The 57,671-nt window shown below is 52.3% G+C and carries 53 protein-coding genes and 5 pseudogenes (1 of these 58 running past the window's edge); 27 read left to right on the top strand and 31 right to left on the bottom strand.

The window, feature by feature from the left end:
• The 4 genes and pseudogenes from HV127_RS30775 to HV127_RS30760 all read left to right on the top strand — a co-directional run.
• Positions 1-425 carry the 3' portion of a hypothetical protein gene (locus tag HV127_RS30775; RefSeq protein WP_048293717.1) on the top strand. 70 nt of this gene lie to the left of the window's left edge, so 425 of the gene's 495 nt are visible here — the last part of the coding sequence; the start codon falls outside the window, past its left edge; the stop codon is at positions 423-425.
• 43 nt (positions 426-468) lie between these two features.
• A complete protein-coding gene (locus HV127_RS30770) occupies positions 469-837 on the top strand; it encodes a hypothetical protein (protein ID WP_048293716.1) in 369 nt (122 codons plus the stop codon).
• Positions 838-870: 33 nt separating this feature from the next.
• Positions 871-1,074, top strand: coding sequence for an HHA domain-containing protein (locus HV127_RS30765; protein WP_049077905.1), 204 nt, complete (start codon positions 871-873; stop codon positions 1,072-1,074).
• Between the two features lie 151 nt (positions 1,075-1,225).
• A pseudogene (locus HV127_RS30760) lies at positions 1,226-1,675 on the top strand (MFS transporter); the annotation flags it as partial.
• Positions 1,676-1,758: 83 nt separating this feature from the next.
• Here the strand turns inward: HV127_RS30760 and HV127_RS30755 are convergent.
• The 8 genes and pseudogenes from HV127_RS30755 to HV127_RS30720 form a co-directional block, all read right to left on the bottom strand.
• The gene (locus tag HV127_RS30755) at positions 1,759-2,328 is read right to left on the bottom strand and encodes a helix-turn-helix transcriptional regulator (protein WP_032743937.1); all 570 of its coding nucleotides are present in this window, start codon (positions 2,326-2,328) and stop codon (positions 1,759-1,761) included.
• A gap of 146 nt (positions 2,329-2,474) precedes the next feature.
• On the bottom strand, positions 2,475-4,118 hold the full coding sequence (pgm, locus tag HV127_RS30750) for a phosphoglucomutase (alpha-D-glucose-1,6-bisphosphate-dependent) (protein WP_032743938.1): 1,644 nt from the start codon (positions 4,116-4,118) through the stop codon (positions 2,475-2,477).
• A gap of 104 nt (positions 4,119-4,222) precedes the next feature.
• Positions 4,223-6,670 carry a glycogen phosphorylase gene (glgP, locus tag HV127_RS30745; RefSeq protein WP_182240952.1) on the bottom strand — a complete coding sequence of 816 codons (2,448 nt, stop codon included), beginning with the start codon at positions 6,668-6,670 and terminating at the stop codon, positions 4,223-4,225.
• 18 nt (positions 6,671-6,688) lie between these two features.
• Positions 6,689-8,122: a glycogen synthase GlgA gene (gene glgA, locus HV127_RS30740; RefSeq protein ID WP_004197677.1), complete on the bottom strand. Its 1,434-nt coding sequence runs from the start codon at positions 8,120-8,122 to the stop codon at positions 6,689-6,691.
• A gap of 89 nt (positions 8,123-8,211) precedes the next feature.
• On the bottom strand, positions 8,212-9,495 hold the full coding sequence (gene glgC, locus HV127_RS30735) for a glucose-1-phosphate adenylyltransferase (protein ID WP_050074631.1): 1,284 nt from the start codon (positions 9,493-9,495) through the stop codon (positions 8,212-8,214).
• Between the two features lie 129 nt (positions 9,496-9,624).
• Complete coding sequence (gene glgB / locus HV127_RS30730; protein WP_032743941.1) at positions 9,625-11,817, bottom strand: 1,4-alpha-glucan branching enzyme; 2,193 nt, start codon at positions 11,815-11,817, stop codon at positions 9,625-9,627.
• 751 nt (positions 11,818-12,568) lie between these two features.
• Positions 12,569-12,712 (bottom strand): annotated as a pseudogene (locus HV127_RS30725) (transposase); the annotation flags it as partial.
• A gap of 235 nt (positions 12,713-12,947) precedes the next feature.
• Positions 12,948-13,082, bottom strand: a pseudogene (locus HV127_RS30720) (4-oxalocrotonate tautomerase); the annotation flags it as partial.
• A gap of 68 nt (positions 13,083-13,150) precedes the next feature.
• Between HV127_RS30720 and HV127_RS30715 the strand changes: the two are divergent.
• The 5 genes from HV127_RS30715 to HV127_RS30700 all read left to right on the top strand — a co-directional run bounded on the left by HV127_RS30715 (position 13,151) and on the right by HV127_RS30700 (position 17,512).
• Complete coding sequence (locus HV127_RS30715; protein WP_016156491.1) at positions 13,151-14,131, top strand: IS5-like element ISKpn26 family transposase; 981 nt, start codon at positions 13,151-13,153, stop codon at positions 14,129-14,131.
• Positions 14,113-14,301, top strand: a complete 189-nt coding sequence (locus HV127_RS32130; RefSeq protein WP_345944689.1) for a hypothetical protein — start codon at positions 14,113-14,115, stop codon at positions 14,299-14,301. Before HV127_RS30715 ends, HV127_RS32130 begins: the two co-directional genes overlap by 19 nt.
• Positions 14,255-15,220 carry an ATP-binding protein gene (locus HV127_RS30710; RefSeq protein ID WP_345944688.1) on the top strand — a complete coding sequence of 322 codons (966 nt, stop codon included), beginning with the start codon at positions 14,255-14,257 and terminating at the stop codon, positions 15,218-15,220. The genes HV127_RS32130 and HV127_RS30710 overlap by 47 nt, the downstream gene beginning before the upstream one ends.
• 214 nt (positions 15,221-15,434) lie before the next feature.
• Entirely contained in the window at positions 15,435-16,139 is a 705-nt protein-coding gene (locus HV127_RS30705) for an IS6-like element IS26 family transposase (protein WP_032023936.1), read from the top strand.
• Positions 16,140-16,951: 812 nt separating this feature from the next.
• Positions 16,952-17,512, top strand: a complete 561-nt coding sequence (locus tag HV127_RS30700; protein ID WP_003245852.1) for a hypothetical protein — start codon at positions 16,952-16,954, stop codon at positions 17,510-17,512.
• Positions 17,513-17,632: 120 nt separating this feature from the next.
• Here the strand turns inward: HV127_RS30700 and ltrA are convergent, their stop codons facing one another.
• Both ltrA and HV127_RS30690 read right to left on the bottom strand, forming a co-directional pair.
• Entirely contained in the window at positions 17,633-18,982 is a 1,350-nt protein-coding gene (ltrA, locus tag HV127_RS30695; RefSeq protein WP_181250926.1) for a group II intron reverse transcriptase/maturase, read from the bottom strand.
• Positions 18,983-19,735: 753 nt separating this feature from the next.
• Positions 19,736-20,218, bottom strand: a complete 483-nt coding sequence (locus HV127_RS30690; protein WP_063942099.1) for an MgtC/SapB family protein — start codon at positions 20,216-20,218, stop codon at positions 19,736-19,738.
• Between the two features lie 1,014 nt (positions 20,219-21,232).
• Between HV127_RS30690 and HV127_RS30685 the strand changes: the two genes are divergently transcribed.
• On the top strand, positions 21,233-21,430 hold the full coding sequence (locus HV127_RS30685; protein ID WP_228727547.1) for a hypothetical protein: 198 nt from the start codon (positions 21,233-21,235) through the stop codon (positions 21,428-21,430).
• 10 nt (positions 21,431-21,440) lie between these two features.
• Here the strand turns inward: HV127_RS30685 and HV127_RS30680 are convergent.
• The 7 genes from HV127_RS30680 to HV127_RS30650 form a co-directional block, all read right to left on the bottom strand.
• A protein-coding gene (locus tag HV127_RS30680) for an IS1 family transposase (protein WP_223335778.1) occupies positions 21,441-22,138 on the bottom strand; the annotation gives its coding sequence in 2 pieces (ribosomal slippage) (positions 21,441-21,889 and positions 21,889-22,138; 699 coding nt in all).
• A 28-nt stretch (positions 22,139-22,166) separates the two neighbouring features.
• Entirely contained in the window at positions 22,167-23,198 is a 1,032-nt protein-coding gene (locus HV127_RS30675; RefSeq protein ID WP_228727546.1) for an L-serine ammonia-lyase, iron-sulfur-dependent, subunit alpha, read from the bottom strand.
• A 347-nt stretch (positions 23,199-23,545) separates the two neighbouring features.
• A complete protein-coding gene (locus HV127_RS30670; RefSeq protein ID WP_000948259.1) occupies positions 23,546-24,187 on the bottom strand; it encodes an ABC-type transport auxiliary lipoprotein family protein in 642 nt (213 codons plus the stop codon).
• Positions 24,187-25,125, bottom strand: coding sequence for an MlaD family protein (locus HV127_RS30665; RefSeq protein WP_000449980.1), 939 nt, complete (start codon positions 25,123-25,125; stop codon positions 24,187-24,189). Before HV127_RS30665 ends, HV127_RS30670 begins: the two co-directional genes overlap by 1 nt.
• Position 25,126: 1 nt before the next feature.
• The gene (locus HV127_RS30660) at positions 25,127-25,918 is read right to left on the bottom strand and encodes an ABC transporter ATP-binding protein (protein ID WP_001325019.1); all 792 of its coding nucleotides are present in this window, start codon (positions 25,916-25,918) and stop codon (positions 25,127-25,129) included.
• Positions 25,919-25,923: 5 nt separating this feature from the next.
• Positions 25,924-27,069, bottom strand: coding sequence for an ABC transporter permease (locus HV127_RS30655; RefSeq protein ID WP_001325018.1), 1,146 nt, complete (start codon positions 27,067-27,069; stop codon positions 25,924-25,926).
• Positions 27,070-27,194: 125 nt separating this feature from the next.
• Positions 27,195-27,899, bottom strand: coding sequence for an IS6-like element IS26 family transposase (locus tag HV127_RS30650; RefSeq protein WP_001067848.1), 705 nt, complete (start codon positions 27,897-27,899; stop codon positions 27,195-27,197).
• 63 nt (positions 27,900-27,962) lie between these two features.
• Between HV127_RS30650 and HV127_RS30645 the strand changes: the two are divergent.
• The 10 genes and pseudogenes from HV127_RS30645 to HV127_RS30600 all read left to right on the top strand — a co-directional run.
• Positions 27,963-28,196: pseudogene (locus HV127_RS30645) on the top strand (HepT-like ribonuclease domain-containing protein); the annotation flags it as partial.
• Positions 28,186-28,542 carry a cupin domain-containing protein gene (locus HV127_RS30640; protein WP_000215515.1) on the top strand — a complete coding sequence of 119 codons (357 nt, stop codon included), beginning with the start codon at positions 28,186-28,188 and terminating at the stop codon, positions 28,540-28,542. The pseudogene HV127_RS30645 and the gene HV127_RS30640, both read left to right, overlap by 11 nt.
• A 254-nt stretch (positions 28,543-28,796) precedes the next feature.
• Complete coding sequence (locus HV127_RS30635) at positions 28,797-29,123, top strand: hypothetical protein (RefSeq protein ID WP_003100858.1); 327 nt, start codon at positions 28,797-28,799, stop codon at positions 29,121-29,123.
• A complete protein-coding gene (locus tag HV127_RS30630) occupies positions 29,120-29,620 on the top strand; it encodes a hypothetical protein (RefSeq protein ID WP_003100856.1) in 501 nt (166 codons plus the stop codon). Before HV127_RS30635 ends, HV127_RS30630 begins: the two co-directional genes overlap by 4 nt.
• On the top strand, positions 29,617-29,988 hold the full coding sequence (locus HV127_RS30625; protein WP_003100853.1) for a hypothetical protein: 372 nt from the start codon (positions 29,617-29,619) through the stop codon (positions 29,986-29,988). Before HV127_RS30630 ends, HV127_RS30625 begins: the two co-directional genes overlap by 4 nt.
• On the top strand, positions 29,982-30,539 hold the full coding sequence (locus tag HV127_RS30620) for a recombinase family protein (protein WP_003100847.1): 558 nt from the start codon (positions 29,982-29,984) through the stop codon (positions 30,537-30,539). The genes HV127_RS30625 and HV127_RS30620 overlap by 7 nt, the downstream gene beginning before the upstream one ends.
• A 36-nt stretch (positions 30,540-30,575) precedes the next feature.
• A complete protein-coding gene (locus tag HV127_RS30615) occupies positions 30,576-31,544 on the top strand; it encodes a magnesium and cobalt transport protein CorA (RefSeq protein WP_032640602.1) in 969 nt (322 codons plus the stop codon).
• 91 nt (positions 31,545-31,635) lie between these two features.
• Positions 31,636-32,208 carry a hypothetical protein gene (locus HV127_RS30610; RefSeq protein ID WP_004099040.1) on the top strand — a complete coding sequence of 191 codons (573 nt, stop codon included), beginning with the start codon at positions 31,636-31,638 and terminating at the stop codon, positions 32,206-32,208.
• A gap of 87 nt (positions 32,209-32,295) precedes the next feature.
• Entirely contained in the window at positions 32,296-32,745 is a 450-nt protein-coding gene (locus HV127_RS30605; protein ID WP_004099042.1) for a hypothetical protein, read from the top strand.
• Between the two features lie 106 nt (positions 32,746-32,851).
• Positions 32,852-33,253, top strand: a complete 402-nt coding sequence (locus HV127_RS30600; RefSeq protein WP_004099044.1) for a RidA family protein — start codon at positions 32,852-32,854, stop codon at positions 33,251-33,253.
• Between the two features lie 30 nt (positions 33,254-33,283).
• Here HV127_RS30600 and HV127_RS30595 read toward each other — a convergent pair whose 3' ends face one another.
• From HV127_RS30595 to HV127_RS30570, 6 genes are all read right to left on the bottom strand, one after another.
• Positions 33,284-34,555, bottom strand: a complete 1,272-nt coding sequence (locus tag HV127_RS30595) for an MFS transporter (protein ID WP_004357638.1) — start codon at positions 34,553-34,555, stop codon at positions 33,284-33,286.
• Positions 34,543-35,055: a DM13 domain-containing protein gene (locus HV127_RS30590; protein WP_004357637.1), complete on the bottom strand. Its 513-nt coding sequence runs from the start codon at positions 35,053-35,055 to the stop codon at positions 34,543-34,545. Before HV127_RS30590 ends, HV127_RS30595 begins: the two co-directional genes overlap by 13 nt.
• 3 nt (positions 35,056-35,058) lie before the next feature.
• On the bottom strand, positions 35,059-35,529 hold the full coding sequence (locus HV127_RS30585; protein ID WP_011191345.1) for a hypothetical protein: 471 nt from the start codon (positions 35,527-35,529) through the stop codon (positions 35,059-35,061).
• 151 nt (positions 35,530-35,680) lie between these two features.
• Positions 35,681-35,971 (bottom strand): DUF1330 domain-containing protein, encoded by a 291-nt coding sequence (locus HV127_RS30580; RefSeq protein ID WP_011191344.1) that lies wholly within the window; start codon positions 35,969-35,971, stop codon positions 35,681-35,683.
• Positions 35,972-36,033: 62 nt separating this feature from the next.
• Positions 36,034-36,465 (bottom strand): heme-binding protein, encoded by a 432-nt coding sequence (locus HV127_RS30575; protein ID WP_004357630.1) that lies wholly within the window; start codon positions 36,463-36,465, stop codon positions 36,034-36,036.
• 73 nt (positions 36,466-36,538) lie between these two features.
• Positions 36,539-39,436, bottom strand: a complete 2,898-nt coding sequence (locus HV127_RS30570; RefSeq protein WP_001553819.1) for a Tn3-like element Tn5403 family transposase — start codon at positions 39,434-39,436, stop codon at positions 36,539-36,541.
• 94 nt (positions 39,437-39,530) lie between these two features.
• On the opposite strand from HV127_RS30570, the gene HV127_RS30565 reads away from it, so the two are divergent.
• Positions 39,531-40,136, top strand: a complete 606-nt coding sequence (locus tag HV127_RS30565) for a recombinase family protein (protein WP_000509966.1) — start codon at positions 39,531-39,533, stop codon at positions 40,134-40,136.
• A 55-nt stretch (positions 40,137-40,191) separates the two neighbouring features.
• Here the strand turns inward: HV127_RS30565 and HV127_RS30560 are convergent, their stop codons facing one another.
• Positions 40,192-41,223 carry an IS630-like element ISEc33 family transposase gene (locus HV127_RS30560; RefSeq protein ID WP_032425611.1) on the bottom strand — a complete coding sequence of 344 codons (1,032 nt, stop codon included), beginning with the start codon at positions 41,221-41,223 and terminating at the stop codon, positions 40,192-40,194.
• Positions 41,224-41,347: 124 nt separating this feature from the next.
• Between HV127_RS30560 and msrB the strand changes: the two genes are divergently transcribed.
• The 4 genes from msrB (at position 41,348) to HV127_RS30540 (ending at position 44,235) form a co-directional block, all read left to right on the top strand.
• Positions 41,348-41,791 (top strand): peptide-methionine (R)-S-oxide reductase MsrB, encoded by a 444-nt coding sequence (msrB, locus tag HV127_RS30555; RefSeq protein WP_004099035.1) that lies wholly within the window; start codon positions 41,348-41,350, stop codon positions 41,789-41,791.
• Position 41,792: 1 nt separating this feature from the next.
• Positions 41,793-42,332 carry a peptide-methionine (S)-S-oxide reductase MsrA gene (gene msrA, locus HV127_RS30550; RefSeq protein ID WP_004099036.1) on the top strand — a complete coding sequence of 180 codons (540 nt, stop codon included), beginning with the start codon at positions 41,793-41,795 and terminating at the stop codon, positions 42,330-42,332.
• A 132-nt stretch (positions 42,333-42,464) separates the two neighbouring features.
• A complete protein-coding gene (locus HV127_RS30545) occupies positions 42,465-43,166 on the top strand; it encodes a glutathione S-transferase N-terminal domain-containing protein (RefSeq protein ID WP_071697937.1) in 702 nt (233 codons plus the stop codon).
• Positions 43,167-43,230: 64 nt separating this feature from the next.
• Positions 43,231-44,235, top strand: coding sequence for an IS110-like element IS5075 family transposase (locus HV127_RS30540; protein WP_000427614.1), 1,005 nt, complete (start codon positions 43,231-43,233; stop codon positions 44,233-44,235).
• Positions 44,236-44,594: 359 nt separating this feature from the next.
• On the opposite strand, the gene HV127_RS30535 is transcribed toward HV127_RS30540, so the two are convergent.
• The 5 genes from HV127_RS30535 to HV127_RS30515 form a co-directional block, all read right to left on the bottom strand.
• Positions 44,595-45,299 carry an IS6-like element IS26 family transposase gene (locus HV127_RS30535; protein WP_172767804.1) on the bottom strand — a complete coding sequence of 235 codons (705 nt, stop codon included), beginning with the start codon at positions 45,297-45,299 and terminating at the stop codon, positions 44,595-44,597.
• 75 nt (positions 45,300-45,374) lie between these two features.
• Positions 45,375-48,497 (bottom strand): type I restriction endonuclease subunit R, encoded by a 3,123-nt coding sequence (locus tag HV127_RS30530; RefSeq protein WP_182240950.1) that lies wholly within the window; start codon positions 48,495-48,497, stop codon positions 45,375-45,377.
• 127 nt (positions 48,498-48,624) lie between these two features.
• Positions 48,625-49,890, bottom strand: coding sequence for a restriction endonuclease subunit S (locus HV127_RS30525; RefSeq protein ID WP_182240948.1), 1,266 nt, complete (start codon positions 49,888-49,890; stop codon positions 48,625-48,627).
• Positions 49,887-51,443, bottom strand: coding sequence for a type I restriction-modification system subunit M (locus tag HV127_RS30520; RefSeq protein WP_182240946.1), 1,557 nt, complete (start codon positions 51,441-51,443; stop codon positions 49,887-49,889). The genes HV127_RS30525 and HV127_RS30520 overlap by 4 nt, the downstream gene beginning before the upstream one ends.
• A gap of 849 nt (positions 51,444-52,292) precedes the next feature.
• Entirely contained in the window at positions 52,293-53,315 is a 1,023-nt protein-coding gene (locus tag HV127_RS30515; protein ID WP_000156884.1) for an IS110-like element IS5708 family transposase, read from the bottom strand.
• Between the two features lie 195 nt (positions 53,316-53,510).
• Between HV127_RS30515 and HV127_RS30510 the strand changes: the two genes are divergently transcribed.
• Both HV127_RS30510 and HV127_RS30505 read left to right on the top strand, forming a co-directional pair.
• Complete coding sequence (locus HV127_RS30510; protein WP_032242306.1) at positions 53,511-53,879, top strand: hypothetical protein; 369 nt, start codon at positions 53,511-53,513, stop codon at positions 53,877-53,879.
• 285 nt (positions 53,880-54,164) lie between these two features.
• Positions 54,165-55,187, top strand: a complete 1,023-nt coding sequence (locus tag HV127_RS30505; protein ID WP_000156884.1) for an IS110-like element IS5708 family transposase — start codon at positions 54,165-54,167, stop codon at positions 55,185-55,187.
• A 288-nt stretch (positions 55,188-55,475) separates the two neighbouring features.
• On the opposite strand, the pseudogene HV127_RS30500 reads toward HV127_RS30505, so the two are convergent.
• A pseudogene (locus tag HV127_RS30500) lies at positions 55,476-55,637 on the bottom strand (SOS response-associated peptidase); the annotation flags it as partial.
• Between the two features lie 1,014 nt (positions 55,638-56,651).
• Positions 56,652-57,671, bottom strand: coding sequence for a plasmid replication initiator RepA (gene repA, locus HV127_RS30495; RefSeq protein ID WP_009652816.1), 1,020 nt, complete (start codon positions 57,669-57,671; stop codon positions 56,652-56,654).

Genomic DNA, 57,671 nt, shown 5'->3' with positions numbered 1-57,671 from the left:
TGCTCACGCGCAAGGAGCGTGAAACGCTGGTACTGGCCGTCGCTGCCATCGGCGCCATGAAAGCGCGCGTCGGCTTGAAAAAAGGCGAAGCGCCGGCCGTTGCCAGACGGGAAAAAAGGGAGAAAAAAGACCGCCAGCCTGATCCGCGTTTTCCGCGAGCCGGTCATCCCTGGCAGGAAGACGAAAAAACCTTACTGAGTGATGCGCTCGATTCGGTACCGGACGAAGAGATTGGCAAGCATCTGTTCTGGCTTTCCGAGAAACTGGGCAGAACGCCTTTCAGTGTTGCTTTCCAGATCGCGGCAATCAGGGAGCTGCAGGACGGCTGGGAGGAGCAGTTCAGGGAGATTTCGGATATAATTCGCTTGTCCGGCCTGAGCATCAGTGATTATCTGAAGCAGAACGGCACGGGCCATAACGCCTGAAGAAATTTGCGTTACAGAAAAATTATATAACTGAGGGGCAGTGATGAAAACAGCGATATGGGTGGTGGTGTATTTCACGATGTGTTTTCTGCTTTTCACAGGATGGATGTTCGCCTTCGCGCAGTATGCGCCCTATAACGGGCAGGAGCACGCGTTCTCTCTGACGTATCTGCTTAATTTATTTTTTCTTCACGTTGTGATGGTACCTTACTACGAGTTCTTTCAGACTGAACCATACAGCAATGCATTAATGAGTCTGGCAGATGAATCCGGTCAGATGATACGTTTTCATCACGTGGTACCTGTTCTCCGGATATATAGCCTGTCCGCACTCTTAACTTTTGTGGGTTACATCATATATGCAAAATGGTTCACTCATAACCGGCTGAAAGAAAAGCATCTTCCAGAATGATATTACCGGGACACCTCAGGATATAAAAAACCAATGACGAAACAGGAATGGATTTTTCGACTACGGCGCTGTACATCAAAGGAAACCCTGGAAAGGATAATAGAAAAAAATAAATATTCTCTGTCAGATGATGAGCTTGAGCATTTCAATGCCGCGGTTGATCACCGGCTGGCGGAAATGGCAATGGGGAAGTTTTATGATAAAATACCTGCAGGCGTCTGGAAATATGTTAAATAATACAGCCAGCATCAGTCTGTTCGCAGTTATCTCACCTGGAGCGCAATCATGAATATGATATTTGAACTGATTGGATTGTTACTGGTAGTCGGATGCGCATTCTTCACCACTTTTTTCTTAGCCGCTGTAGCAGGCACTATGGTAGTTATTCTTGCTGGAAGCCATCGGAATGGCCGTCATCCCCTTCTTTGTAAACAAGGTGGGAGCGAAAAAAGCGCTGATTGCAGGAGGCATGATCATGATCTGTCGCATTCTGGTGTCAGCAACCTCAGAAAGCCCTTACATCATCTCGCTGATTAAGCTATTTCATGCGATTGAAGTACCGCTGTTTGTGATCTCGGTATTCAAATACAGCGTGTCCAACTTTGATTCTCGCTTATCTTCCACCATCTTTCTTGTAGGATTTCAGATCGCCAGCTCGCTGGGTATCGTGTTGTTATCGATCCCGGTGGGGATGTTGTTTGATGCGTTTGGCTACCATTTTGTATTCTATCTGTTCTCCGCCATCGTCTCGGTGATTCTGCTGTTTGGCGTGGTCTTCCTGAGCAATGGACGTAATACAGGCCCACGCAGTGGTGTGGTGCAAAACGAAACCTTATAATATTCGCGAGGCAATGTCGCCGCTGACATTGCCTTTTTCTTTGTCGTTTATCGATGGATAGTGTATCAGGAAAAATCCATATCTCATTGAAGATGCAAATTTTTCCTGACAAAGCTGTCAATGATGAGGCTTTTACAACGGTATATTTCACTTATTTTTGTGGCATTCAGTTTATGCAAAATAATATTGACATAAGACTGAACCGTTTTTATGGAGATTAGCAGGCGGCGGGAAATTTCCACCAGCGAGTAGCCATTTAAAATCAGATGGATGATATGCGCTTCTCTTTTGGTAAACGCCAACTTTTCCCTCTTCAGATGAATCCGCATTTTTTTAAAAACCTGCCTTATCATGAGATATTCATTACCTGTTAATTCGGTATCAATGAATACCGCTTCGCGATCTGCCCCCCTCATTCCTGACCGCGGTTTTAATAAAAAGATGATATTGACTGGTGAAATGTGCAGGTGTTTGAGACGCCCGGCATCGCAGGTTTTCAGCTCTGACTCCACAATCACCACATCGCTGTTGCTGAAAGCAATTTCGGTGATCCGGGAAAATAAAACCCTGTTGACGGAGAGGCTGTTGTCGCTAAACATACATTTCAGACCTTCAAGCATGAAATTATTATTGGTAACAACATAGATATTCATAGAGTCCCCGCAGCAATAACCTTTTGCGAATCGTACCGTTCCTTACGTTCTGACAAAGTGACGCCTGGACTGGTGTCGGCGTAGAAGTGAATTTCATCGCCGGTTAACTGTGACGTACCCCGGCTCCCCGGAGTACGTCAGTTGCTCTAATGGTGCGCTGCTAGCACGCTATTTACGATTTCCACCGCTTCTTTCTCGATCTGCTTACGATGTGCTTCACCGAGGAAGCTCTCGCAGTAGATCTTGTAAGCGTCTTCCGTACCTGACGGACGTGCGGCGAACCAGCCGTTGTCGGTCATCACTTTCAGACCACCAATCGATGCGCCGTTGCCCGGCGCGGCGGTCAGACGTGCGGTGATCGGGTCGCCGGCCAGCTGGCTGGCGCTGACCATTTCCGGCGACAGCTTCGACAGCGCCGCTTTCTGTGCGGAAGTGGCCGAAGCCTGCAGACGGTTATAGCTTGGCGCGCCGAAGCGGGCGGCCAGCTCGTCGTAGTGCTCCTGCGGGTTTTTACCGGTGACGGCGGTGATTTCTGCCGCCAGCAGGCACATGATGATCCCGTCTTTGTCGGTCGACCACGGGGTTCCGTCAAAACGCAGGAACGAGGCGCCCGCGCTCTCTTCGCCGCCGAAGCCGAAGCTGCCGTCGAACAGACCGTCAACAAACCATTTAAAGCCCACCGGCACTTCCACCAGCTTACGGCCGAGGTCGTTCACCACGCGATCGATCATCGCCGAGGAGACCAGCGTCTTACCGACGGCGACATCCTGGCCCCACTGCGGACGATGCCGGAACAGGTAGTTAATCGCCACCGCCAGATAGTGGTTCGGGTTCATCAGACCTGCCGGCGTGACGATGCCGTGACGGTCATAATCCGGATCGTTAGCGAACGCCAGATCGAACTTATCGCGCAGCGCCAGCAGCCCTGCCATCGCGCACTCCGAAGAGCAGTCCATGCGAATGGCGCCGTCTTTATCAAGGTGCATAAAGCGGAAGGTTTGATCGACGTGATCGTTGACGATGGTCAGATCGAGCTTGTAGTGCCCGGCGATACGCTTCCAGTATTCGATACCGGACCCGCCCAGCGGATCGACCCCGAGCCTGAGGCCGGCTTTCTGAATCGCCGCCATATCGACGATATCCGCCAGTCCTTCAATAAACGGCTGCACCAGATCCTGCTCTTTGACATGACCGGATGCCAGTGCCGCGTCGAGGGAGAGGCGCCTGACGCCCTGCAGACCCGAGGCCAGCAGTTCGTTAGCGCGATTCTCGACCACTTTGGTGACGTTGGTATCCGCCGGGCCGCCGTTCGGCGGGTTGTACTTGATACCGCCATCTTCCGGCGGGTTATGCGACGGCGTAATCACGATGCCGTCCGCCAGCGGACCGCCTTTTTTGTTGTGCACCAGGATGGCATTGGAAATGGCCGGCGTCGGGGTAAAACCGTTGTTTTCCTGCACGATAACATCAACGCCGTTGGCTGCCAGCACTTCCAGAACCGAAATAAAGGCCGGTTCGGAGAGCGCGTGGGTATCTTTACCTACGTAGCAGGGACCGGTAATCCCGTTCTTCGCGCGGTCTTCCGCAATCGCCTGAGCGATCGCCAGAATATGCTGCTCATTGAAGTTATGGCGCCCTGCGCTGCCACGATGGCCAGAGGTGCCAAACTTCACCGCATGCTCCGCGTTGCCCGCTTCCGGCTTCAGTACGTAGTACTGCGCGGTCAGCTGAGCGACGTTAATCAAATCACTTTGTTGCGCAGGCTCCCCTGCGCGTTTACTGTCCGTCATTTTTCTCTCCTGTCATATCCGTCAGGCTTATTAATGTGTTCCTGCTGGGTCGCTCACCGATGGTGCCCCCTTTCCCCCGGCGCTCCCGGGGGCGTGAATGTGGCCTAGAGCTGCGTTTTGTCGATATACCAGATCTTTTGCGCATACTCCCGCACCGTACGGTCCGATGAGAAATAGCCCATGTTGGTAATGTTGTGCATTGTTTTGGCGGTCCACTCTTCCGGGGTTCGGTAGAGCGCATCCACCCTGTCCTGACAGTCAACATAGCTGCGGTAATCGGCCAGAACCTGATAGTGGTCGCCAAAGTTAATCAGCGAATCCAGCAGACCGCGATAGCGGTCCGGCTCCTGTGGGCTGAACACCCCGGTCCCCATCTGGGTCAGCGCCTGGCGCAACTCTTCATCATGGTCGTAGTAATCATGCGGCTGGTAGCCGTTGCTGCGCAGCGCCTCAACCTGTTCGGCGGTATTACCGAAGATAAAGATATTCTCCTCCCCCACGTGCTCCAGCATTTCAACGTTGGCGCCGTCCAGCGTGCCAATGGTCAGCGCGCCGTTGAGGGCGAATTTCATGTTACTGGTCCCGGAGGCTTCGGTCCCTGCCAGCGAAATCTGCTCAGAAAGATCCGCGGCCGGAATGATGGTCTGCGCCAGACTGACGCTGTAGTTGGGAATGAACACCACCTTTAACTTGTCGCCGATCTGCGGATCGCTGTTGATGACTTTGGCTACATCGTTAATCAGATGGATTATCTGTTTTGCCGTGTGGTAAGCGGATGCGGCTTTGCCGGCGAAAATCACCACTCGCGGCACCCAGTCGGCCTGCGGGTCAGCCTTGATACGGTTATAGCGGGTGATCACGTGCAGCACATTCATCAGCTGGCGTTTGTATTCGTGAATGCGCTTAATTTGCACATCAAACAGCGCCTTCGGATTAACCACCACCCCCAGCTGGCGGGCAATATAATCGGCCAGCCGCTGTTTATTCGCCAGTTTGGCTTCGCTGACGGCCTGGTTAACCAGCGGATAATCCTGATATTCCCCCAGTTCACTCAGCTGACTTAAATCTGTGCGCCAGGTCTGGCCAATATAACGGTCCAGAACCCCGGAAAGGGACGGATTAGCGGCCGCCAGCCAGCGGCGCGGCGTGACACCGTTGGTGACGTTGGTGAAGCGTCGCGGAAAGATTTTGGCGAAATCGGCAAACAGCGACTCCACCATCAGCCGGGAGTGCAGTTCCGACACGCCGTTAACCTTGTGACTGACCACTACCGCCAGCCAGGCCATCCGCACGCGGCGACCATTGGACTCATCAATAATCGAGGTCCGGCTCAGCAACGCCATATCATCGGGATAGTGCTCCTGCATCGTTTTCAGAAAATAGTCATTAATCTCGAAGATAATCTGCAAATGGCGCGGCAGGATTTTCCCCAGCATATCGACCGGCCAGGTCTCCAGCGCTTCGCTCATCAGGGTATGGTTGGTGTAGGAGAAGACCCGACAGGTCACCTCAAACGCGTCATCCCAGCTGAAGCGGTGTTCGTCAATCAGCAGACGCATCAGCTCCGGGATCGACAGCACCGGATGGGTGTCATTGAGGTGGATAGCAATTTTATCCGCCAGGTTGTCATAGGTTTGATACAGCTGGTAATGACGGGTGAGGATGTCCTGTACCGTCGCCGAAACAAGGAAATACTCCTGACGCAGGCGCAGTTCACGCCCGGAATAGGTCGAGTCGTCCGGGTAAAGCACGCGGGAAACGTTCTCAGAGTGGTTCTTATCCTCCACGGCGGCGAAATAGTCCCCCTGGTTAAATTTACCGAGATTAATTTCACTGCTGGCCTGGGCACTCCACAAACGCAGGGTGTTGGTGGCATCGGTGTCATAACCCGGGATAATCTGATCGTAGGCCACGGCAATAATTTCTTCGGTTTCCAGCCAGCGTGAGTTTTTGCCCTCATGTTGAACACGTCCGCCAAAGCGCACGGTATAGCGGGTTTTATGGCGCTCGAATTCCCACGGGTTACCGTACTCCAGCCAGTAGTCCGGTGACTCCATCTGCCGGCCGTCGATGATGTTTTGCTTGAACATACCGTAGTCGTAGCGGATACCATAGCCGCGGCCTGGCAGCCCCAGTGTGGCCAGGGAATCGAGAAAACAGGCCGCCAGACGACCGAGACCGCCGTTGCCCAGCCCCGGATCGTTCTCCTCATCAATCAGCTCTTCCAGATCCAGCCCCATCCCTGCCAGAGCCGTTTTCACATCCTCATAGATGCCCAGCGACAGTAAGGCATTAGAGAGGGTTCGGCCGATGAGAAACTCCATCGACAGATAATAAACCTGCCGGGCCTGCTGCGAGATCCGCGCCCGATGCGCCCGCAGCCAACGTTCTACCAGCCGATCGCGAACGGCGAACAGCGTGGCGTTGAGCCATTCATGCTTATTGGCAAGTGAGGGATCTTTACCAAGAATAAACATGAGCTTATAAGCGATAGCATGCTGCAGCGCTTCTTCATTCAGACTGGGTGAAATATAACTTATGCGTGGTTCCATTTTTCTTATCCGTAGCAATTAAATAATACGCTGATACAACTGGTGGAAAGACTTAGCGGCAATTTGCCAGCTAAAATCCATGCTCATTGCCTGACGTTGCACGTACCGCCACAGCGAGGGACGGGACCACAGGACAAAGGCCCGGTGGATGGCATGTAATAACGATTCCGTCTCGCTGTCGGTAAACACAAATCCGCTCGCGATCCCGTCAGCAAGGTTTTCGAGCGAACAGTCGGCGACGGTATCCGCCAGTCCGCCGGTGCGACGAACCAGCGGCAATGTGCCGTAGCGAAGGCCATAGAGCTGGGTCAGACCGCAGGGTTCAAAACGGCTGGGCACCAGGATGACGTCGGCGCCGCCAATCATCTGATGCGACAGCGCCTCGTCGTAACCGATCCGGATACTCACCTGCCCGGAGTATTGCGCCGCAGCGGCAAGAAAACGGGCCTGCAAATCCGGGTCGCCGGATCCCAGTAGCGCCAGCTGCCCTCCCTGCGCAATGATTCCCGGCAGTGCGCCAAGGAGCAGATCCAGCCCCTTCTGGCTGGTGAGCCGGCTCACGACGGTGAACAACAGCGCCCGGCCGTCCTCCTTCAGCCCCAGCGTCGTCTGCAGCTGCTGCTTGTTCTTCGCTTTCTCAGCCAGCGAGTTCCGGTCGTAAGGCGCAGCCAGCAGCGGATCGCGGCGCGGATCCCAGATGCTTTCGTCGACGCCGTTAAGGATCCCCGACAGTCGCCCTTCCCGCTGACGTTGCCGCAGCAACTCTTCCAGACCGAACGCGTACTGCGGTTCGGTAATTTCACGGGCATACGTCGGGCTGACGGTGGTGATATGGTCAGCGAAATAGAGGCCCGCCTTAAGGAAGGAGATCTGTCCTTTAAACTCCACCCCATGCATCTGGAAGAATGACCACGGTAAAGCGATCTCCGCCATATGCCGGGCGAGGAACAAGCCCTGATAGGCAATGTTGTGCACCGTAAACACTGACCTGGCGGGGTTGCCGCGGGCGGCCAGATAAGCCGGCGTGAGGCCCGCATGCCAGTCATGGGCGTGGACGATTTCAGGCCGCCAGAACGGATCCAGACCGCCAGCAAGCTCAGCCGCGACCCAACTCAACAGCGCGAAACGCAGGACGTTATCGGGATAATCCTGCATCTGCGGGTCATGATAAGGATTACCCGGTCGGTCATAGAGATGCGGGGCATCAATCAGATAGATGCCCACGCCGTTAAAGTCGCCAAACAACAGCGTCATCGGCCCGGCGAAGGTCTCCCTGCTGGCCACCACCTGCGGTTCCCCTACTCCGTCGCGGATCGCGGGAAACCCCGGCAGCAGCACGCGGGTATCCACGCCCTCGGCTATTTGCGCCGCCGGGAGAGCACCGGTCACATCAGCCAGCCCCCCCGTTTTCAACAGAGGGAACATCTCCGCTCCTACATGTAAAACTCGCATGGATGCTCCTTAATTATTCAGGCATGAAGGCGACGCGATGCCAATGACGGCAATCACAGCTGCGGCAGCTTTTATTTCCGCCAACGGCTTCATAGTTCAAGTCGGTTCAGCATTTCCTGGGTAACGAGGATGATCCCCTCTTCCGAACGATAAAAACGCTGCGCATCCTCAACGGCATTTTCGCCAATCACCATTCCCTCCGGAATAACACATCCCCTGTCGATCACGCAGCGTCTTATCCGGCAGGAGCGACCGACCCAGACGCCCGGTAATAAAACCGACGAATCAATATTACAAAACGAGTTAATGCGAACTTTGGAGAATAAAACCGACTGCACCACCACCGAGCCGGAAATAATACAGCCGCCGGATACCAGAGAATTCATGGTCATGCCATGACTGCCGGAACGGTCCTGAACAAATTTAGCGCTGGGTAGCGACTCGACATAAGTCCGGATAGGCCAGTTACGATCATAAACATCCAGTTCAGGTACCACAGAGGCTAAATCCAGATTCGCTTTCCAGTACGCCTCCAGTGTCCCGACATCGCGCCAGTATGGCTCGGCATTATTATCGGACTGTACGCAGGAGCGCGGGAACGGATGCGCATACGCTTCACCTGCCGCCGTTATTTTGGGAATAATATCTTTGCCAAAATCATGGCTGGAGCCTTCATCCCGATCGTCTTCTGCCAGCAGCTGGTAGAGATATTCCGCATCAAACACATAAATGCCCATACTGGCAAGCGAGCGGGTTTCATCGCCAGGCATGGTGGGTGGATTAGCCGGTTTTTCAACAAATTCAATGATTTTTTCATTCTCATCCACGGCCATGACGCCAAACGCGTTTGCCTCTTCAACCGGGACCGGCATGCAGGCCACGGTGCAGCGCGCCCCTTTTTCAACGTGATCAAGCAGCATCCGCGAATAATCTTGTTTATAGATATGGTCCCCGGCCAGAATAACGACATATTCCGCATCATAGCGGCGGATAATATCCAGGTTCTGGGTCACAGCATCCGCCGTCCCCCGATACCAGTTCTCCCCATGCACCCGCTGCTGTGCCGGTAATAAATCCACGAACTCATTCATTTCTTCGTTAAAGAATGCCCAACCGCGTTGAATATGCTGCACCAGTGAATGCGACTGATATTGTGTAATAACCCCAATACGTCTTATTCCTGAGTTAATACAATTTGATAAGGCAAAATCAATAATTCTGAATTTACCGCCAAAATGCACCGCAGGTTTTGCGCGAATAGTGGTCAGGTCTTTTAATCGGGTTCCGCGCCCGCCGGCGAGGATCAGGGCCACGGATTTAAGCGGTAACTGGCGCGACAGCATTACGTTGTCAGTATATTCAATTTTACTCATAATTATGTCCTGCTATTTAATAAAAGCCATAAAAGAAAATAATGAAGAAAAAGCCTCACTCTTCTGCAAATGAATTCAGAAGTGATCACCTCCGGTAATAAGTAAACTGCAATAGATCGACTGCGTGTTTTATTGACCAGCAGACTCCCGCACCAGCCAGATTGTCGCCAGCGGCGGCAGCGTCACCGACAGCGAATGCTCCCGACCGTGGCTGGCGATCGCCTCGCTTGCCACGCCGCCGCCGTTGCCGGTATTGCTCCCGTGGTAGTGCATCGAGTCGGTGTTCAGCTCTTCACGCCAGCGCCCCGGCTGATTAACCCCGAAGCGATAGCCGTGACGCGGCACCGGCGTGAAGTTGCTGGCAACGATTATCTCGTTCCCGGCTTTATCGCGACGGACAAAGATAAATACCGACCGTTCGTGATCATCGACAACCAGCCACTCAAAGCCGTACGGGTCAAAATCCAGTTCGTGCAGCGCCTTATGATGACGATAGGTATGGTTCAGATCGCGCACCAGACGCTGCACCCCGTGATGCCAGTTGTCGTCCCCTTCCAGCAGATGCCAGTCGAGGCTGGCGTCGTGGTTCCACTCCCGTCCCTGGGCGAATTCATTGCCCATAAACAGCAGTTTTTTCCCCGGGAAGGCGAACATCCAGCCGTAGTAGGCGCGCAGGTTGGCGAACTTCTGCCAGGCATCGCCGGGCATGCGGTCAAGAAGCGATTTTTTACCGTGGACCACTTCATCATGCGACAGCGGCAGGACGAAGTTTTCGGTGTAGTTGTAGAGTATCCCGAAGGTCATCTTGTCGTGATGATGCCGACGATGGACCGGGTCGAGTTGCATATAGTCGAGGGTGTCGTGCATCCAGCCGAGGTTCCATTTGAACCAGAAGCCGAGGCCGCCCGTCGACGCAGGGCGCGAGACACCGGCAAAATCGGTGGACTCCTCCGCCATCGTCACTGCCCCCGGCGTCTGCTCGCCCAGCACCCGGTTGGTATTGCGCAGGAACTCGATCGCTTCGAGATTTTCCCGGCCGCCGTACTCGTTGGGCACCCACTCACCCTGCTTGCGGCTGTAGTCGCGGTAGATCATCGACGCCACCGCATCCACCCGCAGCGCATCGATGCCGAAGCGCTCGATCCAGTACAGCGCGTTACCCACCAGGAAGTTACTGACTTCACGGCGGCCGTAGTTATAGATCAGCGTGTTCCAGTCCTGGTGATAGCCTTCGCGCGGGTCGCTGTGTTCATACAGCGCGGTGCCGTCAAACAACGCCAGGGCGAAGTCATCGGCCGGGAAGTGGCCCGGCACCCAGTCGAGGATCACGTTCAGGCCCGCGGCGTGCGCGGCGTGGAGGAAGTAGCGGAAATCTTCCCGGGTACCAAAGCGACGGGTCGGCGCGTACAGCCCGGTGGGCTGATAGCCCCAGCTGCCGTCGAACGGATGTTCGTTAACCGGCAGCAGCTCGAGATGGGTGAAGCCCATCCACTTCACGTAGGGCACCAGCCGATCGGCCAGTTCGCGGTAGCTCAGCCAGAAATGGTTATCGGTATGACGACGCCAGGAGCCGAGGTGGACTTCATAAATCGAAATCGGTGCATCAAACTGGTTGGCCTGCTTACGGGCCGGCGGTTGCTCAACTTTCTCCGGCAGGCCGCAGATCAGCGAGGCGGTTTCCGGGCGCATCTGCGCTTCAAAAGCATAAGGGTCGGATTTCACCCGCAGGTGCCCGTGGGCGTCAATCAGCTCGAACTTATACAGCTGGCCGTTGTGCGCGCCGGGAACAAACAGCTCCCAGATGCCAGACTCTTTGCGCAGGCGCATCGGGTGGCGACGGCCATCCCAGTAGTTGAACTGACCGACCACCGACACCCGACGGGCGTTCGGCGCCCAGACGGAAAAGCGCGTCCCGGTCACCCCGTCCATGATGTCGGCATGGGCGCCCAGGGTTTCGTAGGGCCGTAGATGGGTTCCTTCGGCGAGCAGCCAGGCATCAAGCTCCTGCAGCAGCGGGCCAAAGCGATAAGGGTCGTCAATCAGGTTTTGCTGGCCGTGCCAGGTGACCGCCAGCTGGTAACGAAAAGCATTTTTTCGCCGCGGCAGAACGCCGCTAAAGAATCCGCGTGAATCGAGGCATTCGAGCTTGCCAGCTTTACGCCCGGTTTTCGGCTCAATCACCCATACCTCGGTGGCATCGGGTAATAATGCGCGCACTTCCAGACCAGCAGCGGTTGAGTGCATGCCAAGCACAGAGAATGGATCGGAACAATGACCTGCGAGCAGTGCTGAAATCGCACTTTTTTCATTATAATCAGACATGTCAGTCACCCTACTATCATCCTGCGGAAAGAATTAAAACGCCTCTTTCTGCTTTATTGATCCGGTAATATTCCGCTGCAATGCTGCGCATCGAAATATCAACACGTTATTCCAGAGCCTTAAGACATGTCGGTCGTCCACAAATATAGAGCGATTAACCTCCTGAAAAGTGAATTAAATGCGCCGTACGCTTTTTGTATTATCTGACTCCAGAATAATTACTCCTGATTTTCTTTCTGTGAGTAAGTACTCATTTCTTTATGAATTGAAAAACTTATTTTTAAGTTATTATCAGAGGGGCAGCACCCTTAATGGCAACACCACTCGAATCTCATACAAAAAAATGAAAACAGGCCATCTTAGTAGAATAAAAAACCTTTTAACCACGCATTCAATAGCATTTATAACTGGTTGATGGGGCGTGCGGATACTCTGGAAACGGCAAGAACTCTATGCTAGAATTTTTTCGGATTTTTTTGACGGCCTCTCAGTATACTCAGTACTCAGGCAGTTCGCGGAAAGCCCCTTCCTTTTAAGCACGGGATGCAAAGCGGAGCCTCCGACAGGACGCCAGTGAAGGCGATTTGGCTCTTCAATTTATTATTTGCTCATCACTTCCAACGCAGTAAGGCGGTGGCCAGAGCGCGTCTGATTTCCACACGGGTTTATGCCATTCGGGTCGTGTCATTTGATCTTGCGACGGCTAACCCCCTTTCAAGCTGTTAGCTTGCTGATAGCCGCTTTGGGAGGAGTTAATCAGCAGATGCGCGTGATCTCGCTCGTCGTCCATTTCAACCAGCTCAACATCAAAATCAGCGCCCACACTGGCAAAGTATTTGCATAGCTTTTCGATGGCATCCAGATTAAATATATTCCGTCGATATTGGGTAACAAACCGCGCGGTCGGGAATGTAAAGAATCAGGGAGCAGTATGGCGTTTTTTTTGCACTGGGATTATGCGCTTTGTTTTTTTATGCATTTGGCCTGTTGGTTTGATTAATAGCTGAAACCGTTAACCGAAAGAAAGTAAAAAAGGAGCGGACATGGATATAGTCCGCGAATTGATCGCAATTTAAATCTTTATATTGAATGTCGCAGTGGTGATTTTAGTAAAAACGACGACATGTGAGTCAGGACTGCTGTGGCGGTGCAAATTTTGCAGCAATCATTTGAGATGTGGGTTGCATTCCTCCCAGACTCCACTGCTCAGGCTCATGCTCATCAATCCGGATCCATACCGAACGCCGAAACTCCGGATCACCTTTGGAAGGTGCGAACAAGTTCCTGATATGAGATCATCATATTCATCCGGAGCGCATCCCAGAGGGACATCATGAGCCATCAACTCACCTTCGCCGATAGTGAATTCAGCACTAAGCGCCGTCAGACCCGAAAAGAGATTTTCCTCTCCCGCATGGAGCAGATTCTGCCATGGCAGAATATGACCGCTGTCATCGAGCCGTTTTATCCCAAGGCGGGCAATGGCCGACGGCCCTATCCGCTGGAGACCATGCTGCGTATTCACTGCATGCAGCATTGGTACAACCTGAGCGACGGTGCCATGGAAGATGCCCTGTACGAAATCGCCTCCATGCGCCTGTTTGCCCGATTATCCCTGGATAGCGCCCTGCCGGATCGCACCACCATCATGAATTTCCGCCACCTGCTCGAGCAGCATCAACTGGCCCGTCAATTGTTCAAGACCATCAATCGCTGGCTGGCCGAAGCAGGCGTCATGATGACCCAAGGCACTTTGGTGGATGCCACCATCATTGAGGCACCCAGCTCGACCAGGAACAAAGAGCAGCAACGCGATCCGGAGATGCATCAGACCAAGAAAGGCAATCAGTGGCACTTTGGCATGAAGGCCCACATTGGTGTCGATGCCAAGAGTGGCCTGACCCACAGCCTGGTCACCACCGCGGCCAACGAGCATGACCTCAATCAGCTGGGTAATCTGCTTCATGGAGAGGAGCAATTTGTCTCAGCCGATGCCGGCTACCAAGGAGCGCCACAGCGCGAGGAGCTGGCCGAGGTGGATGTGGACTGGCTGATCGCCGAGCGTCCCGGCAGGGTAAAAACCTTGAAGCAGCATCCGCGCAAGAACAAAACGGCCATCAACATCGAATACATGAAAGCCAGCATCCGTGCCAGGGTGGAGCACCCGTTTCGCATCATCAAGCGGCAGTTCGGCTTCGTGAAAGCCAGATACAAGGGGCTGCTGAAAAACGATAACCAACTGGCGATGTTATTCACCCTGGCCAACCTGTTTCGGGTGGACCAAATGATACGTCAGTGGGAGAGATCTCAGTAAAAACCGGAAATAACGCCAGAAATGGTGGAAAAAATAGCCTAAATAGGCTGATTCGATGTGTTTGCGGGAAAAAAATCGGCCCAGATCCGCGAAATTTTAATCAGCGAGTCAGCTTGGGAAGAAATGACCTGCTTATTCGCACCTTCCTTAAATTCAGACCTCACGTCTGAGCAGAAAAATAACCTGTTGAAAATCGATAGATCAGGCAAGCATTTGCTGACACTGATTAACAACATTCTGGACCTTTCTAAACTTGAAGCAAATAAGGTTGATATTGAGAAGGCACCATTCGATATTCGAGCGACAATTCAGGATGTGTACGACATTTTTGAGCACCAATCCAGAAAAAACGATGTTCATCTTATGACTGAAGTTGATCAGTCCATTCCTCAGGTCGTTGGCGATCAACTTCGTATTAAGCAAATCCTCCTGAACTATGTGAGTAACGCCATCAAGTTTTCTAGAGGAGGAGATGTAACCATCGCAGTCAGTGTCGTGCAAAGAAGCGAAAAACATATTGACCTGCTATTTAGTGTCATGGATACGGGGATTGGTTTGTCTGAACACGACCAGACCGTCGTATTTGACAGCTATCAGCAGGTAGACGCCTCAACGACCCGAAAATACGGAGGTACTGGCCTTGGCCTTGCGATTTCTAAGCGCATTACAGAGTTAATGGGCGGTCATGTTGGTGTCGACAGTGAGCTAGATAAAGGAAGCAATTTCTGGTTTACCATCAAACTCGATATTGACCACTTCGGAGTATCAGTAATTCCTAAGTACAAAGACCTTCCAGAATCTGCGCTCGTTGATACCACTCATCTTCAACACGAGTGTGATATCAAATCAGTCGAGGAGTTTGAGTCTAAAGTGAGCCACCTGACAGCATTGCTAGAAGAGTGCGACTTAGAGTCTGAATTTTATTATTCCAAGTATAAGTCCTGTTTTGAAAAGCTTAATCCGGAACTGAGCTACGCTCTGTCTGAAGCAGTATCAAGTTATCATTTTGATGATGCTCTGGAGCTAATGGTTCAAATCAAAGTCGAGTTAAGTCAATTCAAAGAGACCGTTGTGGATGAGTTACTTTGAGACTGTAATTTAAATTGTGTATCTGCCTGTTTTTGATATGTTCATTCCAACAACGGAGACAGGCAAATTATGGACGAAAAGAAACTCAAAGCGCTGGCGGCTGAACTGGCTAAGGGCCTTAAAACCGAAGCCGATCTTAACCAGTTTTCTCGGCACTGTTGCAAATAGTCGGTGGTGATAAACTTATCATCCCCTTTTGCTGATGGAGCTGCACATGAACCCATTCAAAGGCCGGCATTTTCAGCGTGACATCATTCTGTGGGCCGTACGCTGGTACTGCAAATACGGCATCAGTTACCGTGAGCTGCAGGAGATGCTGGCTGAACGCGGAGTGAATGTCGATCACTCCACGATTTACCGCTGGGTTCAGCGTTATGCGCCTGAAATGGAAAAACGGCTGCGCTGGTACTGGCGTAACCCTTCCGATCTTTGCCCGTGGCACATGGATGAAACCTACGTGAAGGTCAATGGCCGCTGGGCGTATCTGTACCGGGCCGTCGACAGCCGGGGCCGCACTGTCGATTTTTATCTCTCCTCCCGTCGTAACAGCAAAGCTGCATACCGGTTTCTGGGTAAAATCCTCAACAACGTGAAGAAGTGGCAGATCCCGCGATTCATCAACACGGATAAAGCGCCCGCCTATGGTCGCGCGCTTGCTCTGCTCAAACGCGAAGGCCGGTGCCAGTCTGACGTTGAACACCGACAGATTAAGTACCGGAACAACGTGATTGAATGCGATCATGGCAAACTGAAACGGATAATCGGCGCCACGCTGGGATTTAAATCCATGAAGACGGCTTACGCCACCATCAAAGGTATTGAGGTGATGCGTGCACTACGCAAAGGCCAGGCCTCAGCATTTTATTATGGTGATCCCCTGGGCGAAATGCGCCTGGTAAGCAGAGTTTTTGAAATGTAAGGCCTTTGAATAAGACAAAAGGCTGCCTCATCGCTAACTTTGCAACAGTGCCAGGCAAAATCGTTGATAGAGCGTGGCTGTATACCGCGATTACCAGAGCCGAGGTTGAGATCCATATAGTTGGTAGCTCGGATGAACTAAGGGGTATTACAGATGCCCACAGTAACTCACATAAGCGAAATAGCTACTTGAGTGAACTACTACACCAAAATTAGCAAATTAGCAAAGCTGCAAAACATCACCCAAATTTATCACCACGATCAATCGCGGCTTACAACCCGTTGCACTTTCATGTAACCACCAGCTTCAGCAGTCATACAGTTAATTGATCGTCAGCTAAGAGCGAATAGCAGAATTTCAACACCTTAACATAATCCAATTGCGAATGACCGCTTTTACTTAAAAACCGGACATTTTTCAGTCTGAGTTGAGTATTTTGGGGTTCGTATAACCTGCCTGATGCTTTCAAGGAAAGGTGAACGAGTCATGTAAGCTCCTTTGTTGATTATCGAGTGTGTTACTGAGACTTCTCAGTAACACCTGATGATAAGGAGGCTAAATCAAGATAAGGTATTGATATTAATAATATTCCCCCGTTTTTGGGTGGAGGCATTACTGAGAAGTCTCAGTAATGTCGTACATTAAAAGTAAATTAAGTCCTTAACTAGCTTCTTAAGTTATTGATTTTCAGTAAACTCATAGGTATAAATTTGTTTTGCCTTTCGGATGTTACTGAGAGGTCTACATAATAACTGTTAGGCACAGTCAAACACGCAACAATCCAATTCTTTCAACCCAGAGGTCTCCCAACTATGAAAGTCAAACTTGTAGCATTAACAGCATTAGTCGCACTTACCTCAAATATTGCGAACGCAAACGAGCCCATCGTTGTAAATCAGGCAGTAACAGAGAAGGAAGCATTAACAGCTCAGCAAGCATGGTGTGCTGCTCTTCTTGATATCAACGCCGCATACGAAAAGGATGGAAAAGTAGCAGCGAGAGCATTGGCCGAGAAAGTCATAGATTCCGCTTACGCCTACCAAATGGGCGCAGTACTCTTTAAGCCTACGCTCACGGTGAACCCTCAAACATTTCGCCCCACACGTGCCGGTGCGCTATCTTATTTCGTTGGCGGTGACCCATCCTTCCCTGCCGACACAGGTTTTGCTCTAAAAGGCTGGAAAAAATGTGAGCCTGTCACTTCTGCTATTTTTCTTGATGGCAATAGCGCAATTACTATGGGGAAAGTTCACTTCACAGATAAAAATGGGAAAGTGACTACCGTTGACAAAACGTGGGGTTACGTTAAAGACGATGCGGGAAATTTGCGCATTAACCTTCACCATTCATCATTGGAGTACCAACCTAAGTAAATCCGCTATAAACCCATAGGCAGTGGAGTTGTTGCCTAATCGGGTAGCCGGAGGTATCTAGCCTCCAGCCCCCACACCACCCTGCATGCGGCTCCGCACAGGGCGGTTCATTTAGAACGCCTAACTCACTTTCTGGTTAGGATAATGAACTGCAATCCATCCATCTCTCAGTGAACATAAACCTGCTTTCTTAAGATAGTCATTATTCAGCGCTTGCTGTATCCCGGGTGTTTTAGAGCTACGCCAAGGGCCTTTACTTGTAATACCACAAGCAACAGCTGCTTGGATCCTAACGCCACGTTTAAGTAAGTTTTGTACCTTAGTCCGTGGTTTTCGCCACTGACGCCAGTAGCACATACGAACACGACGACGGATCCAATGGTCTAAATCGACACATCCTTGGTAGGCATTGGCTATGCCAAAGTAGTTGATCCAACCTTGCATGTATTGACGCATTTTAAACAGCTGATAACTCATACTCACGCCCCGATTTCGGTTCGTTAGTCGCCTCATCTTTTGTTTGAAAATGTGCAATGTTTTAGCATGCCACTGGATCTTCCCGCGGTTAAATGTAAACCCTAGGAACTTGCTTTGACCTACCTTAACCACTTGGCTTTTCCGTTCATTAACAACCAGTTTTAGCTTAGTGGCAAGGTAGCGAGTAATGCTCTTTAGTACCCGTTCCCCCGCGCGAATAGACCTTACCAAAATGATAAAGTCGTCCGCGTAGCGGGCGAATTTATGCCCTCGGCTTTCCAGCTCTTTATCCAGACTATCCAGCATAATGTTAGAGAGTAATGGCGAGAGTGGGCCGCCTTGAGGCACGCCTTCGAAGCTTGCTTCAAATTGGTCGTTGATCATCACGCCAGCACGCAGGTATTTACCAATAAGCGCCAGCAGACGCTTATCCTGTACCTTAATCCTCAATTGAGTCATCAACAGGTCGTGATTTACTCGATCAAAGAACTTGGATAGATCAACATCGACGGCAAATTTGCGTTTCTGTTTGATGATATCCCTTACTTGCAGTACCGCTTGTTTGGCATTCCTGTTCGGTCTACAGCCGAAGCTATTAGCCGAGAAGAAAGGGTCAAACAACGGCGTGAGAATTTGAGCAATGGCTTGCTGTATCACACGGTCAATGACGTTAGGGATCCCTAGTTTGCGTTTACCGCCATCGGGTTTGTCGATCTCTACGCGTCTGACTGCTGAGGGTTGATACTCACCTAGCTCAAGTTGAGTTTTACACTGTTGCCAGCCGCCTTGTTGCATCCAGAGCGGGAAGGCTTCGATGGTCATGCCATCGATGCCTGCCGCGCCTTTATTGGCTTTAACTTGACGCCACGCTCGGTGTAAATTCTCAGGTTCGAGTAGTTGTTGAAATAAATCGCTGTTGAAGGCCGGTTGCAGATCAATACGCTGCTGATAGTAATCGTCTGGCGACGTAGTGGGTATCGACAAGTTTGACAAGACTCCTCCTTCTTCTAAATGTTCAGGCCTTCACCATATCCCAACCATTACGATGGGCGTTGGGCTACTATGCCGTCTGCTGACTTCTGCTTAATCACATGCCGAGTTGCCCCGTCATGCGCTATCGGTTTTCATCTGGTTCGCTCTTTTCAGTCGATGATACTGAAAAGCCAAGGCACTTATAAACCAGAGCCTGACTGGTTATTGACCGATCGCGTGTTAAGCAGATCTCCCCAGATAAGAGCATGAACTTTCTTTGCACTGCTGCATCATTTACGGTGGCCATTAGATCACGTGGTTTCGTCGTCTTGTGCCAACTCACCTCTAGCCTACGCCTCATATGATGTTCTTGTTCATCAGCTCGCAAATTTGCTAGCGGCTTCCTCCAGACCAATCCTCACGGATAAGCCCTTGCCATTCGCTAGTAGTTAACGTTTAATAACAGTATGTTATTGAACGGTGACCTTCCTACAGAGGACTTTCACCTCATTAGTTCATGCCCATGCTGGGCGTACACAAGTCATTCCAGCGGACTGCCTACGGCAGCCGCTGAATTCCAACGTTCTGCTAACACCTAAAAGCGGACTTTAAAACCAGCACATTGAAATATCCGCTTTTGGCACTGAGCCGCCAGACTGAAAGTCTCTAACGGCAACTAAGAGCGAAAAGCAGAAATAACGCTTGAGTTTACCTGCGGCTCGAAGCGACTGAAAGGATAGCTAATTGTTAGACGGCAAATTTTGTTCTTGCGCATCACTCTTTATTTTGGTTTTTAGTCCGGTAAATCCAAGGAACTACAGAAAGGATGAGTAAAGCTATAAGAGTGCTCAAGACGGCGGTCGTTTCCCGTCCCATTCCTGCAGCGACGCCGATTGCCGCTGTTACCCATATACTTGCCGCCGTCGTCAGCCCCCGAGTCTCTACTTCTCTATTTCCCATAATGATGGCTCCGGTGCCAAGAAACCCGACACCTGCAATCAGACCTTGCAATATCCGACTCAGATCTGCGCTTGATGCCCCTGCTTGTTGGGGAATGAGGACGAACAGTGCCGCCCCTATGGCAACCATCATGTGTGTTCGCACCCCCGCACTCTTGCCTTGCTGCTCCCGCTCGTATCCCAATAGGCCTCCAAGGGTTGCAGCAACGAGAAGACGCAGTGTGATACGTGTAACTTGCTCCGCATCCGGGACATCGGAAAATTCCGATAGCACTGTATTCCATATCTCTTGCCACATTTCCATCGTCCTCGTTGTCACTTCTCGTTTTTCGGTACTTCATCTAGGCTCTTCACAAGGCCGAACCTAACGCAAAGTTTGGGGCGCCTTGCGCACCTATGCTCGTAATACCTATCACCAGCATAGCTTTTATCCTTTACTCAAAGAACCAGCAAGACGCAAATGCTATTGCCTTCTTTTATGAATTTTACTCAGAAGAAGTTAACCTTTAATCCACGCTAAATCAATTGCTTCCAAGCGTACATCATTTCGCTAAGTAAGCGCTCTAGCGGTTTCGCGCCCGCAAGACCGTGGTTAAAAACTTAATAAGAAATACTAAACGTTAAATCAGCTTATACTGTTGATGGATAGTGCAGGTGTTTGGGAGATTTATTCGTGGATTAACTAAAACCTGCAATTCAGTAACAGCCAAAGTCAATGTCCGTTTTTGGCACAAAGCCGAGATCCGACGAAGTGGTACTTTCCGTGAAAGTTGTGGTGCGATTAATTTGCAACACGTGGTAAGGAGCGGTTGCAATGTGGTGGTAAATTAAGTGCAATTAATCAAGAAGGTGAATCAATGAGTGAACAACTGAACTGTCAAAGCCGCATGGATGCGGCGACAACTCTGTACTTGCCGCAAATAACTATCCCCGTCCTGCTAAACCAATGACGTAACTCCTATCTCTCCCGACTTGTTGGAACAAGTCGCACTCACAAGGTGCAATTAAACACTGAACAAAAATTCATGGATGAATGGTTACCGCCGAAGGACTCGGCGCAAATAAAAAACGTACATACCATTATACACAGTATGTACGTTTGAAATGAAAGCCGCTGACGTTATATGTAAAGCCCTGTCACTCACTCACACGCGAATAGACACTGTTTTTACTATATACTCCTTCGGTTATATATAGTACCTTGAACTATGTATATTGTGTATTAAGGCAGAGAAATCTGCCTTTTTATTTGACAATAAACTCTTTAGAATTATAGTGTATTGTATGTTTAACGTGTATAAAGGAATGAACCTTGTCATCGGTTAAAGTCAAAGCAACTATCGTAGAAGATAATACTGGCATTAAAAGTCAGCTCCCCATCTTGATCACCGAACAAGGTGAAGTTGGTTCAGTTACCGATTACTTGCTAAAGATGGAAGCTGATGGTGCTAGTAATGCTTTAATGAATGGTTTTATACAAGCCACTTCTTTGCTCTTGGATTACAGGTAATGACTCCAACTTAATGATAGTGTTTTATGTTCAGATAATGCCCGATGACCTTGTCATGCAGCTCCACCGATTTTGAGAACGACAGTGACTTCCGTCCCAGCCTTGCCAGATGTTGTCTCAGATTCAGGTTATGTCGCTCAATGCGCTGAGTGTAACGCTTGCTGATAACGTGCAGCTTTCCCTTCAGGCGGGATTCATACAGCGGCCAGCCATCCGTCATCCATACCACGACCTCAAAGGCCGACAGCAGGCTCAGAAGACGCTCCAGTGTGGCCAGAGTGCGTTCACCGAATACGTGCGCCACAACCGTCTTCCGGAGCCTGTCATACGCGTAAAACAGCCAGCGCTGGCGCGATTTAGCCCCGACGTATCCCCACTGTTCGTCCATTTCCGCGCAGACGATGACGTCACTGCCCGGCTGTATGCGCGAGGTTACCGACTGCGGCCTGAGTTTTTTAAATGGCGGAAAATCGTGTTGAGGCCAACGCCCATAATGCGGGCGGTTGCCCGGCATCCAACGCCATTCATGGCCATATCAATGATTTTCTGGTGCGTACCGGGTTGAGAAGCGGTGTAAGTGAACTGCAGTTGCCATGTTTTACGGCAGTGAGAGCAGAGATAGCGCTGATGTCCGGCGGTGCTTTTGCCGTTACGCACCACCCCGTCAGTAGCTGAACAGGAGGGACAGCTGATAGAAACAGAAGCCACTGGAGCACCTCAAAAACACCATCATACACTAAATCAGTAAGTTGGCAGCATCACCAAAATCTTGGGTCAATAACCAACTCATACCTGCCGCCGCCCCCATTGCTGCCGTTGACGCCGCACACAATGCAGACAATCGGGTATAACGCATATGAATTGAGATTGCGGCTAGATGGGCCAACGCTAATGCCCGGGCCAGTGTTTCATCATCTGTATTAAGATGTCGGGCAAGTGTCACTACCGGCATTGTCACGGTAATCCCCTGATTACCAGAGCCATAATTTGACATCGCGGGTAAGGGTGCGCCGCCCATACGGGCATCTGATGCCGCAGTGGTGTTGATCAACATTTGACTCAGTAAGTCAGTGCTGATAAAGCCATTTTTTCTGGCTTGCGACAACGCGCCACTCACGTTCAAACCATAGTTCTTCCTTTGCCCCTCGTCAGAAAGCGCGGTATTAATCTCAGCACTTTTCAGCATAAACATGATGTCTTTAGCGGCGACATCGGTTACAAATTTAAATGCGTCGTTAAGGGAAAATTCGGGTAGTACCCCACTATCATTGGCGGCAATTAGGTCTCGGACTAATATTTGCTTTATATTATTAATATAAACTTCAGTGACATTAGTATGGCTACCTTGAATCACTACCCGGCACTGATCACTAAGACTATATAGCGTAATATCGATAAAAATAAAATCCGTAGCATCTACTGCGTTTAGACACACGTTACCTGATTCATTAAATATATAGGCTTCGGTAATTTGTGTCGCAGTAATATCTTTTAATACTTCTAAATCGGCATCCGCGTTACCACCAATAGCCCCTATTGCCGCCGCAAGAGTGACTCCGCAATAGCTTGTTCCCGGAATAGTGACTCCCATCGCATTTTTATACAGATTCTCCGATATATTCCCCGTTATTTTTAATATCGGTGCGTTGAGATATTTAGCAGCCACTGCGGCAGCATACGCAATAGCAATAGGCTCAGTACAACCTAATGAAAGTTTCACTTCCTTTTTCAACCAATCGAGTAATTGTTGATGTGTTATTTTTTGCATTTGAAGTAATTAATCAGTGATTTGGATTATTTTTATCTTAGGGTTTTACGGGGAGAAATACTTTTCCTATTTTCTTGTTGTTTTTAATGCTTGGAGAATATTGTTCTCTTTAACAAAAAAGATAACCACAGAACAATTTAAATAAAAACATATTAAAAACAATGAAATAGATAACTCAAACACCATTAATCCCTTACTCAATGAGATACTAATCACAAAACAATAAAGAGAATATTTTCCCCTTAGACGCAATTATTCGCCTTGAATCATTAAACTAGACGATAAAAAAGGCGAGTTAGCTACTGCCAACTCGCCTCAGATAAAACCAACCGGTGCTGGTTTAGATATCAACCCTGCGCAGGGGATTGCTGCATCGTCCAGTTGAGCACTTGAGTGGCTAACTGGTCACTGGCCAGGCCAAAGGCCTGAACCACCTCGTTCATCTCGTTACCTTTTATCGGTTGGCGAATGTCAAACTGGCGAGTCGCAATAATCCTACGATCTGAAATTCTTACCAGCCGAGCATCAAAACGGATCAGCACTTCGCTGCTACCAACATGGTATACCCCTTGGAACGCGGACAGATCACCACTCAACTCCACATCAGCCTGCAAGCTATCATCGTCGCTACTGACTGCACGGATTCGCCCATCGCTACGGAACGCCTGAATAAGACGATTGCGCACCAAAATCGGCGCCGAATCACTCCAACGGGAGTTTTTATAAACCGCAATCTCCTGGCCCTGAGGCTGCACCGCTATGCGTGAGCTATTAAGAAACTGGTTCGTCGCCGGTTGTGAAACCCGTAATGACCAGTTTACTGTCTGCGCGTGTGGCACACTGACTGCAGGTGGCACCGGCAGAAGATAAACTTGTGATACAGGGGCCGAAGGTAAAATGGTGCAGGCAGAGAGCAGTATCGCCCCCCCGGATATCATCAATAGCCACACGCGGCGGCCTGCATAGCGCATCACATTAAAAGAGAGCATTAAGGCGTAAACTCCTGTGTTCTTTCACGGCCGCGCAACAAGGCCGCTGGGTTTTCTTCCAAACGAGAAACGGCGGCACGTAATGTCGCTAATGTTCTGCGCAGCTCATCTACTGCCGGCCCCAGCTCATTCATCCCTTGCATCCCGTTATTGAGTGAGGTTTTATTTTCACTCACCAATTTATTGAGGATGGTACTGGTATTTTGCAACGATGCCATGGTTTTGGCGGCATCACTGACCAGTTGTTTCCCCTGCCCATCCATTAAGCCGTTAGCATTACGCAGCAGGCGATTGGTTTGAGTCAGTGTCTCATTAGCCTGTTTACTGGCCTGCGCCAACTGCTGCAACAGGGTACGGAGATCACCACGTTGATCAGCCACAGTTTGGGTGACCAGCGCGAGATTATCCAGTGTCGTTACTAGGCGCTGCTGGTTATCCGGTGCCAGCAACTGGTTCAAACGCACCAACACTTCATTCGCATTGGTCATGAAATTCTCACCGTTAGCCAGTAACTGGCTCATCGGCGAAGGGGTAGCAATAATGATAGGAACCTCGTCATCTTTGCCCTCCAGCAACGGGCTGGTCTGGCTGCCACTGCTGAATTGAATATTTGAGGTGCCGGTAATACCCGCGACGGTGAGACGAGCTTGGGTATCTTCGCGTATCGGAGTAGATGCAGAAACGCGAATACGTGCCCAAACCTTATTCGGATTGTCTCGGTCCAGGCGTAATTGCGTCACCTCACCGACTCGAATCCCGCTGTACTGAACGGTGCTACCCTGTGACAGGCCACTCACAGGCTCATTGAAAACGATATCGTACAATCTGAACTGGCGATCAGAACCGGAATTTGTCAGCCATAGGCAAAACAGCAGCGCGGCACTCACCACAATAAGAGTGAACAAACCAATAACGACATGATGAGCACGGGTTTCCATATTACAACCTCTCTCCACTGTTAATTGCCGCTGCCTGATAAGCAGCCCGGCCACGTGGGCCATGAAAATACGCCTGAATCCAGCCATCATCAGTCGCTGCAACTTTATCCAGAGTATCAACCACCAGCACTTTTTTCTGCGAAAGCACCGCCACACGATCACACAGTGTATACAGCGTATCCAGATCGTGGGTCACCAAGAATACCGTTAGATTGAGGGCATCCCGCAGGGTGCGGATCAAACTGTCAAACGCCGCCGCACCAATGGGATCAAGACCCGCAGTCGGTTCATCAAGAAACAGAATATCCGGGTCCAGTGCTAAGGCACGGGCTAGCGCAACACGCTTGACCATACCACCCGACAGAGATGCTGGATACTTACTGCCAGTGCCCGGCGGTAGCCCAGCCAGTGCCAGTTTAACCTGAGCCAATCGCTCAGCCTCAGACCGGGGTAATCCGGCGTTTTCTATTAATGGTAATGCCACGTTCTCGGTCACGGTTAGAGAACTGAACAGTGCGCCTCGTTGAAATAATACGCCGAATCGGCGCTCGACCATGGCGCGGGATTGACCTGACAGTGCCATTAAATCCTTGCCAAAAACATGAATTTTCCCGTCAGTCGGACGACGTAACCCAACAATACTGCGTAACAGAACAGATTTACCGGTACCCGAGCCACCAACCACGCCAAGAACTTCGCCGCGCTTAACATCAAGATTCAACCCTTGATGCACGCACTGTACGCCAAAGCAGTTAACCAGATCGCGAATTTGAATGATTGCATCTTGCGTCATTTGGCTCACCACCCCATTTCCATGAAAAATAGCGCTGCCACGGCATCAAGCAAAATCACCACAAAGATCGAATGCACCACACTGGTGGTGGTATGAACCCCGACTGATTCAGCACTACCGGTTACTTTGAACCCCTCCAGACAGCCAATAATAGCAATCAGGAAAGCAAAAATAGGGGCTTTACTTATTCCCACCAGAAAATGCTGCAACCCATTACTGTTTTGCATAATCGACAAAAACATAGTGGGAGAGATATCCAGTGTTAAGGCACACACCACCATGCCACCGAAAATACCGCAAACCATGCCAATAAAGGTTAGCATCGGCAGAGAGATCAATAGTGCCAAGACGCGCGGTAGCACCAACAGTTCGACCGGATTCAAGCCCAGTGTTTGGATAGCATCAATCTCTTCATTGGCTTTCATCAAGCCAATTTCAGCGGTAAAAGCACTGGCTGTTCGCCCTGCCATCAGGATCGCGGTAAGCAGTACCGCAAATTCACGTAGAAAAGAAAATACCACCAAATCGACGGTAAAAATGCCCGCGCCGAAAGTAGTGAGTACGGTTGCACCGAGAAAGGCGATAACTGCCCCCACCAAAAAGGTGAGCAACATAATGATCGGCACAGCATTGAGGCCAATCTGTTGAATATTGGCAATTAATGAGGTAATGCGCCAGCGGGAGGGGCGAAAAAGTGTTCCCAGCAAGGTTTCCAGCGCCAGACCAATAAAGCCCAATAGTGACTTAATATCTTGCCATAAGTTATCTACCGAACGGCCGGTATTAGCCAGCATCTCAAGCCAAAACCGTGTGGGTTTTTCAGACAACTCAGGGGTTAAGTCAGGCAATACATGGCTTACCGTTTCAAGTAATATCCTCCGCTCTTCTGGCAATTTAGGCGCAAGTTCGCGTAAATTTGCTACACGGTCCTCACCCAGAAGCAGAGCTAACAACGTTGCACCGGCGGTATCTAACGCCCCCAGTTGGTTGAGATCAAATACCCCCCCACTGGGCATATTAGCGCGCAATTGCGCAACGCGCGGCTCCAAAACGCAGTAATGCGCCAACACCCAGTCCCCCCGGATATAAACTCTGGGGGGCTGAGCCGCGCTATCGAGATCAAGTTGTGCGGGGGACGTTTGCTCAGTCATTGCTCAGACCTTACCTATTTCAAACTCTAATGTTTCAAACCCTAAATAGGTATATCACACAGTTAAGTAAGAGGGCACTGTTGCAAAGTTAGCGATGAGGCAGCCTTTTGTCTTATTCAAAGGCCTTACATTTCAAAAACTCTGCTTACCAGGCGCATTTCGCCCAGGGGATCACCATAATAAAATGCTGAGGCCTGGCCTTTGCGTAGTGCACGCATCACCTCAATACCTTTGATGGTGGCGTAAGCCGTCTTCATGGATTTAAATCCCAGCGTGGCGTCGATTATCCGTTTCAGTTTGCCATGATCGCATTCAATCACGTTGTTCCGGTACTTAATCTGTCGGTGTTCAACGTCAGACGGGCACCGGCCTTCGCGTTTGAGCAGAGCAAGCGCGCGACCATAGGCGGGCGCTTTATCCGTGTTGATGAATCGCGGGATCTGCCACTTCTTCACGTTGTTGAGGATTTTACCCAGAAACCGGTATGCAGCTTTGCTGTTACGACGGGAGGAGAGATAAAAATCGACAGTGCGGCCCCGGCTGTCGACGGCCCGGTACAGATACGCCCAGCGGCCATTGACCTTCACGTAGGTTTCATCCATGTGCCACGGGCAAAGATCGGAAGGGTTACGCCAGTACCAGCGCAGCCGTTTTTCCATTTCAGGCGCATAACGCTGAACCCAGCGGTAAATCGTGGAGTGATCGACATTCACTCCGCGTTCAGCCAGCATCTCCTGCAGCTCACGGTAACTGATGCCGTATTTGCAGTACCAGCGTACGGCCCACAGAATGATGTCACGCTGAAAATGCCGGCCTTTGAATGGGTTCATGTGCAGCTCCATCAGCAAAAGGGGATGATAAGTTTATCACCACCGACTATTTGCAACAGTGCCATGGATGGCTACGTCGAGTTCACCCAGGCGCATGCCGACGTGCCGTGGCGCAGCATGCGCAATATGCGTAATCGCATGGCTCACGGCTATTTCGACATCAACCTCGATGTGGTGTGGGAGACGGTACAGGAATGGCTGCCGGCGTTGCTCCAGCAATTGCCCGCCGTGCGTCAGGATGCCGACGATGAAGACCGTAACGACAACTGTGAAAGAGGGATCTCCGATGACTGTTGAATCGAGAATATTTTCTGTAGCCGAGTATGTTCAGCCGTCCGAAGGCGAGCCTATTCGTTCCGTTGTGCTTGAAACCCGAGACTCAATTATCGTGGTTTGGCATGTCCATCCCGGGCAGGAAATTGCGGCTCACATTCATCCTCACGGCCAAGACACGTGGACTGTTTTGTCGGGAATGGCTGATTACTTTCAGGGCAATGGGATTGTTCGTGCCCTCAGGGAAGGTGAGATAGCCGTGGCAAGACCGGGCCAAGTGCACGGGGCGCGAAATACAGGTACCGAGCCATTTGTGTTAGTCTCGGTTGTGGCATCAGCCAATGCCGGTTTCGTATTGGCTGAGCGATAGAGCCCAATCTCTGGAGTTGGTCCAATGAGCGGTCGGGGAGATAGGTAACAGACATGCAGCGGACACGGCTGCTAAACCAGGTCGCAAACCTCCTTGCGTCGCAGCGTGCCGCAAGCGACGCGATCAATCGAATGGGGTCGGCATGAGACTGAACACCATCCAGTTCCCGACCGCGTAGCCGCCTGTCCTGCCGATCAGGTCTTGACCATCGACGCCTGGGATCAGTCCTGAATGTTCTTGGAGACCACTACGTTATGAGCCGCAGCCGCCGCAAAACACCCATCGTCGGGCACACGACCTGCGGCAGCGAGCGCGAGGACAAGAAGCTCTGGCATCAGCGCTGGCGCACCCGTGAGCGCACGGCGCTGACCAGCGCGTCGCCCGAAGCCCTGAGCGCCCATCTGCCCCTGCTGGAAAACCAGGCCAGCAGCGTCTGGTCGATGGGCAAGGATGGCCGCTCCTACTGGCCCGTCAAGCGCCAGGCCGCCACGGCGGATCGCATCGCCAATCACAAGGGACGCAACCCGCAAGAACGCGCCTCCCTGAAAAAGCGCCTGCTGCGCAAGTGGATGAGCAAATGAAGCTCTCCTTCCATCAGCACATTGCGCTGTTCTGGATGATCGGTGCTCCGGGCGTCTTCGCGCCCGTGATCGAGAACGCCAAGCGGCCCGATGCCGGCGCCGTCATGGCGTGGGGTGTCGCGATCGTGGCGGTGATGATCCTCTTCACCCCTTTGCTGCTGCGCTGTCCACCATTCCGGCGCTGGTATGGCCGGACGGATGCGCTGTCGGAGCGGCAGCGCCAGGCGCTTGCCGAGCGCGGCCTGCGCCGCTACTACCAGACCGCTTTCGATGACGGCTACGTGCCCCGCGTGATGCCCTACGTGTGGCGCATCATCTGGACGGTCGGCGGGTTGATGGCTGTGACCGCCGTACTGCCTACCAACACCGGACGGCCAGCCTTCGATGCCTTGGTGGTCTTCTCGACCTGGTATCCGATAGGCGTGATGCTGCTGGTTTTCGCGTCGAGGCCCCTTGGCCGGTTGATTCGCCAAAGAGCACAGGAGCGGCGGAAATGAGCACGTCAACCATCGAGGCGCTGGCCAGCGCCTGGGCAAGGATTGCCGAGGAAGCGGAATTCCCCGCTGACTACGAGGGGACTGCCACACCACAAGCGCATCGGGCTAGCGAAGCTATTCAGGAGCAGATTCGGGAGCGCATCGTCGCCACCAACGACATGCGGCTGTTCAGCCTGCTGCACCTGCTGGGTCAGGCGTCGCTGCGCATGGAGCAAGCGCTGTGGCCGGAGGATTACGAGCGGATGACGCGCGAGGTTGAGGAAGCCCTGCGGCAAGCCACCGACGCCAACGCCAGATCGTACACCCACGAAGAAGTGATGCAGGCGATGCAGGAACGCATCGACCGGGCGCGAGACAAGCCATGTTGATTGGCTATGCGCGCGTCTCGACGCAGGATCAGAACCTGGAGCTGCAACGCGAAGCCTTGAGCAAGGCCGGATGTAAAAAGGTCTTCGAGGACAAGGTGAGTGGCACGCGGGCAGACCGGCCTGGCTTGGCCAAGACGCTCGAAATGCTGCGCGAAGGCGATACTTTGGTCGTCTGGAAGCTCGACCGGCTGGGCCGGTCGGTCAAGCAACTGGTCGATCTGGTCGGCGATCTGCACAAGCACGGTGTCCAGTTCAGGAGCCTCACCGACTCCATCGACACCGGCACACCATCCGGGCGGTTCTTCTTCCACGTCATGGCGAGCCTTGCCGAAATGGAGCGCGAGCTGACCGTCGAGCGCACCCGCGCCGGGCTGGAAGTCGCCAAGCAGCTCGGCCGCAAAGGCGGCCGCAAGCCGAAGATGACCGACAGCAAGATCGAGTCGGCCAAGAAGCTGCTGGCCAGCGGGGTGCCGCCCAAGGACGTGGCCAAGAACCTCGGCGTGTCCATTCCGACGCTGTACCGCTGGGTGCCAGCCTCCACGCACGCTTAGCGTGCTTTATTTTCCGTTTTCTGAGACGACCCCTGCATGACCATTATCGCCGCATATTATTACAACGAAGGTAAGCGAGTCCGTGAAATCAGGCTCGATGAGCACGTCGAACTAAACGAGAATCGCTCGGGCTTCTGCTGGATCGCGCTTAGCGAGCCCACCGCAGACGAACTCAGCGCGATCCAGACGACGTATAACCTCCATCCTTTGGCGATCGACAACGCCATGCACCCGCTGTGCCCGCCCAAGCTCGAGGTCTACAACGATGAGTTGTACGTCGTCGCCCAGACCGCCGAGCTGGTCGGCGACCGGATCAGCTACGGCAAGATGGCGATCTTCACCGGTCACAATCACCTTATCACCGTGCGGCACGGCAATGCCGGAGCGCTGGGCAAACTTCGGGAGCAACTCGAGGCATCGCCGACGCAGTTCGGCAAGGGTGTCGACTATGTGCTGCACGCGATCTTGCACCGAGTGGTCGACCAGTATCTGCCCATCTTCGAAATGATCGAGGACGACGTCCTGGCGATGGAGCGACGGTCGCTGCACGATTTCCTCGAGCCAGAAGAGGTGGCGCGAATCTTCGAACTAAGGTCCGAACTCACGCGGTTCCAGCGCACGCTCGGGGCTATGGCCGAGCTGGTGCGAAAGCTCGTTCGCGGCCACTTTCCCTGCATCAGCGCCGAAATGACACCATATTTCCACGACGTCGCGGACCATGTCCACCGCGTGCAGTCCATGGTCGACGGCCTCCTGCTTGTCCTGTCCACGGTCTTCGAGGCCAGCAGCCTTCTGGAAGCGCAAAGGATCGGTGTGGTCACTCGCCAGCTCGCGGCCTGGGCGGCGATCTTGGCGGTCCCGACGGCGATCGCCGGAATATATGGCATGAACTTCAAGCACATGCCGGAACTGGACACGCCATATGGCTACTTCGTCGTGCTCGGAGTGATAGCGGTGTTCTGCCTTCTCCTATTCATGCGCTTCAAGAAGGCCAAGTGGCTATGAGTAACGCACTTCGCGAGCTTCTCCGTCCGCCGAGTCACAGCGCGCTTTGTGCGCGAGCGTGTCCAATCCAGTTCAAGATGAAGGTGCTTCCATGACCTCCCAGGTGACCGACGTTCTAGAAGCAGTCCAGTCATTCATCGCCAAAGGCTATGACCGCGAATACCGCGTCAAGGACGGCAATCTCGTCGATCTCGAACTAGGGTCAACCCTCGATGCATGCAGCATTCGCGTCGATGCGGCGTTGCGCCTCGAGAGCGGGGACGACGGCGAAGATGCCTCCAACATCTACGCGATCACCGATCCGGCGACAGAGCATAAAGGCCTGTTGATCGACGCCTTCGACGTGTTCCACGAAATCTGCCCCCGCGACTTGTCCGAGCGCCTTGTGGCGCATCGGGAAACAGCACCGGCAGGTGACCAGGACGCGCCGAGCAAGCACGGACTACGGAAAGTCTACAAGAGCGAGTTTCACAGCGATCCCGAGCGTTACGTTCTGCGCGAGGGCTTTCCAGACTTCCCGCCATGCCCTTTCGGCCAATCCTTCAGCATCCTCGGCTTCGATACCGCCGAGCAGGAATATGTCTGGCTCGTCACGAGCATCATTCGAGATCCTCGGCTGATCAGGGTTCCATACCAGGGCGAAGACGTCATCAGCGACGAATAGCGGTGTCGCTTAGCCGGAAAGGCTGGCCTTCCTGGCCCACACATCTGCAGGCTGAACTTTAAGAACATCGAAAATTAGGAGGTGATTATGGACTGGAACAAGGACCACATACGAGAAACTATGCTCTTGCTGGAGACAGCAGCGTTGCACAGCGCTCGCGAAAACTACCTGGACTATGTCTCTACCGCTCGGCTCGATCGGAGCGAACCGATCGAAAACGACGAACTAGCTCAGGCCGAGGTCGCGAGCGACTTCGCTGAAGCGCTCGATGACACGCTCCATGACTACGCCAATAAACTCGAAAAGCTCAGGACGATCGATTTCGGCCCCAAGTTGGCCGTCAACGAAGGCGCTGTCGTCAAGCTGTCCGGCCGCCACTTTGTGATCGCGGTGTCAACGAGCAAGTTTACCTGTCAGGGGCGTGAGCTCATGGGCATTTCCACGATGGCGCCGATCTTCGAAGCGATCGAGGGTGCCCGAGCCGGGGAGACCGTGCAGTTCAACGGCCGGGACCTCACCGTAGAAGACGTGGAATAAAGCCCTCCACCGCAGCCGGCGCGCTAGTGCCGAACGCCCTGCATCTCTTTCTGCATGCATACGGTCACTTGCAGCCGCGTTGACCTGGCTCATCAAAGGCAAACTCATGACAACACCTTCATTCTTCATCACCCCCGGATACGGGACGCGCCTGCATGACGCGCTTCATTATTCTCAGGCAATGCGCATTGGTGACCGCGTGGAGATCTCCGGACAGGGCGGATGGAACGACGATCTCGTCATTCCGGAGTCGATTGAGGAAGAGATCGAGCAGGCGTTCAAGAACGTGGAACGGACGCTCGCGACCGCCGGAGCACGCTGGCCGCATGTGGTCCACGTCAATTCCTATCACGTCGGTGGATTCCCTCCCGTGATCAACGAAACAATGGCCAAGCTGTATCGCCACTACATGCCCGACCGCGCTCCAATCTGGACGCAGTTGGGAATCGAAGCGCTGGGGCTTCCAACCATGCGTATCGAAATTCGCGTAACAGCTATCATCGCCTGACCCCGCGGTTCGTGCAGGCGCCGTGCCGCGCTAATCCCGCACGCCCTGCGCCCGCTTCTCCATGCATATCATCGTATCGAGAGATCCGGTTATCATCGGCGTGCTCGGAGAACGGGGGGCCGCCTTGGCCTGGTTGGCGCGCCTCGGCTGCCTGCGGGCGATGGCCAGCACTGCCAGGAGCGTGAGCAACGCCGCCGCATAAAGGAACAGGCCGCCAGGGCCGACGATATTCATTGCAGCTGCTCCTATTAGGGGGCCAGCGGCTGTCCCGATCCCGTTGAGCAACAGAAGCCCGCGCGCGGTGCCGAGTAGCCGACCGGCCGGAAGATCGTCGTTTGCGACGGCGAGACACAACGAATAAATCGGGATGCCAAAGCCGCCGAACAGCGCACCTGCCGCAAGGAGCAGCGGCAGAGGCGCTTCCACCGCCAACGCTACGCCGATGGCAGACGCTGCGGACGCCAGCGCCGCACCGGCGATGACAAGATTCCGGGGCACTCGATCCGAAAGCCAACCGAGTGGCCAATGGAAGGCGAGCGTTCCACCAAGAACCGCAGCCATGAAGGCGGAGATACCGCCCACATCGAGGCCGATGCTCTGGGCGAAGTTCGCGCCCATGCCCCAGAAACCACCGATAGCCAGGCCGGCCAGGAAAGCGCCAGCCGCAGCGAGAGGTGATACGAGGACGAGGTCCCTGAACGCGACCCATTCCTGTTCCACCTGGGCCGGCGGATGACTGGGCAGCAAGGTGATCGGAACCACCGCCGCTGATATCAGCAGCGACACGATGAGGAACAATGTCACGTCGGCGGGCGGTGCGATGTTGAGTAACGCCTGCCCGATTGCCCATGAGCCCATAGAGACAACTCCGAATATCGACAGGAGCTGCCCGCGTGTGGATGGCAATGCGTGGGCGTTGAGCCAACTCTCCGTTGCGAGGATCATGCCCGCGTAGGCGAAGCCGGTAATCAGGCGAAGCGGCATCCAGGCGATCGGCTCCACGAACGCCACATGGAGAAGGGCGGTCATCGAGGCAATGGCCGCGAAGCCGGCGAAGGTTCTGACATGTCCCACGGAGACGATGATCGGTGGCAACACGAGCGCGCCGATCGTGAAACCCGCGAAATAGAAGGACATCATCGCGCTGATCGCGCCGGTCGAGAACCCCTTATGGCCGGCTCTCACGATCAGGAGCGTGCTCAGCAGGCCATTGCCCAGCAGCAGAGCGGCGACGCTCAGCAGCAGCGCCGCCACCGGCGCGAGAACGAGGCCGCGCTTGCCCGCCGACCTCATGGTATCCATCGCCGGGCTCGTTCTCGGGCCTGACTTGAGGGTTGATACTCTGCCGCACTGATGAACTGGTCGAATGCTTCGCACCAGATGACGACCGTGTTGTAGTCACGGACATCGATGCCGGCAGGCACCTCGACGATGAAGCCGTTGAACGTCTTCACATCGCCCACGCGGACTGATCTGTCCTTGATTAGGAGAAAGGCCTCCTTCGTGTCGACGAAACGTGGTGCGAGGTAGAGCTTGTAGTCGGGACCAGGGGCGAGGCGCCCGATATGGGCGATACGGTCGCGCGAGACCCGGATCTCGCCTTCCCCCCAGTGAAGCAGGTCGCTGCCTTTGAGATCGCGGGCCAGACGCCCTGCGTAGAGCGTCTCGGCTGAGATGGTCCGCAAGGCCGCCGCGTCCGGGGCCTGGGGGGCGGTCAGGATCGGCAGCGTGTAGACACCGCCCGCGAAGCCCATGGCGAGCATCGCGAGATGGGTGGCAATCAGGATGACCCAGCGCCGCATCGGTTACACCAGCTCCAGTCCCTTCACGAGCTGATCGGCGTCGAGATGGAAGTCCGAGAATACGATGCGGCCGCCAGCGTCCATCACGGAGAACCAGGGCGTTCCCCGCGTGCGGTAGTCCTCCATGAAGGTGGGAAGCGTCGCGCCGGCAGGTGGCTCGTCCTGACCGAACGCGACAGGAAGCGCATACTTGAGCTGGTTCACGCGCAGCTTCTCGAAGGTGTTCTCATCCGCTCCTTCGAAGACGGTCTGGATCACCGCGAAGCCCACGCCCTTGGCGCTCAATGCACCATGCAACCTTTGTAGCGTCGGAAATCCATGCAAATGGCAGCCACGGCACCAGTGCTGGAAGGCGAAGAGGACTTTCGGGCCGGTGCCGAGATCCGACAGCTTGAGCGGCGCGATGCTTTCTCCATCCGCGCCAATCCATCTCTGCACCCGCAGCTCGGGGGCTTGTCGTTCGTCGACGCTCATCTGATCCTCCAATTCCGATGCAGAAGTCCGATGAGTGGTCGCGTGTGGCGATGGCACGCGAACCTCACCGCCTTGATCCCCTACAGGTTGTAGGATGCGAGTTCGCCGACCGATACCTCGTGGCCAGCCCCGCCGTTCTTCCGTCGGTGTGTCACCGCCGCCCCTCAATGACAAAGGCGCGATAGCGGGAACCGGCAAAACGGTGCGCAGCGATGGTTTGGTAGGCGGGGCTATGATACCAATCACGGGCGGCCTGCATCGTCGGGAACCGCAAAATTACGGCCCCTTCGACGGGCGGCCCCTCCAAATGCTCCATCGCGCCATAAGCGGCGAGAAAGGTTACGTCGTGGCCATCGAACGATGGGCCGACGCCTGCAGAATAGGTTGCGAGTTCTTCCGGATCGGTGGTTTCTTCGCGGGTGAAGACGACGAACGCTTCCATCTTAAAGTCTTTCATAAGGTCGCATCTGCAGGCCACCGCCGCTGGCGATGGCCTTAAAGTCGTCAGGCTGGCAGCTCGAACCCGATTTTCGTGAGTGCCTCGACGCACGCATCCTGATCCTGCTGATAGTTGCCTCCGGAGATGCCGATCCCGCCGATCAACTTCCCGTCTTCCAGGATCGGATAGCCTCCGCCGACAGCGACCATCCGGGGGCGATAGGCCAGCGGCGCCACTTTTGGATCGTTCGAAACATAGTCGTTCCAGACATGGGTGGGGTACCCAAACGAGGCGGAACTCCAAGCCTTGTCGATGGCAACATCGACGGTGAGAAACGGCGCGTCATCAGTGCGCTCGAACGCGCGCAGGTTACCGGTGGCGTCGACGACGGCGACCGCAGCCGGGATGCCGATTGTACGTGCCGCGGCGATCGCCGCGTCGATGAGGGCGACGGCGGTTTCGCGGTTGATCGAGGCGGTGGCAATGGATTTCGTCATGAAATTTCCTTCGCCGTGGCGTAATCCGTCCGGCGTTCTTGGGGTCGGTTCCGGCTGAGGGCGAAATGACACCCTAAGCTTTCGGTTCCTTGGGCCAAAGATATTCGCCAGTCAGTAGAATGTGCGCCCAGCCCAATGGGGATATGTGGGGAAGAAATTCAGGGGGAACATCCAACCCTTCGTTCCGCCGCTCCGTGACGGCATGACCAAGATGGACGGTATTCCAGTAAATGATCACCGCAGTCAATAAATTGAGCCCAGCGATTCGGTAGTGCTGCCCCTCTGTCGTGCGATCGCGAATTTCCCCCTGCCTCCCGATACGGAGCGCATTTTTGAGCGCATGGTGGGCCTCTCCCTTGTTAAGACCGATCTGAGCACGCCGCTGCATGTCCGTATCCAGGATCCACTCAATAATGAAAAGGGTCCGTTCAATACGACCAACTTCACGAAGCGCAACTGCAAGGTTGTTTTGTCGTGGGTAAGAAGCGAGCTTGCGCAGGAGTTGGCTGGGCCTGATTTTGCCAGCGGTCATCGTCGCGGCACAACGGAAAATATCAGGCCAGTTCGCAACGATAAGATCCTCCCGGGCTTTTCCACCTACCAACTTGCGTAACTCCCTGGGGGTCGTATCGGGATTAAATACGTACAACCGCTTCGATGGCAGATCCCTGATTCGCAGAACGAGATTGTAGCCGAGCAGGCTACTGGCTCCGAACAAATGGTCGGTGAATCCTGCTGTATCGGCATACTGTTCGCGAACATGGCGACCGACCTCGTTCATCAGTAGTCCATCGAGAATATACGGTGCCTCGCTCACGGTCGCCGGGATCGACTGACAAGCGAATGGCGCGAACTGGTCGCTTACGTGAGTATACGCTTTGAGGCCGGGAACAGAACCATATTTGGCATTGACCATGTTCATGGCTTCGCCATGCCGCGCTGTCGGGAAAAACTGACCATCGCTCGATGCTGACGTGCCCATCCCCCAGACGCGTGACATCGGCAGTTTACCCTGCGCGGCCACCACAATTGCCAATGCCTGGTTCATGGCTTCGCTTTCAACATGCCAGCGGGCAAGGCGTGAGAGCTGCCAGTAATCATGCGTGTTTGTAGCTTCCGCCATCTTACGCAGGCCCAGATTGAGCCCTTCAGCGAGCAGGACGTTGAGCAGACCGATCCGGTCGCGACATGGAGCCCCGGTTCTCAGATGGGTAAACGCATCTGTGAAACCAAGGGCTGCATCAACTTCAAGCAGCATGTCGGTAATCCGAACGGACGGCATTCGGCGATACAGATCCAGTATGAGTGCCTCGGCACCATCCGGCACGTCTGCTGTCAACCTGTCGATCCGCAACGTTCCATCTTCTATGCTACCGTGCGGAATAGTGCCGTTACGGGCAGCCCGGGCCAGCCGCTTAAGAGCGATCGTGAGTCGCGCCTTTCTGTCTGCCAGCCAATCCTGTGGGTTGGAAGGCACGGCCAGTTTTGCATTTTCCTGCGCCGCGATCATCGGCACCAGTACCTGCTTGAGGTCACCATAGCGGCGCGAATGAGCGAGCCAGACATCTCCGGAACGAAAAGCATCCCGGAGGTGAAAGAGTACCGCCACTTCCCAAAGACGGGTATCTCCTTTTTCCTGAGCTCGTAAATGACGGTTCCATTTGGAGCTGGGCCGCAGGAAACGCCTTTCTGGCGATGCAACACCTTTCATCTCTCCGATCGACAAAGCTGCTGCTACCAATGGTCCGGCGACCGGCGCGGCTTCGAGCTTCAGACAGCGCAACATGCGGGGCGCATAACGACGAAAGCGATGGTATCCCTGCCCGACATATGCAAGAGGCTCATCGGCTAGCGTGTTGCTGAGTTGAGTCCCTGTCGCTACCAGTTGAGCGAGCCGGTCCCATGCAACCGAACTGGCGACAGCCATCTCCAGCGGGGTTCCGTCACTGCGGGCCTCAAGCAACGAAGCTCCCAGCGCGGTGAAGGTACGGATCGTATCCGTGAGTGTGGCTTTAGAGCCGGAAATTGTTTCGTCATGCTGGCGCTTCGCTTCCCGCCAGGTTTTTCCTACGATCCTGTCATGGGTTTCGACTATGGCATCAGCAATCGCCGCTTCCCACTCCACAACACAGACGGCAAGGATCGCCCAGCGGCGGTCCGAAGTGATGTCACGCAAACCGTCGGTGAAGTAGCGTTCACCCTGCCGACGCAGCCGGGCAATGCGATGGGCAGGTATGCTGGCCAAAGCACTATGATTGATATTCAGGGTACGCAGAAATTCGAGCCTGTCGAGCAAACGGTTAGCAGCAGCCGAGTTGTTACCAACCTCGAAGTTGCGAAGCCAGATGAAACGACTGATATTGCCGGCGAGCATTTCACTCAGAAGTTTGTCCAGGTGATCGCGAACATCCGCTGTTAAATTTTCCGCAATCCGCGTTTCAATCCGCCGCTCAGCGGCGACCAGAGCATCCGCGCACAAGCGCTCGATTGTCGATACTGCGGGCAGAATGGTGGAAGTTTCCCGACACCGCACAATAAAACGATGAGCAAGATCCTCGTTTGATCTGGCATCTTCGGCCTGGCCGAAAGTCCACTCCCGCAGATCACGGGCACCACGGCCCGTGAAGGTCTTGTAGCCGTAAATTTCGCGCAGCGTGTCCATGTGCTGCTGACGGGTTTGGCGCCGTGTGGCATAAGTGAGAAGCGCATCAGCCGGAACTCCAAGCTGAGCACCGACGAAGGAAAGGACTTCACGCGGGATCATCTCACCAGGAGCCAGTGCACGGCCCGGATATCGTAAGGCACAAAGTTGCAGGGCAAAGCCAATCCTGTTTTCCGGTCTGCGGCGCTGCCTAATGTTTTCCAGGTCATCATCGCCCAGCGTGTAGAACTTCAGTAGCGACAGTTCGTCCGTGGGCAGATCGAACAGCGCTGCTCGCTGCCGTTCGGTGAAAATATGGCGTCGTGACATACAAATTCGTCCCTTTTGAAGTATAGTCTGTTTTGGACAACAGCCAGCCCATATAAATCAGGGCGTTCCGATACAAAAATCCAGGAGGGTTCAATTGGGACATCGTGCCGCCATTTACTGCCGGGTTTCAACAGCGGATCAGTCTTGTGAACGCCAGGAATTTGATCTGCGAGCCTTCGCCGGCCGTGCCGGCTACGACGTGGTGGGAATATTTAAGGAAACAGGTTCAGGAACTAAACTCGACCGGGCCGAGCGAAAGAAAGTCCTGGCGCTTGCCCAGTCCAGACAAATTGATGCAATCCTGGTCACTGAGCTTTCCCGGTGGGGGCGCTCGACGCTCGATCTGCTCAATACGCTACGTGAACTGGAGAACTGGAAGGTTTCCGTGATAGCCATGAATGGAATGGCGTTCGATCTTTCGTCGCCGTATGGACGAATGCTGGCGACGTTTCTTTCCGGCATTGCGGAGTTTGAGCGGGATCTCATCAGCGAGCGGGTCAAGTCAGGCCTTGCTGTTGCGAAGGCACGTGGTAAGAGGCTTGGTCGTCAGGCCGGAGTGCGACCAAAATCAGACCGACTTTTGCCTAAGGTGGTTGCGATGAGGGCCGAGGGACGCAGCTATCGCTGGATCGCACGCGAGCTCGGTATCAGCAAGAATACCGTCGCTGACATCGTGCAACGACACAGAGCTAACGCTTAGGGTGTCATTTCGCCCTCAGCCGGAACCGACCCCTAAATAGCTGCGCCTAATACCGCTACACTTTTGCCTGACCATGTTTTCCTCCGGGGAATGGGCTGGCGGTTTCCATAAAATGGCGGACCTTTTTCAGTAACTGCCACATTGAGCGGCACTGATGATTACGGGTTATCGTGTCATGAAGTGCCTGCCATAGCCGTTCCACATGATTCACCCACGGCGAGTAAACCGGCTGGTAAATTACCCTGAACTTGGGATTTGCTTTCAACCAGCGCTGTGTTTCGCGGCTTTTATGGATAATGTAGTTATCAACGATCAGCGTGATTGTTTTCGCCCGCCGGTAAGTGGCTTTCAGGTGCTTCAGCAGAGCGATAAACAGCGCTGAACTTTTGCTGTTGCCGCCCACGTAGCTGACTTTACCCGTGCCACTGTGCAGTGCGCCGGCCAGATAGTATTTTTCGTTCTGCCCCGGCGTCACTACCCGTTTCTGCTGTCCGCGCAACTGCCAGTCCGCACCGATTTTAGGATTAAGGTGGATATCCACTTCATCTTCATAAAATACCGGATGCTCTGCGCTGCATTCATCCAGCGCTTTGTGGATTACCGCCATCTTTTCATCTTTATGTGGGTCACGGATACGCAGAGTTGGCGCGGCCCTGCGCCATACAAGCCCCGCAGATGGCAACCAGCGGCGAACGGTTCCTGCATGTAACTGGCAACCGGTTATCTCATTGATTTTTAATGCCAGTAATTCGGTGCTCCAGCGTGAACGTTGATAACCAAAATCGCCGGGAGAATGCTTTATCAGCTCACGTAACAGGGTGCAGATATGTTCAAAAGGCCAGCGTCGGGAGCGCCCTGCGGGTAAGGATTTCAGGCCTTCAATACCTGAGTGCGTAAACCAGTTAATCCAGCGACCAACGGATGAACGAGCACAACAGAGAGTTCTGGCAACATCGCTGACCCGTTCACCCCGATGAAGCATCAGCATGGCCGTGAGTCTGCGGGCATGATTTTTATCGCGCGTTTTATGAATAGCTTTCTGCATCAGGCGTCGTTCGCCACGGGGTATTGGTGCTATGATCGGCATCGCTCAGTCCGGTTGGTGGTTTTGGTTGGTTTGGCGATTGATCAGATCGCACAATCCGGGCTGAGTTCCCTTTCAGTGATCTACTATTCCGCGCATCTATTTAGATTAATTATTGGAGACTATCATGAAGTTTGAGAAGTCACAGGCAGCAGTTGACCGCCTGACCCCCGAGCAACGCCGGATTACCCAGGATTCGGGGACCGAAAGGCCCTTCACGGGTGAGCACAACGACAACAAGGAGCCTGGCATCTACGTCGACATAGTGTCGGGAGAGCCGCTGTTCGCTTCAACGGACAAGTTCGATTCGGGTACTGGCTGGCCCAGCTTCACCAAGCCGATCGTTCCGGCAAACGTGAACGAGGTGCGGGACAGTGCACACGGCATGGTCCGGACGGAGGTCAGGTCGGTACACGCCGACAGCCATCTGGGCCACGTTTTCCCGGACGGTCCTTCCGACCGCGGCGGTCTGCGCTACTGCATCAACTCTGCGTCCCTTCGCTTCATCCCGCGCGACGAGATGGAGTCCGAGGGATACGGTGAATATCTCGATCAAGTAGAGGAGGCTTAACATGCATCAGCGCGCTGTTCTCGCAGGAGGATGTTTCTGGGGCATGCAGGATCTGATCCGCAAGCGGCCCGGCATCATCTCGACCCGTGTGGGTTACACGGGCGGCGATATTCCGAACGCCACGTATCGTAATCACGGCACGCATGCCGAGGGGATCGAGATTGTCTTCGACCCGACAGTGACGAGCTACCGGCACATCCTGGAATTCTTCTTCCAGATCCACGATCCGACGACGCTGAACCGCCAGGGCAATGATCGTGGGCTCTCCTACCGGTCGGGCATCTATTATGTCGACGAGGAGCAGAAGCGCGTCGCCGAGGATACGATCGCCGATGTGGATGCCTCGGGGCTGTGGGATGGCAAAGTGGTGACCGAGGTCCAGCCGGTCGGCGAGTTCTGGGAGGCCGAGCCCGATCACCAGGATTATCTGGAGAAGCGGCCGGGCGGCTACACCTGCCACTTCGTCCGTCCCGACTGGGTTCTTCCAAAGCGGCATGAGGCCGGCGATGTGAGCCCTGCGGCCGGGGCTGCAGCGGAATAGGCTTCGCTGCCGTTAGTGCCGCGCCGATCCGGTTCGCAACCTCCGACGACCGCGTCAATCGACGCGGTCGTCGAACCCGGCCTTGAAGCAGATCATTCCATTCAGCCGCCGTCGCAGTGCCAGGATCCAGATATGACAGACCTCTCCTCCTTTCCCATCACGCAGCGCTGGCCAGCATCTTATCCGGATCGCTTGCAACTATACGCGGCCCCCACGCCCAACGGCGTCAAGGTCTCGATGATGCTGGAGGAGACTGGCCTGCCGTATGAGCCCCACTTCGTCGACATCTCGAACAACGAGTCGAAGGATCCAGCGTTCGTGTCGTTGAATCCCAACGGCCGCATACCCGCGATCATCGATCCGGCTGGCCCTGACGGCCAGCCCATTGGCATATGGGAAACCGGTGCGATCCTCATCTATCTGGCCGACAAGACGGGGCAGCTCATCTCAACAACACCCGCCCAGCGGTACGAGACTCTGGCCTGGGTGTTCTTTCAGGTGTCGGGCGTTGGGCCGACCTTCGGACAGCTAGGCTTTTTCCTGCGATTTGCCGGCAAGGACTATGAGGACAAGCGACCTCGGCAGCGCTTTGTTGATGAATCCAGGCGTCTTCTCGGGGTCCTGGATCACCGGCTGGAGGGCCGCGAATGGATTGTCGATGATTACTCGATCGCGGACATTGCGACGTTTGGCTGGGTGAATGCGCTGGTCGAATTCTACGCAGCGGGCGACATCCTCGGCCTAAGCAGCTATTCGAACGTGCAGGCATGGCTCGAACGCGGGCAAGTTCAGGCCGCTACGGCCGCTGCAACCGGCTTAGCGTGCTTTATTTAATGAGATGGTCACTCCCTCCTTCCCAGTACTATGCTGAGGACAGGCTTTCATTCGGAGAACCATCATGGAAAACATTGCGCTTATTGGTATCGATCTGGGTAAGAACTCTTTCCATATTCATTGTCAGGATCATCGTGGGAAGGCCGTTTACCGTAAAAAATTCACCCGACCAAAGCTAATCGAATTTCTGGCGACATGCCCAGCAACAACCATCGCGATGGAAGCCTGTGGCGGTTCTCACTTTATGGCACGCAAGCTGGCAGAGTTAGGGCATTTTCCAAAGCTGATATCACCGCAATTTGTCCGCCCATTCGTTAAAAGCAACAAAAATGACTTCGTTGATGCTGAAGCTATCTGTGAAGCAGCATCACGTCCATCTATGCGTTTCGTGCAGCCCAGAACCGAATCTCAGCAGGCAATGCGAGCTCTGCATCGTGTCCGTGAATCCCTGGTTCAGGATAAGGTGAAAACAACTAATCAGATGCATGCTTTTCTGCTGGAATTTGGTATCAGCGTTCCGCGAGGTGCTGCCGTTATTAGTCGACTGAGTACCCTTCTTGAGGACAGTAGTTTGCCTCTTTATCTCAGCCAGTTACTGCTGAAATTACAACAGCATTATCACTATCTTGTTGAGCAGATTAAAGATCTGGAATCTCAGTTGAAACGAAAGTTGGACGAAGATGAGGTTGGACAGCGCTTGCTGAGTATTCCCTGCGTTGGAACGCTGACTGCCAGTACTATTTCAACTGAGATTGGCGACGGGAAGCAGTACGCCAGCAGCCGTGACTTTGCGGCGGCAACAGGGCTGGTACCCCGACAGTACAGCACGGGAGGTCGGACGACATTGTTAGGGATTAGCAAGCGGGGCAACAAAAAGATCCGAACTTTGTTGGTTCAGTGTGCCAGGGTATTCATACAAAAACTGGAACACCAGTCTGGCAAGTTGGCCGACTGGGTCAGGGAGTTGTTGTGTCGGAAAAGCAACTTTGTCGTCACCTGTGCTCTGGCAAACAAGCTGGCCAGAATAGCCTGGGCACTGACGGCGCGACAGCAAACTTACGAAGCATAAAGGCAGAAATACACCAGTTTAAACAATCATTCATCTGGTTTTGCGAATACTGATATTGATGATACAAACGGCCCACCGGCCTGTTGAGGAACCTGTAAAACGGAAAGGCTCGCTGAAGCCGTATATTTTCTGGAGGTTCATCAGGCGCGGAACTCATCGAGGCGCGGGAATAAAATCCCATTCAGACGCCGGATAGATTCAAGCAAGCCAACTTATCGTCAAAATCGGTGTTGCAAAAACGGGAGTGACCATAGATTCCGTTTTCTGAGACGACCCCTTTCTGAATATTCCAGAAGAGAAACCACATGGCACTGTTGCAAAGTTAGCGATGAGGCAGCCTTTTGTCTTATTCAAAGGCCTTACATTTCAAAAACTCTGCTTACCAGGCGCATTTCGCCCAGGGGATCACCATAATAAAATGCTGAGGCCTGGCCTTTGCGTAGTGCACGCATCACCTCAATACCTTTGATGGTGGCGTAAGCCGTCTTCATGGATTTAAATCCCAGCGTGGCGCCGATTATCCGTTTCAGTTTGCCATGATCGCATTCAATCACGTTGTTCCGGTACTTAATCTGTCGGTGTTCAACGTCAGACGGGCACCGGCCTTCGCGTTTGAGCAGAGCAAGCGCGCGACCATAGGCGGGCGCTTTATCCGTGTTGATGAATCGCGGGATCTGCCACTTCTTCACGTTGTTGAGGATTTTACCCAGAAACCGGTATGCAGCTTTGCTGTTACGACGGGAGGAGAGATAAAAATCGACAGTGCGGCCCCGGCTGTTGACGGCCCGGTACAGATACGCCCAGCGGCCATTGACCTTCACGTAGGTTTCATCCATGTGCCACGGGCAAAGATCGGAAGGGTTACGCCAGTACCAGCGCAGCCGTTTTTCCATTTCAGGCGCATAACGCTGAACCCAGCGGTAAATCGTGGAGTGATCGACATTCACTCCGCGTTCAGCCAGCATCTCCTGCAGCTCACGGTAACTGATGCCGTATTTGCAGTACCAGCGTACGGCCCACAGAATGATGTCACGCTGAAAATGCCGGCCTTTGAATGGGTTCATGTGCAGCTCCATCAGCAAAAGGGGATGATAAGTTTATCACCACCGACTATTTGCAACAGTGCCTCCTGAACAACATCAGATCCTTCCACCCACCCCTTTGAACTTATCAATGAATGCTGAGACCTTCTGAAACACCGTCTTTTTCTTGGTTTTATACTGTGGATTTAGCGGACTGAGTTTCGGTAACGCTTCATTCAGAGCCGTCCCGTTTTCAGTGGCATATTCACGCTTGAGTGACGCACTGATATAACGCCTGGCAGCATCGTGATTGAGATTCTCTTCCTGAATCAATGCCTCCGCTTCCCGCTGCTGAGCGGCCTGAGCGAAGGTGTAGAACTGCTCTATCACGGACTCTTTATTCGGCAGGTTATCTATATCTGTCTGCCCGATAAATTCCAGCATCAGCCCTTCTTTCGCCCGGTTCCCCAGACTGGCACGGATAAGCCGGGTGACCTCTTCCTTCAGTGTCTCTTTGTTCGGGTGCTGTTTGTTGTATTCAAAAATCAGTTCAAGAATGTAATCGAGATTGATTTCCTGAGACTTCAGCAAGTCAACTTCAAACACCACGTCATCCCAGCTGACTGTCGTATTGCCCTTCACATTACTTTCGCGCTCCTTGCGCTGCCAGTCACGGATATCGTTGTAGCTTGAACGATAGTCCTGTACTTCTCGTTCGGAAGGTAACCGGATGGACTGGAGTGCAGTCAGTTTTTCATCATCAAGGAAATGTTCAGCCTTAAAAGCGTCAACGGCGGCAGGGTCATTGATATCCACTGCCTGAATCGCTCTCAGTGCCGTGAACTCATCGTAGTTTTGCAGAATATTTTCAGCCCGCAGGTATTCGCCAAACAGTTTGATGAAGGCTTTTTTCTCTTTTTCAGAAGTGATATCTGCCGGGTCAGGAAAGCGGGTCTCCAGCTCACGGACAATATCGATAAAACCACGACGTGTTTCACCCGTGACTGCATCAGTGAAGCCTTCCATGTATTCGGTATAGCTTTTCTCCATGACCACACTTTTGGTGTTGCTCTTCCCGAACAGGGTAATGGCATCAATGGTGGCCTGCTCTAAGTCCCGAAACGTGACGATATTACCAAAGGTTTTCGTGGCGTTATAAATCCGGTTGGTACGCGAGAATGCCTGCATCAGCCCGTGATAACGCAGGTTCTTATCGACAAACAACGTGTTCAGTGCCGGAGCATCGAAGCCGGTCAGGAACATACCCACTACAATCAGCAGGTCCACTTCCTGAGACTTAACCCGTTTAGCCAGGTCGCGGTAGTAATCCTGAAAACCGTTGCCATCAGTGCTGAAATTCATTTTAAAGGCGGCGTTATAGTCAGCGATGGCATATTCCAGAAACTCACGGGAGCCTGGGTTCATCTCTGAGGTATCAATACTCTCATCGTTAATATCACCGATAGCATCCTGTGCTTCATTGGCAGCATACGAGAAAATGGTCGCAACCGTCAGGGGCTTATAACTGCTGTCCTGCTCAGCCCTTAACTTCTGGATGTGTCTGAAGGATTCATAGTAGGCTTTGGCGGCATCGACGCTACTGACGGCGAACATAGCGTTAAAGCCCTTAGCGCCGGGGAAAGCCCGATGGGTCTTTTGCCGGAAGTGCTGAAGGATGTAGTTTGTAACCTCCGCAATCCGCATAGGGTGCAGCAGGGCGTGTTTGTTTTCTGCCGCAGTAATTTTCTTCTCGTCTGTCTCGGTTTCTACCGCCTTAAATTGCGGGCGCACATCATTGTAATCCACCTTAAATTTCAGGACTTTTTCATCACGGATGGCATCGGTGATGATATAGGCATGCAATTCCTTACCAAATACACTGGCAGTATCTTCCGCGCCCAGCGCATTTTTACCGGCAAAAATCGGTGTGCCTGTGAAACCAAACTGATAAAAACGTTTAAATTTCTTCTTCAGGTTTTTCTGGGCTTCCCCGAACTGGCTGCGATGACATTCATCAAAAATAAAGACGACCTGTTTCTGGTAGACGGCTAAATCTGCATCCCCCTTCATCAGGTTATTCAGCTTCTGGATAGTCGTGACAATGATTTTATTGTCATCTTTATCGATATTACGTTTCAGTCCCGCGGTGCTGTCAGAGCCGTTGACGCTGTCCGGTGAGAAGCGCTGATACTCTTTCATGGTCTGATAATCTAGGTCTTTGCGGTCAACCACAAAGAATACTTTATCAATGAAATCCAGTTCAGTTGCGAGTCGGGCGGCTTTAAAGCTGGTCAGGGTTTTTCCTGAGCCTGTCGTATGCCAGATAAACCCGCCTCCGTCAGTGCTGCTCCATTTCTTTGACTGAAACGCACTGTTAATTTTCCAGAGGATGCGTTCAGTGGCTGCAATCTGGTAGGGGCGCATAATCAGCAGTGTGTCGCTGGTATCAAATACCGAGTAATTAAACAGGATATTCAGCAGGGTATGTTTCTGGAAGAACGTGGCCGTAAAGTCTCTCAGGTCTTTAATCAGTGTATTGTCAGACCGCGCCCAGTTCATGGTGAAATCGAAACTATTTTTATCCCGTCTAGTCGTATTGGCAAAGTAACGGGTATCTGTTCCGTTAGATATCACAAACACCTGAAGGAATTTGAATAACGAATTTTCGCTATTAAAACTCTCTTTGCTGTAGCGATGAATCTGGTTAAAGGCCTCCCTAATCGCCACACCACGCTTCTTCAGTTCAACCTGTACCAGTGGTAGTCCATTGACCAGTATTGTTACATCATAGCGATTCGCATGCGTTCCCGTCTGTTCAAATTGCTGGATAACCTGCAACTTATTACGGATAAGATTTTTCTTGTCGATAAGACTGATATTTTCAAGACGACCATCATCAAAAGTGAAATCACAAATGTAGTTATCATGAATCTTACGGGTTTTATCGATAAGAGTATCACTGGGGTTATCGAGATAACCCTCAGTAAAGCGCCGCCACTCCCCTTCGCTAAATACCACCTGATTCAGCGCCTGAAGCTGCACCCGCACATTGGCCAGCATCGCCGACTGAGAGGTTAAATCAGGCACAAACTCATAACCCTGATTACGTAAATCCTGAATCAGTTCATGCTCTAACTCCGATTCACTCTGGTAGCGGTCACTCGCTTCCCATTCAGTCACATACTTATCCAGTACAATGAAGTGATTTGTTTCCGCGATAGTTTTGGTCTGTGATGTCATAGGGCGTCCTGTATGCCTCTTCAGTGAAATACCAGCAGAGAAACATGTCAGGCTGCCGGTGAGTAAATCTTTGATGGTCAGGTTCAGTTCGGAGGCTCATTCACCTCCGAACCATAGAATTAAAGACTTAATGTGTATTTTGAGCTATTTCTGGCTTAGGGAAGCTGAACAGAAGGTCACGGTAGTATTCGTACTGCTGCTGGCGTAGTTCTATTTCACGAGGGAGACCTTCGGAAATTGAGTTGGTGAGCGTGTTGAATTTATCCAGAATCCGCACGATTTCAGACTGGATAGCCAGCGATTTCTCTGGGTTGTTGGAGTACGGGATGGGGACAGGTATTTTTTCAACTTGATGACTCATTAGTTTTGGATTACCCATACCTGCGTAAACGTGTTTTTTTGCCTCAGTAGATAACCAATAAAAAAGGAATTTATAATTTAATGGGGCGCCATTTTTTATACTAATAAGGCCGCAAACGTTTGTTATAGAAAACTTTCCTGTACGATAAAATACTGTTCCGGCATTAGCACCATCAGTTGTCCAACTAACAAACTCACCATCAAAATCGAAGGTATCAATAGAACCAATCATCCCATTATTTGCTGTTTGGGAACTATATACTGGATAATCGCCTACATTGTCGACAAAGTAACCTTTCGACATTACCCTACCTCGCCTTAATGAGGTGAGATTACCCAAACTAACCCATTCAACCTCAGCTCCATCCAATAGTTTTTCCAGATGACTTCCTCTATTTTTCTCATCAAAACTCAGCAACTGGTCACGATAGTAGTTGTACTGTTTTTTCCGTGCGGTAAGCTCAGCGGTAAGCTCAGCTGTAAGGGCGGTAAATTTATCAAGAATCCGGACGATTTCAGACTGGATGGCCAGAGATTTTTCCGGATTATCCGGGCAAGGGATCGGAACTAGGAGTTTTTTAACTATCCCTGCATTGATGTTTGTCTGTGAGCCAGAGCCTAAGGATTTTATATATTGATACTGACTGGATAGAAAATAAAACACATATTTATAATCAGCGATTTCTGAGTTTACTTCTATATTTGCGCAAGCTTGGTTAGTTGTCATTGGTATCTTATTAATACCTAACTTACCAACTGTGGCTCCATACATTGCAATAATTACACAATTGACTGGTATCCATTTTGCGCTGGAGTTTTTAACTCCAGATTCAGTTATTTTTACTCCAGTATCCCATATGTCACAAAAATTAACTTCTTGAGTTCGTAGCCAAGGAATGTCTCCATCATAATATTCAGCTACGCCAGTTTTAGGTGTGCCTCCAGAGGATATTTTTACAGAAATATCATCCAGAGTCTTCCACACTACCTCCGTCCCATCCAGTAACTTTTCCAGATAACTCAGCTCGCTCATTTCTGCACCTCGTCACCCTCAATCTCTGCCACAATCGCATCGATATCCTTGCGTAACTGGTCAATTTTACTGACGGTAGTTTTCAGTTCTGCATTGAGTACCGTGATATCGATAACTTCACGGGTATCTTCAGCTTCCACGTAGCTGCTGACTGACAGGTTATAGTCATTGGCAGATACCGTTTCATAAGGGATTGTTTTCGCGAGGTGGTCAATATCCGCTTTGCTGGCAAAGACCTGCATAATCTTTTCGATATGACCATCAGTCAGGATATTGTTATTGGTTTCTTTCTTAAACAACCCGCTGGCGTCAATAAACTGAACGCGGGTATCTGTTTTGTGCTTGGACAGCACCAGAATGTTAACGGCAATAGTGGTGCCGAAGAACAGGTTTGGCGCGAGTGAAATCACCGTTTCAACATAATTACTGTCAACCAGATATTTACGGATTTTCTGCTCCGCACCGCCACGGTAAAAAATGCCGGGGAAACAGACAATCGCGGCACGGCCTTTCGCAGACAGGTAATTCAGGGCATGCAGTACGAATGCAAAGTCAGCTTTAGATTTTGGAGCCAGCACACCCGCAGGAGCAAAACGCTCATCGTTAATCAGGGTCGGGTCATCACTGCCCACCCATTTCACGGAGTACGGCGGGTTAGACACAATCGCATCAAACGGCTTCTCGTCTTTAAATTCAGGAGCCAGTAATGTGTTCCCTAACCGGATATCAAACTTGTCGTAGTTGATGTTGTGCAGGAACATATTCATACGCGCCAGGTTAAAGGTCGTATGGTTAATCTCCTGACCAAAGAAACCGTCCTCGATAATGTGATTATCAAAGTGTTTCTTGGCCTGAAGCAGCAGAGAACCTGAACCGGCCGCAGGGTCATAGATTTTATTGACGGAGGTCTGTCCGTGCATGGCCAGCTGAGCAATCAGCTTAGAGACATGCTGCGGGGTAAAGAACTCACCGCCGGACTTACCCGCATTGGCGGCATAATTGGATATCAGAAACTCATAGGCATCACCGAACAGGTCAATCTGATGGGCATCAAAATCCCCGAGAGCCAGCCCCTCAACCCCTTTCAGTACCGCAGCAAGCCGGATATTTTTCTCTTTAACGGTACTGCCCAGCCGGTTACTGGTCGTATCAAAATCAGCAAACAGTCCCTTAATGTCGGCTTCTGACGGATAACCGGATGCAGAGCTTTCAATCGCAACAAAGATACTGTTTAAATCAGCATTCAGGTGGTCATTCGTATTGGCACGCTTCGCCACATTACAGAACAGCTGGCTTGGTGCGATAAAATACCCCTTTGTTCTGACCGCATCGTCCTTAATCTCATCACCAATATCACTGTCAGCCATTCCGGCATACTGAACACTGTCATCACCGGCTTCGATGTAACTGGTGAAGTTCTCACTGATAAAACGGTAAAACAGCGCCCCTAAGACGTATTGTTTAAAGTCCCATCCGTCAACGGCACCGCGAACCTCGTTCGCAATAGCCCATATCTGACGGTGTAATTCGGCGCGTTGTTGCAGGCTGGTCATCTGCGTTTTCCTGATTAATAGAATGTGTTGCCCACGGTTTGGTAGGTAGATTAAATCACTAATAGGATTAGTATATTACGATTATGCGGACATTGTGAGAACTATAGAGTCGACTGTTAATCATTGATGATTTTTGAGCAGGTGACTGAATTTTTGTTGGGCAATCAGGTAATTTGCGAACGCTGATCAGATAAAATGTGAAAGGGGCTCCAAATCAGATGCAATTACGCACCTCCCTGCAAAGCCCTAATCTCGCTCACCGCCACGCAACTGCCGCACGTCCCCCACGGGGGTGCGTAGTGGGCGCCGCGCGCCTGCGCGCGGGAACGGCGGCCCGCCTTCGGGTCGCGGCGCCGTACTGCGCGTTAGCGGCCGCACGCGGCCGGTTACGGGGGACACTCCGCCATACGACCAGCGACCCGCTGAGCTGCACAATCCACGGATAACACAAGCTACATACATGTCGATATGGGAATCGGCCCACCTTGCCGGGCGAGGCTGCCGCGTGGGAATCGGCCCACCTTGCCGGGCGCCGCTGCCGCGTGGGAATCGGCCCACCTGGGGTCCGCTTGGAAAAAGGAAATTATCCTACTATAAGGGCTTCCCCGAACAGTCAACGCCGGTTTTTAATTTCTGTCTGTTCATCAATGAAAGGCAAGGGATAAGACTGCGCTACTATAAACGGTCATGCTGAATCGCTAGTGATTCGGACCCTGATGAAAGACGCTCGTGAGATCCTCCTTCGTTAATCGGATAGTGATATCCAGTAGGATATGCAGATACTTCTCACGGGGGTCTAACCCTTTACCATCAACAATTTACAGTTCAGTTACTACTCAGTTAAATTTTTCATGTTGTTGAATACAGTCTGAAGTCATCGCCGTAATGTAATGATGCCCAGCACAACCTCGCATTCTTGGCGGCGATTGCAACGACAGCACGCCAGTATCCCCGCCTACCAATCAACGAGCAGACCCAACGGCTAAACGGGTCCGTTCTATTCTCTGCCCCTACCATTACAGAACGGGCTCCCTGGACCAGTAGGGTTCGCAGATAGGCATCACCCGCTTTTGTTATCCTGCCAAGCTTTGATTTTCCGCCACTACTGTATTGTGATGGCGTTAGCCCCAACCAGGCTGCCAGTTGGCGCCCGTTCTTAAAATCATGGGCATTGCCAATACTGGCGACCAGCGCACTCGCTGTGGTGGGCCCAACACCTTTCAGTTCCATTAACTGCTGGCTGCGATGATCTGTTTTGGCCACACGAGATAATACCCTGTCATATTCGGCGATTTTCTCTTCAATATTAGTGACATGTGTCAATAGATCATCAATGCACAGCCTAACCTGTACTGGCAGAGTTTCCTTCTGGTCAGAAACAACATGACGCAGAGCATCAGTGCTTTGTGGGGCAATAACCCCGAATTCAGATATCAGGCCCCGAAGACGGTTATACGTTGCTGTTCTTTCCTGGATAAATCCCTGTCTTGTCCGATGTAAGCATTGCATTGCCTGCTGGCTTTCGTCTTTGACTGGTACAAAGCGCATATGCGGCCGCTGCACTGCCTCACAAATAGCTATTGCATCAGCTGCATCATTTTTCCCGGTCTTACCCGCCATGCGATAGGGTGAGACAAATTTCGGAGCCATCAACCGGACATCATGGCCATACTGCCTGAATAATCTTGCCCAATAGTGGGCACCCGAGCAGGCTTCCATTCCAATGACACAGGGAGGTAAACCTGCGATGAGTTCAGAAAGTGCTGCACGCGACACCTTGGGTTTAACCAGAACAGCTTTACCATTTTGGTCAATGCAGTGAACAGCAAACACATTTTTAGCAAGATCGATACCGACAGTGGTGATGGTCATAACGAATCCCTCTGGGTCAATGTTTATCCTATGATTGCACGAAAGTTAATCAGGCGCATATCTAGGGGAAGTCCCTTCCATTCGCTAAGCGCATTTTTTGCACAGATGGCTACCGACTGAACGTAACGTGTGAGTCATGATCAGAAATGTGTTAACTCTAGGAATTGACACGACTTACTGTTCGATGGGGAAATCATGTTTAGCTATCTCAAGGCTATGTATCATCAATCAAAAATTCAGGCTGAACTCAAGGCACAGATACATGAACAAACTACGGTTAATGCTATCTGTCATCACCCTGAATCAATCGAGATCATTGCGGTTTGTTCGACTGATGCGTATTACCGAAAACGTAAGGACGCTGCTTTTCTGACAACCTGTTCTGTGCTCATGCGTACTTTAAAAGATGAATCCGTACCGATGGTACTACGGAAAACAGCATGGCGATTATTGAACGAAAGATACCAACGAATTAAGTTAAATCAGGCTTATAGGATAGAAAATTTCTTGCTTGTTGCCGATTTTGAATATGCTCTCGAAGAACATGATGAACTAGCAGAGTAGTACTAGTGAGGCGATGAATACCGACAGTTAACGTGCATGTGACTTAAACGTCCGAAACCGAACGATTACGTACAGCATGTAGACAACATGTCCGAAAGTAAGCAAAACCATTAACGGACAGCCGGATCATTTCGTACATCCCTTACGGTCAGGGGTTCGCGCTCAATGGAACGAAATCACCCGTTAGCTTAAAACGCTTAACGAATGGAAGGGACTTCCCCTAGATATGCGCCTGATTAACTTTCGTGCAATCATAGGATAAACATTGACCCAGAGGGATTCGTTATGACCATCACCACTGTCGGTATCGATCTTGCTAAAAATGTGTTTGCTGTTCACTGCATTGACCAAAATGGTAAAGCTGTTCTGGTTAAACCCAAGGTGTCGCGTGCAGCACTTTCTGAACTCATCGCAGGTTTACCTCCCTGTGTCATTGGAATGGAAGCCTGCTCGGGTGCCCACTATTGGGCAAGATTATTCAGGCAGTATGGCCATGATGTCCGGTTGATGGCTCCGAAATTTGTCTCACCCTATCGCATGGCGGGTAAGACCGGGAAAAATGATGCAGCTGATGCAATAGCTATTTGTGAGGCAGTGCAGCGGCCGCATATGCGCTTTGTACCAGTCAAAGACGAAAGCCAGCAGGCAATGCAATGCTTACATCGGACAAGACAGGGATTTATCCAGGAAAGAACAGCAACGTATAACCGTCTTCGGGGCCTGATATCTGAATTCGGGGTTATTGCCCCACAAAGCACTGATGCTCTGCGTCATGTTGTTTCTGACCAGAAGGAAACTCTGCCAGTACAGGTTAGGCTGTGCATTGATGATCTATTGACACATGTCACTAATATTGAAGAGAAAATCGCCGAATATGACAGGGTATTATCTCGTGTGGCCAAAACAGATCATCGCAGCCAGCAGTTAATGGAACTGAAAGGTGTTGGGCCCACCACAGCGAGTGCGCTGGTCGCCAGTATTGGCAATGCCCATGATTTTAAGAACGGGCGCCAACTGGCAGCCTGGTTGGGGCTAACGCCATCACAATACAGTAGTGGCGGAAAATCAAAGCTTGGCAGGATAACAAAAGCGGGTGATGCCTATCTGCGAACCCTACTGGTCCAGGGAGCCCGTTCTGTAATGGTAGGGGCAGAGAATAGAACGGACCCGTTTAGCCGTTGGGTCTGCTCGTTGATTGGTAGGCGGGGATACTGGCGTGCTGTCGTTGCAATCGCCGCCAAGAATGCGAGGTTGTGCTGGGCATCATTACATTACGGCGATGACTTCAGACTGTATTCAACAACATGAAAAATTTAACTGAGTAGTAACTGAACTGTAAATTGTTGATGGTAAAGGGTTAGACCCCCGTGAGAAGTATCTGCATATCCTACTGGATATCACTATCCGATTAACGAAGGAGGATCTCACGAGCGTCTTTCATCAGGGTCCGAATCACTAGCGATTCAGCATGACCGTTTATAGTAGCGCAGTCTTATCCCTTGCCTTTCATTGATGAACAGACAGAAATTAAAAACCGGCGTTGACTGTTCGGGGAAGCCCTTATAGTAGGATAATTTCCTTTTTCCAAGCGGACCCGAGCTGTTCGTCACGTTCGCTCAGCAATAAAACCCGGGTACCTGGCGCCACGTTGAAGCGACCGATTGGTTCGGGGTCGTAGGCAATATCTCGATCGGCTTCATCGGCGAGGAGAGAAAGATAATCTTCCCGCGTCATTGACTGAGAAAAACGTCCGCACATAGTTACCTCCGGTGGCCAGACAAAAAGTATAGGTGATGAGTCTGATAGCATGAGGTGATAAGGTAAAATGCCGCTCTGCGGTACAGAGGGTCCAGCTGGGGCTGAAGTTAAAAAGGCGCCAGCTGATGTTCATTGGTGAACGGAAAGTGAGTGGCGCCGAAGCCCGGCGTAGCCGGCTACGGTTTGATAGGTTCTGCCAATCGCCCCCCCCCGCCCTGATAAGCTATACCCACAAATAACGTTTCAGGAGCTGCTATACGCGGTCGGAGTGGTCACGACAAGGCGTGAGCCGCAGTCGGGGCGTATCTCCGCGTTGGCGCCGTTCAGGCGCTTACGAGCGTGTACCCCGGACCTCACCGCAGCACTACTCACAGCGATGACGAACCTGTAGTTACAACACCCATCATTAAAAGCGATGTCTTCCCCGGCCTTTGGCCGGGGGCGGCGGCGCTTTTCAGTGGTGGGGAGGGGGCACATATGTTGTTGAAGCGTCAGCGTTCTCCGGTGGTGGGAGGCGAGGTTTCTGCGGTGTTCTGAGTGGTATGTGCGGTGCTGAGGATTGCGCTGGTGCGGTTCACGGGGAATCTAACCGGATGATGTAACTAAATTATGTGTTGTGCCTATGCCCGCCGCATAGCGGCGGGAGGCACTTCTGGTTCTGAGCGACGTGGACGCTTGCGGCCGCTGTAAGCGAAGGCCTTTTTGATTTATTCACAATGGTGTTCAGAGACAAAAGATCTCCCTGCTGCTTGCAATGCAGGGGATAAAAATACTGGGTTAAGACTGTATTGCGGGTTTCCTGTTATTTATTTGCAGATTCTCTCATTTATCTATTTGCGGATTTTTGTGGATAACTGATCACGTGGGGGCGTTTGATGGCCAGCATGCCGGCGAAATCATCAGGGAAAGAGAAAAACTCAGGCGGGAAAAGGAAGGAAAGACAAAAATGGCCAAAAAATACCAGCACAAAAAGCCCCGGAGGGGCTATTTTTTTACAAATTTTGGCTGGCCGGACTAATGCGGCGCTGGATGGCTCAGCGAGAGTTCCAGCTGATAGAGATGCTGTACCGCCAGCTGCTCAAGCTTGTTCTCAGAATAGCCATAGAGCTCGTCTGCCGGCAGCGTCTTCTTCAGCCAGCAGGTCATCTCATAGACCTGGCGGTCCCGGGGCATTCTGGCCAGGCGGTTGGCGCGTTTGCGTGCCGCGCCTTGTGCACGACGATACTGCAGGGCCTCACGACTACGCTGCTCATACCAGCGCTTACGCGCCTTATGGACAGAAATATCCTCATGCTCGCCTAACATGCCCTCTTTAATGAGTGCCTGACGTTCCTCGCTTTCGCGCAGTTTCTTCTGCTGCTGCTCCTGCAGCTTCATCAAATCAACGCCCAGCATCCTGAAGCCGGCGGCGGTGATCCACACGTACTTTGGCAGACGTTTACGGGACTCCCGATCCCAGGCGGTTTCTTCTGACACCCCCAGGACACCAAAGCGGACCTGCTCGGCTATCAGCGCCGAAACCCGGCGAATGGTCACTTCAGTTTCCGGAATGACTTTACCTTTGCCGTCTTTCGGACTGAGCTCTCTGGCCAGCCTGGACACGCACATCCCTACCGTGTGTTTACCGGCATCACAGAAGCTGACCAGCACCGGCCACAGCGCATCGAGGAGACGCTGTTTTTCAGGACGGAAAGCATATTTTCGCCCGGCGCGCTGACGTTCCCGGACATAGAATGGGTGCAGGGACATATGCATGCGCAGGCTGTGTTGCCCCGTGAGCGGATCTTTCTTCACCAGACGGTTATAGGCGTGGCCAAGCTGGCCACCGAGCGCCTTATAGTGAGATGGCCGGAACCAGGACGGGTTTTCGCATTTGGGTTTGGTGGAGTGCTCACCACGACGACGACGGGTACGCTTCTTTTCCGGGGAAACCAGAAAAGATTCAACGTGGCCATCTTCAACGCCCTGCCAGAAACGGATCTGTTCTTCCGTATCCAGCTGACTCCAGTGTTGCGGATTGTGCTGTTCAGTCAC

Origin of the sequence: Klebsiella sp. RHBSTW-00215 (genome assembly GCF_014103785.1) — a bacterium.
Lineage (GTDB): Bacteria > Pseudomonadota > Gammaproteobacteria > Enterobacterales > Enterobacteriaceae > Klebsiella.
Note: the sequence above shows the minus strand (reverse complement) of the source record. Positions and strands in the feature narration are given on the sequence as shown.

Coding starts and splice junctions, on each gene's coding strand:
- HV127_RS30770 (WP_048293716.1), top strand. CDS start 469: ATGAAAACAGCGATATGGGTGGTGGTGTATTTCACGATGTGTTTTCTG.
- HV127_RS30765 (WP_049077905.1), top strand. CDS start 871: ATGACGAAACAGGAATGGATTTTTCGACTACGGCGCTGTACATCAAAG.
- HV127_RS30755 (WP_032743937.1), bottom strand. CDS start 2,328: ATGAATATCTATGTTGTTACCAATAATAATTTCATGCTTGAAGGTCTG.
- pgm (WP_032743938.1), bottom strand. CDS start 4,118: ATGACGGACAGTAAACGCGCAGGGGAGCCTGCGCAACAAAGTGATTTG.
- glgP (WP_182240952.1), bottom strand. CDS start 6,670: ATGGAACCACGCATAAGTTATATTTCACCCAGTCTGAATGAAGAAGCG.
- glgA (WP_004197677.1), bottom strand. CDS start 8,122: ATGCGAGTTTTACATGTAGGAGCGGAGATGTTCCCTCTGTTGAAAACG.
- glgC (WP_050074631.1), bottom strand. CDS start 9,495: ATGAGTAAAATTGAATATACTGACAACGTAATGCTGTCGCGCCAGTTA.
- glgB (WP_032743941.1), bottom strand. CDS start 11,817: ATGTCTGATTATAATGAAAAAAGTGCGATTTCAGCACTGCTCGCAGGT.
- HV127_RS30715 (WP_016156491.1), top strand. CDS start 13,151: ATGAGCCATCAACTCACCTTCGCCGATAGTGAATTCAGCACTAAGCGC.
- HV127_RS30710 (WP_345944688.1), top strand. CDS start 14,255: ATGACCTGCTTATTCGCACCTTCCTTAAATTCAGACCTCACGTCTGAG.
- HV127_RS30705 (WP_032023936.1), top strand. CDS start 15,435: ATGAACCCATTCAAAGGCCGGCATTTTCAGCGTGACATCATTCTGTGG.
- HV127_RS30700 (WP_003245852.1), top strand. CDS start 16,952: ATGAAAGTCAAACTTGTAGCATTAACAGCATTAGTCGCACTTACCTCA.
- HV127_RS30690 (WP_063942099.1), bottom strand. CDS start 20,218: ATGTGGCAAGAGATATGGAATACAGTGCTATCGGAATTTTCCGATGTC.
- HV127_RS30675 (WP_228727546.1), bottom strand. CDS start 23,198: ATGCAAAAAATAACACATCAACAATTACTCGATTGGTTGAAAAAGGAA.
- HV127_RS30670 (WP_000948259.1), bottom strand. CDS start 24,187: ATGCTCTCTTTTAATGTGATGCGCTATGCAGGCCGCCGCGTGTGGCTA.
- HV127_RS30665 (WP_000449980.1), bottom strand. CDS start 25,125: ATGGAAACCCGTGCTCATCATGTCGTTATTGGTTTGTTCACTCTTATT.
- HV127_RS30660 (WP_001325019.1), bottom strand. CDS start 25,918: ATGACGCAAGATGCAATCATTCAAATTCGCGATCTGGTTAACTGCTTT.
- HV127_RS30655 (WP_001325018.1), bottom strand. CDS start 27,069: ATGACTGAGCAAACGTCCCCCGCACAACTTGATCTCGATAGCGCGGCT.
- HV127_RS30650 (WP_001067848.1), bottom strand. CDS start 27,899: ATGAACCCATTCAAAGGCCGGCATTTTCAGCGTGACATCATTCTGTGG.
- HV127_RS30640 (WP_000215515.1), top strand. CDS start 28,186: ATGACTGTTGAATCGAGAATATTTTCTGTAGCCGAGTATGTTCAGCCG.
- HV127_RS30635 (WP_003100858.1), top strand. CDS start 28,797: ATGAGCCGCAGCCGCCGCAAAACACCCATCGTCGGGCACACGACCTGC.
- HV127_RS30630 (WP_003100856.1), top strand. CDS start 29,120: ATGAAGCTCTCCTTCCATCAGCACATTGCGCTGTTCTGGATGATCGGT.
- HV127_RS30625 (WP_003100853.1), top strand. CDS start 29,617: ATGAGCACGTCAACCATCGAGGCGCTGGCCAGCGCCTGGGCAAGGATT.
- HV127_RS30620 (WP_003100847.1), top strand. CDS start 29,982: ATGTTGATTGGCTATGCGCGCGTCTCGACGCAGGATCAGAACCTGGAG.
- HV127_RS30615 (WP_032640602.1), top strand. CDS start 30,576: ATGACCATTATCGCCGCATATTATTACAACGAAGGTAAGCGAGTCCGT.
- HV127_RS30610 (WP_004099040.1), top strand. CDS start 31,636: ATGACCTCCCAGGTGACCGACGTTCTAGAAGCAGTCCAGTCATTCATC.
- HV127_RS30605 (WP_004099042.1), top strand. CDS start 32,296: ATGGACTGGAACAAGGACCACATACGAGAAACTATGCTCTTGCTGGAG.
- HV127_RS30600 (WP_004099044.1), top strand. CDS start 32,852: ATGACAACACCTTCATTCTTCATCACCCCCGGATACGGGACGCGCCTG.
- HV127_RS30595 (WP_004357638.1), bottom strand. CDS start 34,555: ATGGATACCATGAGGTCGGCGGGCAAGCGCGGCCTCGTTCTCGCGCCG.
- HV127_RS30590 (WP_004357637.1), bottom strand. CDS start 35,055: ATGCGGCGCTGGGTCATCCTGATTGCCACCCATCTCGCGATGCTCGCC.
- HV127_RS30585 (WP_011191345.1), bottom strand. CDS start 35,529: ATGAGCGTCGACGAACGACAAGCCCCCGAGCTGCGGGTGCAGAGATGG.
- HV127_RS30580 (WP_011191344.1), bottom strand. CDS start 35,971: ATGGAAGCGTTCGTCGTCTTCACCCGCGAAGAAACCACCGATCCGGAA.
- HV127_RS30575 (WP_004357630.1), bottom strand. CDS start 36,465: ATGACGAAATCCATTGCCACCGCCTCGATCAACCGCGAAACCGCCGTC.
- HV127_RS30570 (WP_001553819.1), bottom strand. CDS start 39,436: ATGTCACGACGCCATATTTTCACCGAACGGCAGCGAGCAGCGCTGTTC.
- HV127_RS30560 (WP_032425611.1), bottom strand. CDS start 41,223: ATGCCGATCATAGCACCAATACCCCGTGGCGAACGACGCCTGATGCAG.
- msrB (WP_004099035.1), top strand. CDS start 41,348: ATGAAGTTTGAGAAGTCACAGGCAGCAGTTGACCGCCTGACCCCCGAG.
- msrA (WP_004099036.1), top strand. CDS start 41,793: ATGCATCAGCGCGCTGTTCTCGCAGGAGGATGTTTCTGGGGCATGCAG.
- HV127_RS30545 (WP_071697937.1), top strand. CDS start 42,465: ATGACAGACCTCTCCTCCTTTCCCATCACGCAGCGCTGGCCAGCATCT.
- HV127_RS30540 (WP_000427614.1), top strand. CDS start 43,231: ATGGAAAACATTGCGCTTATTGGTATCGATCTGGGTAAGAACTCTTTC.
- HV127_RS30535 (WP_172767804.1), bottom strand. CDS start 45,299: ATGAACCCATTCAAAGGCCGGCATTTTCAGCGTGACATCATTCTGTGG.
- HV127_RS30530 (WP_182240950.1), bottom strand. CDS start 48,497: ATGACATCACAGACCAAAACTATCGCGGAAACAAATCACTTCATTGTA.
- HV127_RS30525 (WP_182240948.1), bottom strand. CDS start 49,890: ATGAGCGAGCTGAGTTATCTGGAAAAGTTACTGGATGGGACGGAGGTA.
- HV127_RS30520 (WP_182240946.1), bottom strand. CDS start 51,443: ATGACCAGCCTGCAACAACGCGCCGAATTACACCGTCAGATATGGGCT.
- HV127_RS30515 (WP_000156884.1), bottom strand. CDS start 53,315: ATGACCATCACCACTGTCGGTATCGATCTTGCTAAAAATGTGTTTGCT.
- HV127_RS30510 (WP_032242306.1), top strand. CDS start 53,511: ATGTTTAGCTATCTCAAGGCTATGTATCATCAATCAAAAATTCAGGCT.
- HV127_RS30505 (WP_000156884.1), top strand. CDS start 54,165: ATGACCATCACCACTGTCGGTATCGATCTTGCTAAAAATGTGTTTGCT.